The 57,671-nt window shown below is 63.7% G+C and carries 45 protein-coding genes, 2 pseudogenes and 1 riboswitch (1 of these 48 running past the window's edge); of the genes and pseudogenes, 30 read left to right on the top strand and 17 right to left on the bottom strand.

Going from position 1 to position 57,671, the window contains the following annotated elements; genetic code table 11:
- The 3 genes and pseudogenes from DGA31_RS27115 to DGA31_RS30420 form a co-directional block, all read left to right on the top strand.
- Positions 1–1,476, top strand: partial view of a trimethylamine N-oxide demethylase gene (locus tag DGA31_RS27115; protein WP_109514608.1) — the 3' portion only. It extends 870 nt beyond the left edge of the window; the window shows 1,476 of its 2,346 coding nt (coding positions 871–2,346); its start codon lies off the left edge, out of view; its stop codon occupies positions 1,474–1,476.
- A gap of 87 nt (positions 1,477–1,563) precedes the next feature.
- Positions 1,564–2,262, top strand: a pseudogene (locus tag DGA31_RS30585) (PAS domain-containing protein); the annotation flags it as partial.
- A gap of 66 nt (positions 2,263–2,328) precedes the next feature.
- Positions 2,329–2,538: pseudogene (locus DGA31_RS30420) on the top strand (methyl-accepting chemotaxis protein); the annotation flags it as partial.
- Between the two features lie 229 nt (positions 2,539–2,767).
- On the opposite strand, the gene DGA31_RS27105 reads toward DGA31_RS30420, so the two are convergent.
- Entirely contained in the window at positions 2,768–4,087 is a 1,320-nt protein-coding gene (locus DGA31_RS27105) for an ammonium transporter (RefSeq protein WP_056837748.1), read from the bottom strand.
- A 405-nt stretch (positions 4,088–4,492) separates the two neighbouring features.
- Positions 4,493–5,458 (bottom strand): transcriptional regulator FeaR, encoded by a 966-nt coding sequence (gene feaR, locus DGA31_RS27100; protein WP_109514606.1) that lies wholly within the window; start codon positions 5,456–5,458, stop codon positions 4,493–4,495.
- Positions 5,459–5,690: 232 nt separating this feature from the next.
- On the opposite strand from feaR, the gene DGA31_RS27095 reads away from it, so the two are divergent.
- From DGA31_RS27095 to DGA31_RS27075, 5 genes are all read left to right on the top strand, one after another.
- A complete protein-coding gene (locus DGA31_RS27095; RefSeq protein ID WP_109514605.1) occupies positions 5,691–7,112 on the top strand; it encodes an APC family permease in 1,422 nt (473 codons plus the stop codon).
- 33 nt (positions 7,113–7,145) lie between these two features.
- Entirely contained in the window at positions 7,146–8,447 is a 1,302-nt protein-coding gene (locus tag DGA31_RS27090) for an NAD(P)/FAD-dependent oxidoreductase (protein ID WP_056837755.1), read from the top strand.
- Between the two features lie 68 nt (positions 8,448–8,515).
- Positions 8,516–8,905, top strand: a complete 390-nt coding sequence (locus tag DGA31_RS27085) for a DUF4440 domain-containing protein (RefSeq protein WP_109514604.1) — start codon at positions 8,516–8,518, stop codon at positions 8,903–8,905.
- A gap of 64 nt (positions 8,906–8,969) precedes the next feature.
- On the top strand, positions 8,970–10,286 hold the full coding sequence (locus DGA31_RS27080; RefSeq protein ID WP_109514603.1) for an alginate export family protein: 1,317 nt from the start codon (positions 8,970–8,972) through the stop codon (positions 10,284–10,286).
- Positions 10,287–10,632: 346 nt separating this feature from the next.
- Positions 10,633–11,013: a RidA family protein gene (locus DGA31_RS27075; protein ID WP_109514602.1), complete on the top strand. Its 381-nt coding sequence runs from the start codon at positions 10,633–10,635 to the stop codon at positions 11,011–11,013.
- Between the two features lie 215 nt (positions 11,014–11,228).
- Here the strand turns inward: DGA31_RS27075 and DGA31_RS27070 are convergent, their stop codons facing one another.
- From DGA31_RS27070 to DGA31_RS27050, 5 genes are all read right to left on the bottom strand, one after another.
- On the bottom strand, positions 11,229–13,586 hold the full coding sequence (locus DGA31_RS27070) for a response regulator (protein ID WP_109514601.1): 2,358 nt from the start codon (positions 13,584–13,586) through the stop codon (positions 11,229–11,231).
- Between the two features lie 55 nt (positions 13,587–13,641).
- The gene (locus tag DGA31_RS27065) at positions 13,642–14,103 is read right to left on the bottom strand and encodes a response regulator (RefSeq protein WP_056837765.1); all 462 of its coding nucleotides are present in this window, start codon (positions 14,101–14,103) and stop codon (positions 13,642–13,644) included.
- A gap of 15 nt (positions 14,104–14,118) precedes the next feature.
- A complete protein-coding gene (locus DGA31_RS27060) occupies positions 14,119–16,368 on the bottom strand; it encodes an ATP-binding protein (protein ID WP_109514600.1) in 2,250 nt (749 codons plus the stop codon).
- A gap of 249 nt (positions 16,369–16,617) precedes the next feature.
- Complete coding sequence (locus tag DGA31_RS27055) at positions 16,618–17,715, bottom strand: aromatic ring-hydroxylating oxygenase subunit alpha (RefSeq protein ID WP_056837768.1); 1,098 nt, start codon at positions 17,713–17,715, stop codon at positions 16,618–16,620.
- Between the two features lie 30 nt (positions 17,716–17,745).
- Positions 17,746–18,711 carry a PDR/VanB family oxidoreductase gene (locus DGA31_RS27050; protein ID WP_109514599.1) on the bottom strand — a complete coding sequence of 322 codons (966 nt, stop codon included), beginning with the start codon at positions 18,709–18,711 and terminating at the stop codon, positions 17,746–17,748.
- Between the two features lie 164 nt (positions 18,712–18,875).
- Between DGA31_RS27050 and DGA31_RS27045 the strand changes: the two genes are divergently transcribed.
- Positions 18,876–19,640, top strand: a complete 765-nt coding sequence (locus DGA31_RS27045) for a helix-turn-helix transcriptional regulator (protein ID WP_109514598.1) — start codon at positions 18,876–18,878, stop codon at positions 19,638–19,640.
- Here the strand turns inward: DGA31_RS27045 and DGA31_RS27040 are convergent.
- Positions 19,637–20,188 (bottom strand): ATP-dependent Clp protease proteolytic subunit, encoded by a 552-nt coding sequence (locus DGA31_RS27040; RefSeq protein ID WP_109514615.1) that lies wholly within the window; start codon positions 20,186–20,188, stop codon positions 19,637–19,639. The two genes, DGA31_RS27045 and DGA31_RS27040, sit on opposite strands and share 4 nt — an antisense overlap.
- A 173-nt stretch (positions 20,189–20,361) precedes the next feature.
- Positions 20,362–21,201, bottom strand: coding sequence for a glutathione-dependent disulfide-bond oxidoreductase (gene yghU, locus DGA31_RS27035; protein WP_109514597.1), 840 nt, complete (start codon positions 21,199–21,201; stop codon positions 20,362–20,364).
- A gap of 349 nt (positions 21,202–21,550) precedes the next feature.
- Here yghU and DGA31_RS27030 point away from each other — a divergent pair, with 349 nt between their 5' ends.
- From DGA31_RS27030 to DGA31_RS27015, 4 genes are read left to right on the top strand one after another with little or no spacing between them, the layout of a single operon-like run.
- Positions 21,551–22,477, top strand: a complete 927-nt coding sequence (locus DGA31_RS27030) for a metal ABC transporter substrate-binding protein (RefSeq protein ID WP_109514596.1) — start codon at positions 21,551–21,553, stop codon at positions 22,475–22,477.
- Entirely contained in the window at positions 22,470–23,354 is an 885-nt protein-coding gene (locus DGA31_RS27025; protein WP_109514595.1) for a manganese/iron ABC transporter ATP-binding protein, read from the top strand. The genes DGA31_RS27030 and DGA31_RS27025 overlap by 8 nt, the downstream gene beginning before the upstream one ends.
- A complete protein-coding gene (locus DGA31_RS27020) occupies positions 23,351–24,211 on the top strand; it encodes a metal ABC transporter permease (RefSeq protein WP_109514594.1) in 861 nt (286 codons plus the stop codon). The genes DGA31_RS27025 and DGA31_RS27020 overlap by 4 nt, the downstream gene beginning before the upstream one ends.
- Positions 24,208–25,047, top strand: coding sequence for a metal ABC transporter permease (locus DGA31_RS27015; RefSeq protein ID WP_056837784.1), 840 nt, complete (start codon positions 24,208–24,210; stop codon positions 25,045–25,047). Before DGA31_RS27020 ends, DGA31_RS27015 begins: the two co-directional genes overlap by 4 nt.
- A gap of 10 nt (positions 25,048–25,057) precedes the next feature.
- Here DGA31_RS27015 and DGA31_RS27010 read toward each other — a convergent pair whose 3' ends face one another.
- The 8 genes from DGA31_RS27010 to DGA31_RS26975 all read right to left on the bottom strand — a co-directional run bounded on the left by DGA31_RS27010 (position 25,058) and on the right by DGA31_RS26975 (position 35,017).
- Complete coding sequence (locus tag DGA31_RS27010; RefSeq protein ID WP_109514593.1) at positions 25,058–25,957, bottom strand: AEC family transporter; 900 nt, start codon at positions 25,955–25,957, stop codon at positions 25,058–25,060.
- A 97-nt stretch (positions 25,958–26,054) separates the two neighbouring features.
- The gene (locus tag DGA31_RS27005) at positions 26,055–27,077 is read right to left on the bottom strand and encodes a FecCD family ABC transporter permease (RefSeq protein ID WP_421958013.1); all 1,023 of its coding nucleotides are present in this window, start codon (positions 27,075–27,077) and stop codon (positions 26,055–26,057) included.
- Positions 27,074–28,039 carry an ABC transporter substrate-binding protein gene (locus DGA31_RS27000; RefSeq protein WP_109514592.1) on the bottom strand — a complete coding sequence of 322 codons (966 nt, stop codon included), beginning with the start codon at positions 28,037–28,039 and terminating at the stop codon, positions 27,074–27,076. Before DGA31_RS27000 ends, DGA31_RS27005 begins: the two co-directional genes overlap by 4 nt.
- Positions 28,036–28,806 carry an ABC transporter ATP-binding protein gene (locus tag DGA31_RS26995; RefSeq protein WP_109514591.1) on the bottom strand — a complete coding sequence of 257 codons (771 nt, stop codon included), beginning with the start codon at positions 28,804–28,806 and terminating at the stop codon, positions 28,036–28,038. Before DGA31_RS26995 ends, DGA31_RS27000 begins: the two co-directional genes overlap by 4 nt.
- Before the next feature lie 47 nt (positions 28,807–28,853).
- Positions 28,854–30,977, bottom strand: a complete 2,124-nt coding sequence (locus DGA31_RS26990) for a TonB-dependent receptor (RefSeq protein ID WP_109514590.1) — start codon at positions 30,975–30,977, stop codon at positions 28,854–28,856.
- A 126-nt stretch (positions 30,978–31,103) separates the two neighbouring features.
- Positions 31,104–31,308: riboswitch (cobalamin riboswitch) on the bottom strand.
- Positions 31,309–31,385: 77 nt separating this feature from the next.
- On the bottom strand, positions 31,386–32,063 hold the full coding sequence (locus DGA31_RS26985) for an OmpA/MotB family protein (protein ID WP_109514589.1): 678 nt from the start codon (positions 32,061–32,063) through the stop codon (positions 31,386–31,388).
- Positions 32,064–32,069: 6 nt separating this feature from the next.
- The gene (locus DGA31_RS26980; RefSeq protein WP_109514588.1) at positions 32,070–33,380 is read right to left on the bottom strand and encodes a hypothetical protein; all 1,311 of its coding nucleotides are present in this window, start codon (positions 33,378–33,380) and stop codon (positions 32,070–32,072) included.
- 335 nt (positions 33,381–33,715) lie between these two features.
- Entirely contained in the window at positions 33,716–35,017 is a 1,302-nt protein-coding gene (locus DGA31_RS26975) for an Nramp family divalent metal transporter (RefSeq protein WP_109514587.1), read from the bottom strand.
- 608 nt (positions 35,018–35,625) lie between these two features.
- Between DGA31_RS26975 and tssA the strand changes: the two genes are divergently transcribed.
- The 17 genes from tssA to DGA31_RS26890 all read left to right on the top strand — a co-directional run bounded on the left by tssA (position 35,626) and on the right by DGA31_RS26890 (position 57,231).
- Positions 35,626–37,191, top strand: coding sequence for a type VI secretion system protein TssA (gene tssA / locus DGA31_RS26970; protein ID WP_109514586.1), 1,566 nt, complete (start codon positions 35,626–35,628; stop codon positions 37,189–37,191).
- Positions 37,192–37,222: 31 nt separating this feature from the next.
- Positions 37,223–37,729 (top strand): type VI secretion system contractile sheath small subunit, encoded by a 507-nt coding sequence (gene tssB, locus DGA31_RS26965; RefSeq protein WP_109514585.1) that lies wholly within the window; start codon positions 37,223–37,225, stop codon positions 37,727–37,729.
- A gap of 24 nt (positions 37,730–37,753) precedes the next feature.
- Positions 37,754–39,229, top strand: coding sequence for a type VI secretion system contractile sheath large subunit (gene tssC, locus DGA31_RS26960; RefSeq protein WP_109514584.1), 1,476 nt, complete (start codon positions 37,754–37,756; stop codon positions 39,227–39,229).
- Between the two features lie 13 nt (positions 39,230–39,242).
- Positions 39,243–39,653, top strand: a complete 411-nt coding sequence (tssE, locus tag DGA31_RS26955) for a type VI secretion system baseplate subunit TssE (RefSeq protein ID WP_109514583.1) — start codon at positions 39,243–39,245, stop codon at positions 39,651–39,653.
- 31 nt (positions 39,654–39,684) lie between these two features.
- A complete protein-coding gene (gene tssF / locus DGA31_RS26950) occupies positions 39,685–41,496 on the top strand; it encodes a type VI secretion system baseplate subunit TssF (protein ID WP_109514614.1) in 1,812 nt (603 codons plus the stop codon).
- Positions 41,460–42,476, top strand: a complete 1,017-nt coding sequence (gene tssG, locus DGA31_RS26945) for a type VI secretion system baseplate subunit TssG (protein WP_109514582.1) — start codon at positions 41,460–41,462, stop codon at positions 42,474–42,476. The genes tssF and tssG overlap by 37 nt, the downstream gene beginning before the upstream one ends.
- 4 nt (positions 42,477–42,480) lie before the next feature.
- Complete coding sequence (tssH, locus tag DGA31_RS26940; protein ID WP_109514581.1) at positions 42,481–45,084, top strand: type VI secretion system ATPase TssH; 2,604 nt, start codon at positions 42,481–42,483, stop codon at positions 45,082–45,084.
- Position 45,085: 1 nt separating this feature from the next.
- Positions 45,086–46,585 carry a sigma-54 interaction domain-containing protein gene (locus DGA31_RS26935; RefSeq protein ID WP_109514580.1) on the top strand — a complete coding sequence of 500 codons (1,500 nt, stop codon included), beginning with the start codon at positions 45,086–45,088 and terminating at the stop codon, positions 46,583–46,585.
- Between the two features lie 69 nt (positions 46,586–46,654).
- A complete protein-coding gene (locus tag DGA31_RS26930; protein WP_109514579.1) occupies positions 46,655–46,795 on the top strand; it encodes a type VI secretion protein in 141 nt (46 codons plus the stop codon).
- Positions 46,796–46,806: 11 nt separating this feature from the next.
- Positions 46,807–48,012: a type VI secretion system-associated FHA domain protein TagH gene (gene tagH / locus DGA31_RS26925; protein WP_109514578.1), complete on the top strand. Its 1,206-nt coding sequence runs from the start codon at positions 46,807–46,809 to the stop codon at positions 48,010–48,012.
- Between the two features lie 5 nt (positions 48,013–48,017).
- Positions 48,018–48,527, top strand: a complete 510-nt coding sequence (gene tssJ, locus DGA31_RS26920) for a type VI secretion system lipoprotein TssJ (RefSeq protein ID WP_241509662.1) — start codon at positions 48,018–48,020, stop codon at positions 48,525–48,527.
- Positions 48,524–49,855: a type VI secretion system baseplate subunit TssK gene (tssK, locus tag DGA31_RS26915; protein ID WP_109514576.1), complete on the top strand. Its 1,332-nt coding sequence runs from the start codon at positions 48,524–48,526 to the stop codon at positions 49,853–49,855. Before tssJ ends, tssK begins: the two co-directional genes overlap by 4 nt.
- Before the next feature lie 5 nt (positions 49,856–49,860).
- Entirely contained in the window at positions 49,861–50,730 is an 870-nt protein-coding gene (gene icmH / locus DGA31_RS26910) for a type IVB secretion system protein IcmH/DotU (RefSeq protein WP_109514575.1), read from the top strand.
- Between the two features lie 10 nt (positions 50,731–50,740).
- On the top strand, positions 50,741–54,229 hold the full coding sequence (tssM, locus tag DGA31_RS26905) for a type VI secretion system membrane subunit TssM (RefSeq protein WP_109514574.1): 3,489 nt from the start codon (positions 50,741–50,743) through the stop codon (positions 54,227–54,229).
- Positions 54,226–54,897 (top strand): PP2C family protein-serine/threonine phosphatase, encoded by a 672-nt coding sequence (locus DGA31_RS26900; RefSeq protein ID WP_056837830.1) that lies wholly within the window; start codon positions 54,226–54,228, stop codon positions 54,895–54,897. The genes tssM and DGA31_RS26900 overlap by 4 nt, the downstream gene beginning before the upstream one ends.
- Positions 54,828–55,769 (top strand): serine/threonine-protein kinase, encoded by a 942-nt coding sequence (locus DGA31_RS26895; protein ID WP_421958014.1) that lies wholly within the window; start codon positions 54,828–54,830, stop codon positions 55,767–55,769. Before DGA31_RS26900 ends, DGA31_RS26895 begins: the two co-directional genes overlap by 70 nt.
- Positions 55,770–55,887: 118 nt before the next feature.
- Positions 55,888–57,231, top strand: a complete 1,344-nt coding sequence (locus DGA31_RS26890) for a DUF7256 domain-containing protein (RefSeq protein WP_109514572.1) — start codon at positions 55,888–55,890, stop codon at positions 57,229–57,231.
- The last annotated feature ends 440 nt before the right edge of the window (positions 57,232–57,671 follow it).

Here is a 57,671-nt window from a genome sequence, read left to right as displayed (position 1 = left end):
CATGCCAACTGCAGCGACAACCTCAGCCGCGCCATGGCCGCCCATGGTGTGCAGGGGCGGCCGGGGTGGCCGGCGATCAACTTTTTCTACAACACAGGCATCGATGCCCACCAGCACCTGACCCTCGACGAGCCCTGGTCACGCCCCGGCGACTATGTGCTGATGAAAGCGCTGACCGACCTGGTGTGCGCCAACAGCAGTTGCCCGGACGACATCGACCCGGCCAATGGCTGGCAGCCCACCGATATTCACATTCGCGTGTATTCAGAAAAGGAGCGCTTCAGTATCGCCATGAGCACACGACAGACCGCCGATGCCGACCCGGTGCTGACCCGCGAAAGCGGCTTTCATCCGGCCACCTCACGCCTGACCCGGCAGTTCGTCGATTACCGCGGGTTCTGGACCCCGACCCGCTTCGATGGCTACGGCACCCTGGAGGAGTACCATGGCTGCCGCGAGCGGGTGGCGGTCATGGACTTGTCGGCCCTGCGCAAGTTCGAGGTGCTGGGCCCCGACGCCGAAGCCTTGCTCGACCATTGCCTGACCCGCGACGTGCGCAAGCTCGCCATCGGCCAGGTGGTGTATTCGGCCATGTGCTATGAGCACGGCGGCATGCTCGACGACGGTACCTTGCTGCGCCTGGGCCAGGATGCCTTTCGCTGGATCGGCGGCGAAGACCATGCCGGCATCTGGCTGCGCGAGCAGGCCGAAAGGCTCGGCATGAAGGTGTGGATCAAGAGCGCCAGCGATCAGATCCACAACATCGCCGTGCAAGGCCCGTTGAGTCGCGAACTGCTCGGGCAGATGGTCTGGAGCCCCGGCACCCAGCCGGCCCTGGCCGATCTTGGCTGGTTCCGCTTTCTGACCGGGCGCCTGGACGATCACAACGGCCCGGCACTGATGGTCTCGCGCACCGGCTACACCGGTGAACTGGGCTTTGAGGTGTGGTGCCACCCCGATGACGCCGTGCAGGTCTGGGAGCGGCTCTGGCAGCTCGGCCAGCCGCTGGGGCTGGTGCCGCTGGGCCTTGAAGCCCTGGACATGCTGCGCATCGAGGCCGGGCTGGTGTTTGCCGGCTACGAGTTCGACGATCAGACCGACCCGTTCGAGGCCGGCATTGGCTTTTGCGTACCGCTCAAGAGCAAGGCGGCCGATTTCATCGGACGTGAGGCCTTGCTGCGCCGCAGTGCCCAGCCCCGCCAGCAACTGGTGGGGCTGGTGCTGGAAGGCAACGAAGTGGCGGCGCACGGCGACTGCGTACGCATGGGGCGGGCCCAGGTCGGGGTCATCACCAGTGCCACTCGCTCGGCGGTGCTGGGCCGCAACATCGCCCTGTGCCGGCTGGACATCGCGTATTGCGCACCGGGCACGGCGCTGGAAATCGGCAAGCTCGACGGCCAGCAAAAGCGTATTCGTGCGCATGTGGCCGCCAGCACCGTGGCTTATGACCCACAGAAGAGCCGGGTTCGCAGCTGACACCTCAGTGTCATCCACAGGCGCCTGTGCAGGACGGCATATGTCTTGCACGGCGCCTTTGTCGTTTCATGGATAGGAGATTGGCCGATGTGGTTTTCCAACGCTTCTCGTGGCCTGGCCAATGAACTTGGCCTGTGGCTGGATCGCCTGCTGGACGAGCAGGGCAACCCCGTACCGGCCACTGCGCCGCTGCGCGAGCACCCGCACTTGCAGGGCCGCCTGCAGCGCCTGCACCAGCGCTGGGCCGAACTGCAGCACATTCGCCAGGAGGCCCAGGCGCGCCCGGCACCGCCCTGCACCGAGGCCCAGTACGCTGAGCTGCAACGCCAGGTGGCGCAAGGCCTGGCTCACATTGCTGATCTTCAGGCCCGGCAGCACAGCGACGCCGCCCGGCTGGCGCAGTTGAGCGCCGAGCAGGCCGGCTGGGAGCAGGAGCGCCAGGTCTGGGAAGTCACCCGCAGCAGCCTCACCGAAGGCTGCTGGTCGATGAACGTAGTGGATGGCAACCTGGATCATCCGCACAACGTTATTCGCTGGTCAGAGCAGTTTCGCCAGTTGATCGGCCACGACGCCCGCTCGTTTCCTGATGGCTGGGACAGCTACTTTGCCGTGGTCAACAGCGACGACCTCAAGCAGGTCATGCACGCCTTCGACACCGCGATGAAGGCACCGGGCGGCGATGACGGTTATGTCGTCGAATACCGCATGCGCCACAAGACCCGGGGCGAGCTGTGGTTCCGCGAGCGTGGCCGCAGTCTGCGCGACAGCCAGGGCCGGCTGCTGCATGTGGCCGGCGCGGTGCGCGAAATCAGCGACGAAAAGACCGCCGCCAGCCTGCACGAGCGCGAGCAGGCCGGTATCCAGGCCACTTACGAAAACATTGCGCGCATTGCGGCGGTGATTCGCGGCATCGCCGAGCAGACCAACCTGCTGGCACTCAACGCCGCCATCGAAGCGGCCCGCGCCGGTGAACAAGGCAGGGGCTTTGCCGTGGTCGCCGATGAAGTGCGCAACCTGGCCCAGCGCACCCAGGAGTCGGTGCAGCAGATCCAGTCCATGCTGCAACAGCGCTAAGCGATACCTGCCGCCAAGGCGGCACGCTGTCACGCAACAAACAGGGGACCGGTGTGTAGGAGCGCGCTTGCCCGCGACCGAGTGCGTAGCGCTCGCAAAAATTGTGTAGACGCTGAAAATTTACGACTGCTAACGCAGCCGGTCGCGGGCAGAGCGCGCTCCTACAGTGGATGTTCATGCCCATCAGGTGTTGTGTCTGATGGGCATAGTGACCCCCTCAATTGGAATACTTGTAGCCCACCTCGCCATGCGCAGACAGGTCCAGCCCGTCGACCTCGGCGTCTTCATCGACGCGCAGTCCACCGCACAGCATCGCCGTGATCTTGAACGCCACCAGGCTGCTGAGCGCCGAGAACAGGATGCTGAACAATAGCGCCCCGCCATTGACCAGCAACTGGCTGACCAGGTCGCGGCCTTCGGCAAAGCCCTGGCCACCCAGGGCGGTCATTGCGAACACCGGGGTCAGCAGCCCGCCCAGGATACCAGCCACGCCATGCACGCCAAACACATCGAAGGCGTCGTCCAGGCCCAGCATCGGCTTGAGCTTTTCCACCGACCAGACGCACAACGGGCCTGCAATGAAGCCCAGCACGATGGCGCCCATGGGCCCGACAAAACCACACGCGGGGGTGATCGCCACCAGTCCGGCAATGGAGCCCGACACCGCCCCGAACAGACTCGGCCGGCCACGGTGTTTCCACTCCACCAGCATCCAGCCCAGCGCACCGGCGCAACTGGCCAGCATGGTGTTGACCATGACCAGCATGGCAAAGCCGTTGACCGCCAACACGCAGCCGCCGCAGAAACCCAGCCAGCCGACCCACAGCAGCGAGCCGCCGGTCATGGTCATGGTCATGTTGTGCGGCGCCAGCGCCGAGGTACCGAAGCCGCGACGCCGGCCGATCAGCCAGGCGCCGACCAGCGAAGCGATGCCGACGTTCAGGTGCACCACGTTGCCCCCGGCAAAGTCCTGCACGCCCAGGTTGAACACCCAGCCGCCACCCCAGGCCATGTGCGCCATCGGGATATAGTTAAGGGTGATCCACAGCGCCATGAACACCATCACCGCGGCAAACTTCATGCGCTCGGCAAACGCTCCGACAATGATGGCCGGGGTAATGGCGGCAAACAGCAGCATGAACAGAAAGTACAAATATTCAGGAATGGTTCCCACCACGGTATGAATGGTCACGCCTTGCAAGAACACTTTATCCAGGTTGCCGATCACGGCATTCATCGAGCCGCCATCGCCAAACACCAGGCTGTAGCCGTACACGGCAAAGATGATCGACATCAAGGCGGCGGTGCAGAACACCTGCATCATGACCGAGAGCACATTCTTGGTCCTGGCCATGCCGCCATAGAACAGCGCAAGACCGGGCAAGGTCATCAACAACACAATCAGCGAACACAGCGCCACAAAGGCGGTGTCGCCGCTATTGATGACCGGTGCGACTTCATCGGCATACCCTGAAGAGCAAGCCATAACAAGGGGGAGGCCGCATAGGGTGCGGCCTGGGCGTGCGAGGCGGATCATGGCTGATAATCTCCAACGGTCTGAATAGGTGCCGGTATGCCCAGGCAGGCCAAGGCATGACGACGCGCTGAACTACGCCGGAAGGATGAAGATACTCATTCCTTTCGGGTAATTTATTTTCCTGTTGGGAATAGCAATTAGCTTGCCAGTGTCTCTGCATACCAGGCTTGGGCCGCATGTTGTCGACGCCGGTACGCCCTGAAGCGGCGGGCAACCGATTATGTGATCAGTGCAGAAAGGCGATAGGAAGCCGCGCACTTTCAACGGCAGAAAAACATGCACTGTTAAGGCTCATTTTCCTGCCGGCAGCGCCGTTATGGTTATAGCCACTAAGGAGTATTGCCGGTGAAGTCTGACTACGCCGTGGTTGAATAAACACATATTAAAAGGCCGGTAGCAACGGGGTCATACCGCCGCCATGGCGGTTTGCAATACGCTGTGTCGATAGTCACTGGGTGACATGCCATAGGCATTTCTGAAGGCCCGGGAAAAGTGCCCCAGGTCCTTGAAGCCCCAGCGTATGGCGATATGGCTGATTTTCAGATCGCTGTGGGCGATGGCCTGGGCGCAGCGCTGCAGGCGACGTTCAAGAATGTAGCGGCCCACGCTCATGCCGGACCGGGTAAACAGGCGATGCAGGCTGCGCACCGACGTGCCGATGGCCGAGGCGATCTGCTCCGGGCACAGGCCCTCGTCGTCCAGATGGCGCTCGATCAGTGTTCGAGCCTTGACCAGCAGGGCAGGGCTGTCAGCCGGCTCACTGCTGTCATCCGTGGCCAGGGCCGGCCTGAGCAGCGCCAGAATCGCCTCCAGCACCGCCAGGGACTCTTGTCGGGCCAGCGTCGTGTTGTTCATCAACTGGTTGACCAGCATGGCGCTCATGGCGCCGATGGACGAGGTGGCCTCGATACGCTGGTTCAGCCGCACGTGCCGGGTCTTGAAGCGCTGCAGCAGCTCATCGCGCGGCAGGATGAACGACACCTGGTCGCTCAGGCCCTGAAAGTGAAAGTCGCTGGGCCGGGCCACGTCGAGCAGCACCAGGTCACCGCGTTGCAGGCGGGTCTGGGTCTCGGACTGGCAAATGACGGCCTCGCCACCGAGCTGCATCACCAGATAGAAAAAATCCTGGTCGTCGCGGCGGATGTCGCTGGCCCGGCGATACACCTGCGAGCAGTTGCTGGTAATGCGTGCGCCTTGCAGCGCGCACGATTCGCTGTCGACAGCGGTCACCGCGCCCTGAAAGGTGGTGATGTCCGAGTGGCAAGGCGGTTCGACATGAAAGATTCCGCAGCTTGAGGCCAGGCTGCCGTGCCAGACCTCGAACCCTTCGCGCCCCAGAAAGAGCTGCTCGTGCTGCAATGCGTGATTCATGATTCACCTCGGACCGGCAATAGGTCTGGTTTTTCTTATTAGAAGTAGCGAATGGTCGTATGAGCCGAGCGCAGGCGGTTAATTTACTAACATCTTAATGTTTCTATCAAGGTTATTCATCAGGGCCGCCCCATGGCACGTTGAGCCAAGCGGTTGGCGCGCTCAACAGTGGTCGGCCCGCCACACAAGGCATCTAATCGGGGCTCATATTCATTGATGTGCAGGTCCTTCCATGCAAAACAATCATTCCGATCCGCACCTGCAAAAAAACCTGCGCTGGACAGATGCCTTTGCTCTGTCGATGGCCGTGTCGGGGTCGATCTTCGCCTCGTTCGGCTTTGCCCTGGGCGTACTCGGCCCGGTGAGCGCGTTGTTGCTCTGGGTGGGGTCGGCCGCCATCGGTGCCTGCCAGAACTGGATCTTTCTCGAAGTGGCGGCCATGTTCCCCGACAAACCCGGCGGCATCGCCATGATCGCCACCCAAGGCTGGCGGCGACGCTGCACCCTGGTCGGCCCGCTGGCGTCCTTTGGCTACTGGCTGGGTTGGTCGGCGGTGCTGTCGATCGTCAGCGTCAGTGCCGGGGCGCTGATCCAGGCGCAATGGTTCGCCACCCAGACCTGGACCCTCACGCTGGGACCATTGACCGTGGGGCTGGCGCAATTGATCGGCGCTGGCCTGCTGGTGCTGTTCTGGCAATTCAACCGGCTGGGCGTGCACATGGCCGCCTCGGTGTCCCGCTACATGGGGGCGCTGTTGTTGGTGCCGATCCTGGTGCTGGCGGTTTCTCCATTGTTCGGCGACGGCTGGAGCCTGGCGCGCTTTCAGCACGCCTTGGTCGAGCAACCGTTGAGCCTGGACTGGAGCGCCCTGCGCACGGCGCTGGTGTGGCTGTTTCTGGTCAGTTGGAGCGCCTACGGCACTGAAATGTGTGCCGCCTTCGGCCCTGAATACCGCAGCCAGCGCGACATGCGCCTGGCGCTGCTGACCTCCGGCGGCTACACCGTGGCAGTGTTCGCGGCCGTGGCTTTCGGGTTGGGTGGCATGGTCGACCGTGAAACGGCGCTGGCCAACCCCGGTGGCTTCTACATCGACGCCTTCAACGCCGTGCTGGGCAGCGGCTTCAGCGATTTCTTCGTCGCGGCCTTGTTGGCCGGGCTGTTCATGGGCCTCAATGCCGCCTTGGCCGACGGTTCGCGAGCGCTGTATGGCATGGCCCTCGAAGGCCTGACCATCCGCCAGTTGGGCGTGCTCAACAAGCATCAGGTGCCGGGCCGCTGCATGACCGCAGCGGTGGTCCTGAACCTGGTGATGATCTTCGTCCTGTCGTCACCACTGGCCATGCTGGTCACGGCCAATATCGGCTATCTGGTGGCCATCTTCTTTGCCCTGTCGGGTTTCCTGTGGCTGCGCCACGATGCGCCGGATCACCCGCGCCCGGTGCGGCTGGGACGTGGCTGGGTGCCGGTGGCCTGGGTGCTGAGCCTGTTCACCGCGCTGGTGGTGATCGTTGGCACCCTCTCGGCCGAGCTCACCGGCTATGGCGGCTGGCGTGAAGTGGCCACCGGTATCAGCATCCTGTTGTTGTCGCTGGTGCTGTACGCCGTGCGGCACTTTCAGGACCGTGTGCCAGGCCGCAACGCCGTTTCCCGCTGATCGCGTACTGATAATCCGTGCAAGGTAAACCTTATGTTGTCTCTTGAAACGCCCACCACGTATTACACCGCCACCCGCAAATATGACCTCAGGTTCCCGGACCTGGAGCAGGACCTTGAAGCCGAGGTCGTGGTCATCGGCGGTGGTTTTTCAGGGATCAATACTGCCCTGGAGCTGGCCGAGCGCGGGGTGACCGACATTGTCCTGCTGGAAGCCCGCTACCTGGGCTTCGGCGGCTCCGGGCGCAATGGCGGACATGTGATGGCCGGTATTGGCCATGACCTGGAAAAGATTCGCAAGGATGTCGGCGATGCCGGCCTGCAGGCGATCTTCGAGATCAGTGACCTGGGGTCGTCGATCATCCAGTCGCGTATTGCCAGGTACGGTATCGATGCCGACTTTCGCCACGGCTATGGCTATCTGGGTTTCAACCCGCGCCAGGGCAAATTGCTGCAAGCCTGGGAAAAGGAGTTTCGGCAACTGAACCCCGAGCATGAAATCGCCTACCTCGAAGGCAGCGCAGTGCGCGATATCGTCGGCTCCGATCTCTACAGCTGTGCCTTGAAGCATATGGGTAACGGCCATCTGCACTCGCTGAACATGCTGCTGGGTTCGGCCGGGGCACTGGTCGGCCTGGGCGGGCGGATTTTTGAAGACACGCCGGTGCTGGAAGTGACTTATGGCGACACCATTCGCGTACGCACCGCCAAGGGCTCGGTGCGTGCCAAAAAGATTCTCTGGTCCTGCGGCGCCTTTCTGGATCGCCTGGAGCCTGAGCTGCACAAGAGCATGATCAACACCTATGCCTTCCAGCTGGTGACCGAGCCCTTGCCCGATTCACTGATCGAGCAGATCAGCCCGATCCGCGGTGCCTTCAGCGACATTCGTCCGGTCATCGAGTACTACCGGGTGACCAACGAGAACCGCCTGCTGTTCGGCTCGGCCACGCGCCTGCTGGAGTACATTCCGGCCGACCTCAAAGCCTGGAACCGGCAGTTGATGCTCAAGGTCTTTCCCTACTTGGCGCACGTCAAGGTCGACCTGGCCTGGGGCGGGCCGATGGAGTGCTCGGCCAACCTGTTTCCGCAGGTCGGCACCTTGCCAGGGCGGCCCAATGCCTGGTTCGTTCAGGGTTACTCCGGGTTTGGCGTCACGCCCAGCCATGTGGTCAGCCAGGTGGTGGCCGACGGCATGACCACCGGCTCCCGGCACTGGGACGTAATGAGCGCCATCCCGCGCACGCCGATCCCGGGCAAGGACCGCCTGCGCAACCTGATCTGCACCCTGGGCAAGGTGGCCCATCAACTGGCGGGCTATCGCAACGGTCGACGCTGAACCTTCCGGCTTTATTCTTTCGCCCCGCTGTGGGGCTGTGACAACCCATCGACCTCAAGGATTCGATCATGACCACTGCTGCCCTGAATCTGGCGCTGCAAGCGCGCCTGGACCTGTTGCAAACCTTGTGGGCCCTTGGTGATGCCGCCGGCATCGTGGCCGAGCTGTATACCGAGCGCACCGAAATCACCGGCGCGGGCAACGACGCATTGTTTCAGGGGCCTGCAGCCTTGCAGGCCCTGATGACTGAAATGGTCGAGGGCTCGCGTGGGGCTTCGATTCGCATCGACCGGCTGCGTACACTGGGTGAATGCGCGGCATACACCTGGGTGACCTGGCACGTCCTGCCGGTCCAGGGCGAGGCCTTTGCGATGAAAAGCCTGTTTGTCTGGCAGCTCACCGAGACGGGTTGGCGCATCGTGGCCGACATGTACGCCGAAGGGCAGATCAACCTCTGATTGACTCCGGGACCCCTCCGGGACCCCTCCGGGTCGTCGCTCCTTACCTGCAGAGATTCTCGCGATGCAAAAACACTACTTCAAGGCATCCTGTTCAGTGTTGCTGATCGCCTCGCCCTGGGCGGGCGCTGCCGCCTTGTACGAGGACGCTCATACGAGCATCAAGGCCCGGCTGCAAGGCGCAGCGGGTGTGTTTCACAGCGGGCAAAGCTACAACCAGGCGGGTGTGCGTGATCAGGGGCGTGTCGACTGGCAGGAGGCGACCTTGCAGTATGGCCTCGACCTCAAGCACCGCCTCCAGGGCGGGGGTGAGGCCTATGGCGCGCTGGACTGGGTCAGCAGTGCCAGCTTTGGCGAGGGTGATGCCGCGGGCTGGAGCCTGGGTAACGAGCGCACCACCAAGATCGAAAATGCCTATGTCGGCTGGCGCTCGGGCGAGTTGTTCAGCGCCTTGGGCGAGAACGGAGTCGACCTTTCCACCGGGCGGCAGACGGTGGTGGTGGGCGACGGCTTTCTGATTGCCGGCGATGCCTTGAACATCGGCAACGGCCTGCTCGATGGCGAAACCAATCGCGGCGGCGCTTATTACCTGACCGGTCGCCGGGCGTTTGATCGCACCGCCATTCTGCGCCTGGGCGGCACCCAGGGCTGGCGTGGCGACCTGATGTGGCTCAAATCTGACAACCCGGCGCAGGCCAGCCCCGAGCTGGCCGTGGCGACCCTTGAACAGGTTGCCGAACCTGGCACGCTGGGCCTGACTTACATCAAGGTCACCGACACCGACCGTGCCCTGGCCGAGCCACTGTTCCCCGAGCGCAAGGGCATGCAGCTGTACAGCCTGCGCGCCCAGGGCAGTGCCGGCGTGGCCAACCTGTTGCTGGCTGGCGAACACGCCTGGGAGCGCAAGGACTCAGGTGCCGAAAACGCCTGGTACCTGGAAGCGGGCTGGACCTTTGCGCAATGGCCGGGAAAACCCAGCATCAATTACCGCTACAGCCGCTTTTCAGAGGGCTACGACCCACTGTTCTATGGCAACGGCCGGGCACTGGGCACCTGGTTCCAGGGCGAGGTGGCCTCCAACTACGCCGGGCCCTTCAACAGCAACACGGCCGTCAATCACATAGGGCTGAAAGCGTCGGTGACCGAGCAGTTGAAGGTGGGGGCGCTGCTCTACCAGTTCGACACCCTCGAGACCCGCCTGGGCAACCGCGATGCCCGTGAGCTGGATATCTACGCTGAATGGGCGATCGATGAGCACTGGACCGTGTTGCCACTGGTGGGGTTCTACAAGCCGCAGCACAGCGTACAGGAAGGCGGCAGCCAGATAGGCAACACGCGCACCAATACCTACGCGCAACTGCTGCTGGCGTGGACATACTAGGGGCTGTTGCCGTTTCATCACGGCCGCGCCGGCGCCCGTTTTGCCGCGAGGCAAGGCAGGCGCCGCGAAGTCTGGTCATTCCAGATGAGTGGCGAGTAACGCCGTCTCGCGGCAAAACAGGCCCGGCCCTTCGGGTTGCGTGCCCAATCTCGCCATGCGGTGTTGGAGGACTTGAAAAGGGCGTTCCCCTTTTCTGCGTCCTCCGCCTGGCCTGGCGAGATTTGGCCCAGCAACGCGGCTCGTGCTGAAACGGCAACAGACCCTAGGTCTGGGGAATGCAGGTGAGGAGCGCTACACTGTCCGGCCCCAGGCCAGTGCCTGTTCATTCACCGGACACGAGATTTCCATGGCTAACCCAGACATCACCTTCATTCCCGATCCTGACGCCGATTCCATCTCTTCTGACGTTGCAGGCTTTGGCGGCCTGCTGGTGTCGACCCAGATCCCGACCCGTGCCGACGGCAGCCTGGAACTGGGCGGCATCGTCGAACAGAGCGAATGCACCTTGCAGGCGCTCAAAGTGGCGCTGGAAAAGGCCGGCAGCTCGATGGATCGGGTCCTGCACCTGACCATCTACCTCACCGACATGGCTGACCGCGCCGCCTTCAACGAGGTGTACCAGCGCTTCTTCCGCCAGCCGTGGCCGGTGCGTGCCGCCGTAGGCGTGGCATCGCTGGCCTTCGAAGGCATGCGCGTGGAAGTGACGGCCATGGCGGCCAAGGGCTGATCCTGCTTGACGCCAGGCACCGCCTTGGCGCCGCACCAGCCGTAGGAGCGCGCTCTGCCCGCGACCGAGTGCGTAGCGCTCGCAAAATTTGTGCAACGCCACAAATGCTGGACTGTGGACGCGTTCAAAATCTATGAAACGCCACAATTTTACGACTGCTAACGCAGCCGGTCGCGGGCAAGCGCGCTCCTACAAGGCGTGAATCAGATGTGCGCTTACGGCAATTCCAGTAACTGGCTCAGGGCCTGGAACAGGTCCTCGGCATTTACCGGTTTCTGCAGTACCAGACTGCCGGGCAGGTCCAGGCCCTGCAGCTCGGCGTAGCCGGTCAGGAACACCACGGGCAGGTGCGCAAAGCGTTCGCGCGCCGCATGGGCCATTTGTGCGCCGTTGAAGCCTGGCATGGCAAAGTCGGTGAGCAGCAGGTCGACGTTTTCGTCGAGCATCTCCAGCGCCTGCTCACCGCTGCTGGCCTCGCGCACCTTGAAACCTTGCATCCGCAGCATGTCACCGACCAGGTCGCGCACCGGATCATCGTCGTCCACCAGCAGAATGGCGTGGTCATGGCCATTGCCGGCCGGTGCCAGTGGGGCGCGGCCCGAGGCCTGTGGCTGGCACTGCTGCTGCACGAGGGTTGCAGGTGTGTGCTGCACCGCTGGCAGGTAGACGCTCACTTGTGTGCCGCGCCCCGGTGCGGTGTCGATGCTCACGCCGCCGCCCGACTGCTTGGCGAAGCCAAAGACCTGGGCCAGGCCCAGGCCTGAGCCCTTGCCGATGTCCTTGGTGGTGAAAAAGGGCTCGAACACCTTGGCCAGCACGTCCTGGCTCATGCCTGAGCCGGTGTCGCGAATCGACAGCTCCACGTAATCGCCGCAGTCGGGATCTTCCGGGCGTTGTGGTGGGGTGTCGACATGGGTGTTGCGCGTGCACAGGGTCAGTTGCCCGCCGTTGGGCATGGCATCGCGGGCGTTGATCGCCAGGTTGAGAATGATCATCTCGGTCTGGGTCGGGTCGGTCAGCGCCTGCCAGAGGTCCTCGGACAGGTCCAGACGCACCAGGATGTTGCCGCCCAAGGTGCGGCGCAGCAGCTCTTCCAGCCCGCGCAGGGTCTCATTGAGGTGCAATGCCACCGGTTCCAGGCGCTGGCGTCGCGAGAACGCCAGCAACTGCGAAGTGAGCTTGGCGCCACGCTCACCGGCTTCGCGAATGTGCTTGAGACGCCGGGTGGCTTTTTCCAGGTCCTGTTTGCTCAGGTCGCGCTCGAGAAAACTGGAGCCGGTGATGATCACGGTCAGCAGGTTGTTGAAGTCGTGGGCGACGCCGGCGGTCAACTGGCCGACCGCTTCCAGGCGTTGCATCTGTTGCAGCGCCGCCTCGATGCGCTCGCGCTCGGCAATCTGGTCGCGCAGGCGGGTGTTGGCTTCGGCCAGCCCCTGGGTGGCCTCGCGCTCACTGGTGATGTCGCGTGCCACCACATACAGCAGGGTGTCTTCAGGCACCACCACCCAGGACAGCCAGCGCTGGCTGCCACTGGCGTGACGAATGCGGCCGGTAAACCGCACGCTGTTGTGGTTCCGGGCCAGGATCGCCAGTTCAGCCAGGAAGGCGTCACGGTCCTCGTCGGGCAGCAGTTCCATCAACGAGGTCTGGGCCAGGGCCTGGCGGGTAAAGCCCAGGGCATTCTCCCAGGCCGGGTTGAGAGCCACCGGCGTCAGATCCTTGTTGAGCACGCCCAGCAGGTCCTGGGACAACTCCCAGGCGCGGTCGCGTTCGCGGGTGCGGCGCTCGACCCGCTCACCAAGCATTTCGTTGAGCTGCCTGAGCGCCTGGGTGGCCTGGCGTTGCTGATGGATGTCCTGCAACACCCCGGAAAAGCGCACGCACCGGCCATCGACCACCCGGGCCTGGCCGCTGCTGAGCAACCAGCGCGGTTCCTGGCCTGCGGTCACACAGCGAAACTCCATACGGTAGCGGCCATCGCTGTCGGGTGCCATGGCGCGCTCCACGGCCTGGCGCACGGTCGGCTCGTCATCGGCATGGATGCCGGCGTAGAACAGCTCGATGTGCATCTCGGTGTCTGACGGCAAACCGAACAGGGCCTTGCACCGGTCATCCCAGATCAGCAGGTCTTCTGTGGGCCGATAATCCCAGGTGCCCATGCCGGCGGCATCGATGGCGATGCGGGCGCGGGCCTCGACATCGGCCAGGGCTTCTTCGGCACGGCGCCGGCGCTGGCGTTCCTGGACCTCGGTCAGGGCACGCTTGACGGCCTTGGGCAGCAGCGACAGATTCTTTTTCAGAATGTAGTCGGTGGCGCCCAGGCGGATCATCTCAACGGCGTGCTCTTCGCCATACACGCCGGACAGGAAGATGAACGGCGTGTCGGGCGCCAAACACTGGGCAATGGCCAGCACATCGCTGCCCGACGAGCCGGGCAGCACGCAGTCGCACAGGATCAGGTCGAAACGGTGTTCTTGCAGGGCCTGTTGCGCGCCGACATGGTCGTAGACCTGTCGGGCCTGGATCAGCAGATCACTACGTTCCAGGCGCAACAGGGTCAGCTCGGCGTCCATCGAGCTGTCTTCGACTATCAAGAGTTTTATCGGCTTGGACAACTTCCAGGCTCCGTCAGTTATTGCGTCGACGATTCAGACGCAACGACCCCGGTGGAGGTTCATTAAGCACGGCCCAGAAAATGCCCAGGTCGGAAATCGCCGCGACGAATTCCTTGAATTCCACCGGCTTGACCACGTACGCATTGACGCCCAGCTCGTAGGCGCGCAACAGGTCGGGCTCCTCGCGCGAGGAGGTCAGCATCACCGTGGGGATACTGCGCAGCTCAGGGGTGTCGCGCACCACCTTGAGCACTTCCAGGCCATCGACCTTGGGCAGCTTGAGGTCCAGCAGCAGCACGGCCGGGTTACCGTCGTCGCGGGCGGCGAAGGCATTGCGGCGCAGCAGGTAGTCCAGGGCGTCGGCACCGTCACGCAGCACGATGACTTCGTTGGCCAACTGGCTGCGCTCCAGCGCGACAAGCGTCAACTCCAGGTCCCTGGGGTTGTCTTCGACCAACAGAATGGGTTTGAGCATCTTCAACGGTTTCCATCAATCATGTGAAATGTGGCGGGGCAGGGCAAAGTAGAACGTCGCGCCCTGATCGATCTGGCCTTCGGCCCAGACCCTGCCGTCGTGCCGCTCAATGATACGCCGGACACTGGCAAGGCCAATACCGGTGCCTTCGAAATCTTCCATCCGGTGCAGGCGCTGGAACACCCCGAACAGCTTGTTGGCATAGGCCATGTCGAACCCGACACCGTTGTCGCGAATGTACACCACGGTTTCATCGCGGGTCTTGTCGGCACCGATCTCGATGCGCGCCGGGGTGCGGTCACGGGTGTACTTGATGGCATTGGCAATCAGATTCTGCAGGGCCAGGTTGATAAAGGCCGGGTCGGCGATCACTTTGGGCAGGGCGGCCACTTCCCAGACAATGTCCCGACCCTCGTAGTCGGGCTTCAGATCGAGTCGTATGGATTCGACCAGCGCATTGAGGTCGACATCGGACATGTGCAGCGCCGAACGACCCATCTGCGAAAAATTGAGCAGGTTGTCGACCAGCGTGCCGGCAAAACGTGCCGCATCTTCTATATGTTTCAAAAAGCGCAGCCCACGCTCGGACAGCGCCGAGCCTTCGATTTCGCTCAGCAGCTCGGTGTAACCGGCAATATGCCGCAGCGGTGCGCGCAGGTCGTGGGAGACGCTGTAGGAGAACGCCTCAAGCTCCTTGTTCGAACGCAACAGCTCGCCGGTCAGTTGCGCCAGCTCTTCGGCCTTGCGCAGCACGATGCCCAGCACCGCGCCGCGCAATTCGATCGCGCCTTCGATGATCCAGGGGTGCCAGGGCGCCGAGTAGCCGCGCACTTCCTGTTGCCAGGTGTCGAAGCTGTGCCGCGGATTGAGGCTGCCCTGGGCGTTGATGTCTTTCTCGGGGCGGCCGGCCCAGTTCACCGTACGCGCCTGCTCAGGGCGGAACCACACCAGGTAGTGCGAGTGGATCTGGGAAATGGCCACCGCCAGCACACCGGCGGCGTGGCGCGCCAGCTCCGGCAGTTCTTCGATGTCGCGCTGCACATTGTCGGTGTGGAAGATCGTCTCGTCGCTGCGATGTGCCAGCCAGTGCACCAGCGCATTGACCAGAGAGGCAGGCGGGGTGCTGCCGATCAGGTCGCAGCGGTCGGCGGAAATGATCGCGGCCCCCTGGGCGTCGGCAAACGCCAGCAGCACCTGCGGCAATTGCAGCAAGCCTTCGCTGACACTGTCGTGGTCGGCCATCGAGGACAACATCTGCACGATGCGCTGACGCTGGTCGAGCAACTGCCGGGTGCTGGCATGCGATTCGTACGATTCGATCTGCAGCGACAGCACGCTGCCGAGCAATTCACACGCGGTACGGGTCTGGAAGTCGACCGGGCGTGGCTGCTCATGGTGGCAGGAAATCAGCCCCCAGAGCTTGCCGCCGACCACGATCGACAGCGACATCGACGCCATCGTGCCCATGTTGCGCATGTATTGCAGGTGCACCGGCGAGACGCTGCGCAGCGACGTGAAGGTCATGTCCAGCGGTTTGCCGGTGTGCGGGTTGAGTGTCGGCACCAGCGGCGAGGGCTGGTAGTTGGCATCCTGGATCAAGCGAATCCGGTTGATGCGGTACAGTTCGCGCGCCTGCGCGGGGATGTCGGACGCCGGAAAGCTCAGGCCCAGGTAGTTGGGATAACCGGGATCGGCTTGCTCGGCCAGCACCAGGCCGTTGCCGTCGGCGTCGAAACGGTAGGCCTTGACCCGGCCGAAACCGGTGATGCGCTTGATCTGTTGCACCGAGCTTTGCAGCAGGGCTTCAAGACTCGAAAGCTGCTGCAGGCCGCTAACGAAAGCACGTACCAAGGGGTAGAAATCGCCACGGACAGGCCCGTGATCAGCGCGGACCGGCTCAAGCTCGACGATCAGCACCTGATCGTGGCGATGCACCAGTACGGTCAGGCGCGGCGCATCTGGCGATTCATGGCGCAGACGCACGTCACCAATATGAAAGGGATATATTTCCTGGTCGGGCAGGCGGTCCAGGTGCTGGCTCAGGTCGAAGTCTTCGCTCACCAGTTCGGCGAAATGACGCCCTGGCAGCTGGATAGCAGGCATCCCCAGCCAGTGTTCGGCATTTTCGCTGGCCTGCAGGATCTGCAGGCTGGCTTCATCGACCACCAGCACAAAGCCATGCGGCTGGATGCTGCCGGGAATCTGGATCGGTTCCTGGCTGCAACGCTCAATGGCTTGATTCAATGCGGTGTCGGCAGTAGACAAGAGAGATTCTCCTGGAGTGTCCGTTCTATCGAGGCCGGAGGCTCTGGCGCAGGATCTGTCTTGTGCACGGTATCAGAAAGTGGCCAAAAACGCTGTGTTGCGCATGCAAAAGCATTCAATCGAACGCAGAAATACTGCCTTGGCCTGCGCAGTACGGCCTGGTCGTGCGGTCACTCATGAACAGCGTGAAAAGCATGCTTCACAGGCGACAGATGAGTGTCTATTCACGACCCGGAACGGCAGACAGTTTCAGTGGCCGTGCTGACGTTCGGCATCGGCCCGTTTTTTCAGGTAGATACGCGTGGCAACGGCGGGCGCGTCACTGGCCACGGAAATTTCGTAATGGTGCTCGTCACGCTCGCCGAGCACCGCTTCCAGGGCGCCGAGTCCCTCGACATCTTCATTGAAGGCCGCGAATAGTTGCTCGTGCATGTACTCGCCCAGGGCCTCGTCGTGCCGGGCAAAGTCGCGACCGTGGACAATGAAGTAATGCAGGCTGTTGGCGGTTTCCGGGGTCAGGATGTGTGCGGTACGGATGCGGTATTCCTGGCGCTGCCCGACGGGTTGGGCGCTGTCGTAGAAGGTCACGCTGACCCGGTGCAGGGCCGGCGATAAAAATTCCGAGGTGGCAATGCGCGCAGCACTGGCACAGCCTTCCAGACCTGTCGTCTTGCCCCATACCGGCGACAGGGTCGTGGGCACCACTTCGCGGATCAGGGTGTAGTGGCCTTCCTTGAGATCGAGTTTGTACGGTGCGCTGGCATAGTCCGGCGTGCCGATGGTGTTGGCATGCAGAAAGCTCAGGTGCGTCAGGTCCATGAGGTTTTCGTGCAAGCTGACGTAGTTGCCCGGGTGATGAAAATAACCTGAGGAACAGGCCCAGTCCGGGTCCTCGATCCATGCCTGCTGCGGAATCTGCGTGGCATCGGCCAGGGCCTGCTCGCCCAGCCAGATCCAGAGTAACGGTCCCTGGCGCACCAAGGGATAGCGACGTACGCCAATGCCGCGCGGGCAGTTCTTCTGCGAGGGCACCTGGGCCAGGTCACCCGAGGCGTCATAGCGAAAGCCGTGGTAGCCACACACAATGGTGTCGCCCTCCAGGTGGCTGCGCGAGAGCGGGAACGAGCGATGGGCGCAGCGATCCTCCAGGGCAATCGGTTCGCCCGCCTCGGTGCGGTACATGACCACCCGGCGGTCGAGCAGGCGGCGGGCCAGCAAGTGACGGCCTACCTCGTTGTCAAAGGCGGCGACATACCATTCGTTATAGATGAACGGCGTATCGCGGTTGGCCATGGACTCGCTGGCCTTGCGGGCATGCGCAATAAGGGTAGGGGTGGGTAATGACATGAGCGGGTTCCTTCAGGGAATTGAAACGGTTCAGAGATCCAGCACCAGGCGTTCGCTCAGGGCCCTGGAAACACAGATCATCAGGCTGCGGCCTTCGGCCTTGTCGGTTTCCGAGAGGATCAGGTCACGGTGGTCCGGCACTCCTGCGCACACAGGCGTCTCGCAACTGCCGCAGAGGCCTGCCCGGCACGAGAACGGCAGATTGATGCCATCGGCCTCAAGGGCCTCGAGAATGCTTTGGCCGGGGGCGACCCAAAGGCTGCGGTCACTGCGCTGCAAATGCAGGGTAAAACCGCTGTCGGCTTCAGGGCTGCCCGGCTCTGTGCCCGGTGGTGCTGCGTTGAACCGTTCGACGTGCACGCGCTCGCGGCGAGGCCCGGCCGCAGCATTCAGGGCGTCGAGCATGGGGGCCGGGCCGCAGGCGTACAGGTGCTCATCGCCGTGCAGCGAATCAAGCAGACCCGCGACGTCGAGATGACATCCCGCCTCGTCGGTGAGGTGCAGGTGCACCCGGCCAGGGGCCAGGTCGCGCAGGACTTCGTAGAACGCGGCGCGCTGCCGGTTGCGCACGCAGTACACCAGCCGCCAGTCCTTGTCGTTGGCCTGGCACCAGCGCAGCATCGCCAGGATGGGGGTAATGCCGATGCCGCCGGCCACCAGGCAGTAGCGCTGCAAGCGTTCGTCCAGCGCAAAATGGTTGCGTGGAAGGCTGCTGGCCAGCGTGTCGCCCAGGCGCAATTGCTGATGCACAAAGCGTGATCCGCCGCGGCTTTCAGGGGGCAGGCCCACGGCGATGACATAACGATCCCGTTCCCGAGGGTCGTTGAGCAGCGAATAGTGCCGAGGCAAGTGGCCGGCGATGAGCAGTTCCAGGTGCGCGCCTGCAGTGAAGGGCGCAAGAGGCTGGTCATCGGCTGCACGCAGTTCGATCAGCACCACGTCCTTGGCTTCAGCCGCGTAGTGGGTGACGCGCAGGTTCAAGGGATGAAGGTTCATCAGCTGTTCCGGTCATTGTTGTTGTCGGCGCCAGCTTACGGGTGAGGGCGGGGCAGGGCTGTCATCCCTGAAGTGGACAAGGCCGGGGATTGCCAGCAGACTGATGATTAACAGGTTAACTATCTGTTGATCCGACCCCATAACAATAATTGTCCGAGGGCGGCATGATCCGGCTCAGCACCCCCCAGGCATCGACCCTGCCTGCAGACGTCCGTGTTTTCAGCGCCCTGGCGTGCGCTCTGGGCACCGCAAACTTTCCGGTCGCACTGCTGGAGTACCTGGGGCAATGGGCGGCCTGTCAGCATTTTTCCGTGCTGCGCATGGACGGTGCCCGGCCACAGCTTTTGGCTGCCGGCACCCGTCATCACGACCCGGGCCTGGTGCTGCGCTGCGGTCAGGCCTATATCGAGCACTATCACCGCCATGATCCCTTGTTCGAGCCCATGAAGGCCACGCCGGGTCTGGTAGGTCATCTGCTGGCCGAGGACATCCGCCATCTGCCTTATCGCGAAGCGATCTATGTGCGCCATGACATGATTGAGCGCGTGTCGAGCGTCTATCTGGATGAACAGGCCCGTCCCGTGCAGTTCAACCTCTACAGGCATCAGGATCAAGGGTTCTTCAACGACCGTGAGTTGCAGATGTGCGAAGCGCTCAATCCGGCGCTGTTGCAGCTGGTGCGGGGGCACCTGGCCCTGACCGGTCTTCAGCCGGCCAATGATCACCGCCAGCCGTTGCTGCAGCGCTGTCCCGACCTTACCGTGCAAGAATTGAACATCTGCAGCCGTTTGCTGCAGGGCATGACCCACGCCGGGATCGCCGCCGACCTGGGCATCAAGGAAAGCACCGTGAAAACCTACCGCAACCGGGCATTCCAGCGGCTGGGGATAAACTTTCGCAGCCAGCTGTTCGCCTTGTTCGCGAGTTAGTTATGAACGCAATGACTCACATGCTCGTCGGTGAGCAGCGGCGCGTCGATGGCATGGATCACCCCGCACGCCAGAGCCTGTTGCGGGTCGAGGATGCGCGGGGCGGCCGTCAGGTACTTTTCGGTTTCAAGGGTTTCCTGCGCGCCCTGGGTGCGCTCGGCCAGGATGCGGCAGTACAGGTGCATGTCGTAGTCCAGGCTCATGGTGTACTCGGACATCCGTGAGTGATCCACCGCGCCGCTGAGGTGCCAGTGAAAGGGGTGGAACAGAAACTTGCTGTGCGGGCAGGCGGTGCGGTGCTCGCCGGCCATGAAGATGACATTGCCCATCGATTCGATCGTGCCCAGGTTATGGGTGTGCACCGGCATGGGCAGGGTCAGGAGAAAGTTGTACAGGCTGAAGCCATAACTGCATTCGCCGCCCATGGTTGCCAGGTTGATCACCAGGCGAGTGGCTTGCTGTTGTGCAGCCAACGAGGCTTTTTCAATCAGTTTGCCGCAGGTGGCCGAGTTGATCGGGGCCGTGAAATTGATGATATGAACCGCCATGTCCAGCACCTCATTGTCGATGAGCGCTGACAGCAGGGTTTCAGGGGCCTGATAGGAGCGCTCCACATCGAATGTCGATATTGCTTATCCAGAGAATAGCAACGCTTTCGATTGACCGTTGCACGGTGCGCCACACGGCGTGCCCAGGCTTGACGCCTGGGCACGCCTTAACCTCAGTCCAGGTCGGCTGCTTCGTGACGCTCGGCCACCTGGCTGGCTTCATCGCCCCAGGTGCGGTTGACCCGCTGACCGCGCTGCACGGCCGGGCGTTTGGCAATGTCCTCGGCCCAGCGCTGCACGTGGGTGTAGTCCTGCACTGACAGGAATTCGGCTGCCGAGTACAGGTGGCCACGCACCAGTTGGCCGTACCACGGCCAGACCGCAATGTCGGCAATGCTGTAGGTGTCGCCGCCCAGGTACGGGCTTTCGGCCAGGCGCCGATCAAGCACATCCAGCTGGCGCTTGGCTTCCATGGCGAAGCGATTGATCGGGTACTCCAGTTTTTCGGGTGCATAGGCATAGAAATGCCCGAAGCCGCCGCCCAGGTAGGGCGCCGCGCCCATTTGCCAGAACAGCCAGTTCAGGGTTTCGGCACGACCGGCCGGGTCCTTGGGCAGGAATTCGCCGAACTTCTCTGCCAGATACAGCAGAATCGAGCCCGACTCGAACAAGCGAATCGGTGGCTCGACGCTGCGGTCCAGCAGTGCCGGAATCTTCGAATTGGGGTTGATCTCGACAAAGCCACTGGAAAACTGCTCGCCTTCACCGATGCGGATCAGCCAGGCATCGTATTCCGCGCCGGTGTGTCCCAGGGCCAACAGCTCTTCAAGCAGGATGGTCACTTTCACGCCATTGGGCGTGGCCAGCGAGTGCAGTTGCAGCGGGTGCTGGCCGACCGGCAGGGCCTTGTCGTGAGTAGGACCGGCGACTGGCCGGTTGATGCTGGCAAAGTTGCCGCCGGAGGGGGCTTCGTGGGTCCATACCTTGGGCGGAACGTAAACGGGTTGGGTCATGCCGGAAAATCTCCTGGAGGTCGCCGCCGATGGCTGAGCAAGGCGCGACGGTATTCTAAGGGTCAGAATCAGGCCGTATATCGGTCTGGACAGACGCCATCATGGCGCAGGTTGTGCCGGATGGGCAGCCCCGATGCAGCGCCTGTCGATGCATGTACATCAAGGCTATAGGTAATCACCATCGGCCGTGATAGCAAAGCCGCCTTGCTGGATGCGGCATAAGAAATCATAATGAAAATCAATCCCATCCAGGTTGCCCGCTTTTGCAGGTCATTGATTTGTCTTGGCATCGCAGCGCTCGCGTGGTGATTCACCCTATCTGAGGTCTACCCGCCAAGAGGTGCTGCACATGCTCAATCGCGACAAGGGATGGACACGCCTGGCCGCCGGCGCCGTGCTCGCCGTACTGGCCCTGACCACGACGCTTGCGGCGCAGGCCCAGGACAAACTCAAGGTGGTCACCACCTTTACCGTCATTGCCGACATGGCGCGCAATGTCGCAGGCGAAGCCGCTACGGTGGAATCAATCACCAGGCCCGGCGCCGAAATCCACAACTACTCGCCCACACCGGGCGACCTGCGCCGTGCCCAGGGCGCACAACTGATCCTGTGGAACGGCCTGAACCTGGAACTGTGGTTCGAAAAATTCTTCCAGAATCTCAAGAATGTCCCCAGCGTGGTGGTGTCCCAAGGCATCGAGCCCATGAGCATCGGCGAGGGGCCGTACACCGGCAAGCCCAACCCGCATGCCTGGATGTCCTCGGCCAATGCGCTGATCTACGTCGATAACATCCGCGATGCCTTCATCCAGTACGACCCGGCCAATGCCGACACCTACCGCCGCAATGCCGAGGCCTACAAGGCCCGCATCCAGGCGGCGATCACACCGTTACGCGAGCAGGTGCAACAGATCGCCGCGGCCCAGAAATGGCTGGTCACCAGTGAGGGGGCGTTCTCTTACCTTGCCCGCGACCTGGCGCTCAAGGAACTGTACCTGTGGCCGATCAACGCCGACCAGCAAGGCACGCCGCAGCAGGTGCGCAAGGTCATTGATCAGGTCAGGGAGCAGCACATTGCCACGGTGTTCAGCGAAAGCACCGTGTCGGATAAACCGGCCCGCCAGGTTGCCCGCGAAACCGGCGCGCATTACGGTGGTGTCCTGTATGTCGACTCGCTCAGCGAGCCCGAAGGCCCGGTGCCGACCTACATCGACCTGCTGCGCGTAACCCTCGAAACCCTGGCCAAAGGCCTGCAGGCTGGACAGCCCCATGACTGATTCGACGATCGCAACCGGGCACCTGGGCGGACCCGGCATTGACGTGACCGATGTCACGGTGACCTACCGCAATGGCCACACCGCCCTGCGCGAGGCCAGCTTCAGCATCCCGGCCGGCACCATCACCGCCCTGGTGGGCGTCAATGGCGCCGGCAAATCGACCCTGTTCAAGGCCTTGATGGGTTTTGTCGGCCTGGCCCGGGGCGACATCCGCGTGCTGGGGTTGTCGGTGCGCGAGGTGCTCAAGCGCAACCTGGTGGCCTATGTGCCGCAGGCCGAGGAGGTTGACTGGAGCTTTCCGGTGCTGGTCGAAGACGTGGTGATGATGGGCCGTTATGGCCACATGGGCATGTTGCGCATCGCCCGCAAGCAGGACCGCGAGGCCGTGGCGGCCGCGCTGGCGCGGGTGGGCATGACCGAACTGGCCAGGCGCCAGATCGGCGAACTGTCCGGCGGGCAGAAAAAGCGCGTGTTCCTGGCCCGGGCGCTGGCCCAGGATGGTCGGGTCATTCTGCTCGACGAGCCGTTCACCGGGGTCGACGTCAATACCGAAGACCAGATCATCGCGCTGCTGCGTGAGTTGCGTGATGAGGGGCGGGTGATGCTGGTCTCGACCCACAACCTGGGCTCGGTGCCGGAGTTCTGCGACCGCACCGTGCTGGTGAAAAACACCGTGCTGGCCTACGGCCTGACCGAAGAGGTGTTCACCCAGGGCAACCTGGAACAGGCTTTCGGCGGCGTGCTGCGGCACTTCATGATCAACCATGCCTTGGGCGATGCCGGGCAGCGGGTCGGCATCTTTACCGACGATGAGCGGCCGCTGGTGATCCGCGACGGTGTGGCCAGCCGCCGGGGCGACGGAGCCTCGCCATCGTGATTGCCAGCCTGCTCGATCCGTTCGCTTACGAATACATGCGCAACGCCATGTGGGTCTCGGCCCTGGTCGGCGGGGTGTGCGCCTTTCTGTCGTGCTACCTGATGCTGCGCGGCTGGTCGCTGATCGGCGATGCACTGTCGCACTCGATCGTGCCCGGTGTGGCCGGTGCCTACATGCTCGGCCTGCCGTTCTCGGTCGGCGCCTTCTTTTCCGGCGGGCTGGCGGCGGCGTGCATGCTGTTTCTCAACCAGCGCAGCAAGCTCAAGGAGGATGTGATCATCGGCCTGATCTTCACCTCGTTCTTTGGCCTTGGGCTGTTCATGGTCTCGCTGTCGCCCACCTCGGTGAACATCCAGACCATTGTGCAAGGCAATATCCTCGCCATCAGCCCCACCGACACGCTGCAACTGGTGATCATCGGCGTGGTGTCACTGCTGATCCTGATCGCCAAATGGAAAGACCTGATGGTGACCTTCTTCGATGAAAGCCATGCGCGCTCCATCGGCCTGAACCCGACCCTGCTCAAGGGCGTTTTCTTTACCTTGCTGTCGGCCTGTACGGTCGCGGCCTTGCAGACCGTCGGGGCCTTTCTGGTGATCTGCATGGTCATCACGCCGGGGGCCACGGCCTACCTGCTCACCGACCGCTTCGAGCGGCTGCTGATCATTGCGGTGAGTATCGGCGCATTGACCAGTTTTTGCGGCGCCTACCTGAGCTACTTTCTCGACGGCGCCACCGGCGGCATCATTGTCGTGTTGCAGACGCTGATCTTCCTCGGCGCGTTCTTCCTGGCCCCCAAGCACGGCATGCTGGCGTCGCGCCGGCGGGGTCGCGTGGCCCTGGAGGTGACGCCATGAGCCTGCTGGAATGGCTGCTCAGTCCGTTGCAGTTCGACTTCATGGTCAATGCGCTGATCGTCGCGGTGCTGGTCTCGCTGCCGATGGCCTTGTTGTCGTGCTTTCTGGTGCTGCGCGGCTGGGCGCTGATGGGCGATGCAGTGTCCCACGCAGTGTTTCCAGGCGTGGTCATTGCCTACATCATCAACATTCCCTACGCCATCGGTGCCTTTGTCGCTGGCATGGGCTGCGCCATCGCCTCGGGTTTTCTCAAGGACAACAGCCGTATCAAACAGGACACGGTGATGGGCGTGGTGTACTCGGGCATGTTCGGCCTGGGCCTGGTGCTGTACGTGAAGATCGAGTCCAGCGTGCACCTGGACCACATCCTGTTCGGTGACATTCTGGGCGTCGGCCGGCAAGACATCCTGGGCTCGGCCGCGATTGCGGCACTGACACTGTTAATCATTGGCCTGAAATGGAAGGACCTGCTGCTGCACGCCTTCGATCCGGCCCATGCCCGGGCGGTCGGGCTGCGCGTGCGGCTGTTGCACTACGGGCTGCTAAGCCTGATCTCGCTGACCATCGTCGGTGCGCTCAAGGCCGCCGGCATCATCCTGGCGATTTCCCTGTTGATCGCCCCGGGGGCCATTGCCCTGCTGCTGACCCGTACCTTCAAGGCCATGTTGCTGATGGCCATGGCGATTGCCGTCGCAGCGGCGTTTCTGGGGGTGTACCTGGCGTTTTTCATCGACAGCGCCCCGGCGCCGACCATCGTGCTGTTGTACACGATGCTGTTCATCGGCGCGTTCATCCGTACCACCGTGCAGCAGGCACGCAGCGCCAGGGCGACCTGAAAGGGCCCGATCAAGTGATCAGGGTCACCGCCAGCGGCACTGACACCAGCGCCATCAGGGTACTGGCCATCACCGCCATCGCGGCCTTTTCCGGGTGCACGCCCAGGTTATTGGCAATCAGTACGGTGTTGCTGGCCATGGGCGTGGACAGCATCAGCGCCACCACCGCCAGGGTGGTGGTCGGCAGGTCGAGCAACAGGTAGCACACCAGCCCGCCGAACAACGGATAGGCCAGGTGCTTCCAGCCCAAGGCAAAGGCCATGAATTTCCAGTCGATTTCCAGCTTGCGAAAGCTCGACAGCGTGATGCCGATGGCCATCATGCCCAGCACGCTGTAGGCGCCCTTGAAAGTGTCCAGGCCGCTGATCAGGATCGGGCTGATCGTGATCCCGAAGGTTTTCAGGCCCATGGCCAGTGCAGCGGCATACAGGATCGGCAGGCGGGCGATGCGCAGCAGGCATTGACGGGCGGTCATCACCCCGCGGGCGACGATGAAGTAGCCCACGGTGAATTCATACAGCGCGCAGCCAATGATGATGAAAATGCCGATGGCGATCTGCGGTGGGGCAAACAGCGCGAACAGAATCGGCAGGGCGAAATAGCCGGTGTTGCCGGTGCCGCCGGCAAAACCCAGCAGGTTGGCACGGGCGTCCTTCCAGAACAGCCGGGCACTGAACAGTGCCAGCACCCCGGCGCTGGAGGCCACCAGGTAGGTGCCCAGCGAATAGGTCAGGTACGACCAGTCGGCCGGCGACAGGTAGATGGCCTGGAAAATCGCCACCGGAGAAATGACATAGATCAGCAGCGTGGCCAGGTCCTGGGCCTTGATCTGCAACTGGCGACCGGCGACATAACCCAGGCCGGCAATGCCGATCTGAAACAGGACGCGGGTGAGAATCTCGAACTCCATGGGGGCTTCCATTCGGGTCATCGGGGGCAGTCTGGGGGCTGTGTGCACAGCGCCGCACACTGTGCCGCCTTGATCCAGAGCTGTCCACCGCCCGGATTCAGCGCCTGCGCAACAGCAGCACGAAAAACACCCCGCCCAATGCGGCTGTGGCAATACCGATCGGCAGGTCCTGCGGCGCGATCAGGGTACGTGCCGCCACATCGACCCAGACCAGAAACAGCGCGCCGAGCAGGGCGCTGACCGGGATCAGCCGTCGGTGCTCGGCTCCGACCAGATAGCGCGCCATGTGCGGCAGCATCAGCCCGACAAAACCAATGGCCCCGGACAACGACACCAGCACCCCGGTCAGCAGCGAGGTGCTGATAAACACCTGCCAGCGCACCCGACGCGTGTCAAAGCCCAGGCTGACGGCAGTGTGTTCGCCGCTCATCAGGGCATTGAGCGGGCGGGCCAGGGCGAGCAGGGCGATCAGGCCCGCCAGTACACACAGCGCCGGCAGGCCAAGCATGTCCCAGCGCGCCAGGCCCAGGCCGCCGAGCATCCAGAACATCACCGAGCCGGCCGCATGCGGATCGCCGATATACAGCAGCAGGTTGACCACGGCCATCAGCACAAACGACACCGCCACGCCGGCCAGCAGCAGCCGGTCGCTTTCCAGCCGCCCCTGCCGGCTGGCCAGGCTGAGCACCAGCAACATGCTGCCCAGCGCTCCGACGAACGCCGCCAGTGGCAGGCTCAAGGCGCCGGCGAACGCGCCCAGGTGCATCACCACCAGCACCGCACCCAGCGCCGCCCCGGCACTGACCCCCAATAAATGCGGGTCGGCCAGCGGGTTGCGGGTCACCGCCTGCAAGGCCGTGCCGACCATCGCCAGTCCGGCCCCCACCAGCGCGCCCAGCAGCACCCGGGGTGCGCGGATCAGCCAGACGATCTGCTCCTGACCCCGGCTCCAGGGACCGTCGATGGCAAAACCCAGCTGTTGCAGCACGATGCCGCCCACCTGCATCGGCGACAGGTGCGCCGGCCCAAAGCCCAGCGCCAGCAGGCATGAGAGCACCAGCAACACCAGCAGCAATAAGACCAAGGCGCCGTAGCCGCGACGACTCACCGGGCCTTTCACCGCGCGGCCTCGGCAAACCGTTCCGGATGCAGCGCCTGGGCGAGGATTTCCAGGGCCTGCGCGTTGTGCAGCGACGGCGTGGCCTGGATATAGCTCAGCACCACAAAGCGCTGATGGCGGATGGCATCGACGCTTTGCAGGGCCGGGTGCTGCAGCAGAAAGTCACGCTTGGCCTGCCAGGACGTCGGGCCGTAATCGACGATCACCATGACCTCGGGGTTACGCTCCACCACGCTTTCCCAGTTGACCGAGACCCAGCTGCCGCTGACATCGTCCATCACGTTATGCCCGCCGGCGCCCTGGATCAGCGCCTGGGGCATGCCCAGCCGGCCCGAGGTCAGTGGTCGATCCTCGCCACTGTCATACAGAAACACCCGGGGACGCACCGGGTTGTCGCCCAAGGCTGCCTGCACGCGCTGCACCCGCTGCCGGGTCTGATCGATCAGCACCTGGGCGCGGGCCTCGACGGAAAAGATCCGGCCCAGGTTGCGCAGGTCGTTGTACAGGTCGGCAAAGCGTGCCTCATGCTGTCCCATGACGAACGAACACGATTCGCTCAATTCGTACACGGCAATGCCCAACGGCGCCAGGGTCTGTGGGGTCACCGGGCCGCCGACGCGCATGCCGTAGTTCCAGCCGGCCACGTACAGGTCGGCGCCGGCTGCCAGCAGGTTCTCCACCGACGGGTGGCGGGGGGCGATTTCCGGCAGGCCGGCCAGTTGGGCCCGCAGCGCGGGGTCGAGGGTTTTCCAGCCGCTGATGCCGGTAAAGCCGACCATGCGTTCGCGCAAGCCCAGCGCCAGCAGCATGTCGGTCATGTTCAGGTCATGGCTGACAGCACGTTGCGGCGCCTGGGTGAAGGTCACGTCGCGCTCGCAACTGCGCACGGTCAGCGGGTAGTCGCTGGCCTCGGCGACAGCCGCACAGGCCAGCGCCAGGTACAGGAAAAGGGTGCGGATCATGCGTGGGTTATCCAGGTAATGCGTGGATGAGGGGCCAGCGGGTGGGTGTCGACCAGGGCCTGTACGCCGAATACATCAAGCAACAGTTCGGCGGTCAGCACCTCGGTGGGCGTGCCGCTGGCGATCAAGCGACCGTCACGCAGCACATACAAGCGGTCGCAGAACGCCGCAGCCAGGTTCAGGTCATGAAAGCTGGCCAGGGTGGCGAGCTTCAGGCGCCGCAACAGTTGCAGCAATTGCAGTTGATAGCGCGGGTCCAGATGATTGGTCGGCTCGTCGAGAATCAACAGCTCGGGTTGCTGCACCAGGGCGCGGGCCAGCAGCACGCGCTGCTTCTCACCGCCCGACAGGCTGGCGAACAGGCGCTCGCCATACTCATGCAGGCCGGTGCGTTGCAGGGCCTGCTCGACCAGCGCCAGGTCCGCCGCGCTGTGCCCTTCGAACAGGCCCTTGTGCGGCGCCCGGCCCAGGTGCACGACATCCAGCACCCGCAGGCCGAAGTCCTGGGGGAACTCCTGCTGCACCACGGCCATGCGCCGCGCGCTCCAGCGGGCTGACTGCTGCCACAGGTCCTGGCCATCGAGCCGCACCTGGCCGGCGGTGGGTTGATGCAAGCGCCAGGCACAGTGCAGCAGGCTGCTCTTGCCGCTGCCATTGGGACCGATCAGGCCGACGAATTCCTGCGCACCGACCTGCAGGTCGATGTCGGCCAGCCGGAACGCCCGCCCGGCCTCCCATGCCAGCCCTTCAAGGCTCAGACGGGGCATAAACACTCCTTGTCGAGGGCGCAGGCTCAGTGTCTGCGCCATGTGCATCAGAAACGGTAGTCAGCGGTGACGAACAGCGAGCGCGGCTGGCCCATCAGCCATTGCCGGGCGCTGTTCTGCGCCGTCACCGCATAGCGCCGGTCCAGCAGGTTATACAGTTGCAGCCCCAGACTCACCTCGGGCAGCACCTGCCAGTCAAGGTTGGCGTCCACCACGGTGTAGCCCGGCACTTGGGCGGTGTTGGCGGTATTGGCATAACGCGCATCGACATAACGCAGGCCCACGCCGGTGTCCAGTTGCTCGGTCAGGGCCTTGTTCAGCCACAGGTTGGCCGTGCGCCGGGGCACGTCAGTCGGCCGATTGCCGGCGCGTGACACGCTGATGCCATCGACGTTTTCGTCGAAATCATCGTATTTGGCGCGCACCACCGAGGCGTTGGCCGCCACCTGCCAGCCGTACCCCAGTTGCAGGTCGAGGCTGGCTTCCAGGCCATCGGACGACTGCTGGCCGGCCTGCTGGCTGAGGCGGCTGACCGGGTCGAAGGTCAGCACCTTGTTCTTGACGATGTGGTACGCCGCCAGGGTCCACTCACCACGGCCGTCCCGGAACGCCTGCTTCAAGCCCAGCTCGGTCTGCCTGGCCTCGGTCAGGTCCATCTGTTGCTGGCTGGGGTTGAGAGTGATCAGGTTGCTGACCCCGTCTTCGCTGGTCGAGTACTGACCATACAACGACAGTTGATCGGTGACCGCGAACACCAGCCCGGCACGCCAGTTGCCGCCGGTCAGGCGGCGGTCGCTACGGATGTCGGTGCGCTTGTCGTTGCGCTCAAGCTGGTTCTGGTCGCGGCGCACGCCGGTCACCAGCGACCAGCGCTCGGACAGTTGCAGGCGGTTTTCGGCAAACAGGGCCAAGGTGCGGGTCTGCGTATCGGCCAGCGGCCGGTACGGCGACTGGCTCTGGAAGTCGCCGGCGGCCGGTTGCCACGGGTCGATGTAGTCGCCGCCGACATCCGTGTACGGCGAATTGTTACCGACCGCGAAGCGGATCTTGTTGTACTCGGCGCCGACCACCGTGCGGCTGTCCAGCCCTAGCAATGAATGCTGCAACGTAAAGGTCTGGCGGTCGCCGATCTGCTCCTGGTCGTGCTTGATCTCCAGGTACTCGCCACGCAGCAACCGGCCCTGGCTGGCGCGCCAGTCATAGACCTCGGCATTGCGCCAGTGGCGGCGGCTCTTGATCCAGTACACCTGGTTGCTGGCGCTGAGCGTATCGCTGATCTGCCAGTCGGCGTTGAGACGGGTCCATTCGTCGCTGTAGCGCTGCACGGCATTGCGGATGTTGTGGTTCTTGTCACGCAGGCTGTCACGGTAATGGCCGTCGATCAGCGGCGTGCCGAACCAGGTTGCCGGCTCGCTGTCGCCGCGCTCATGGGCGAGGGTGACACTCAGGTCATCGCTGGCCTGCCAGCGCAGGGCAGCGCTCAAGGCCTCGCTGCGCGAATCACCGTGAGCGACCCAGCCGTTGCTTTGCTGCTGGTTGAGGGTCAGGCGGTAGCTCAGGCGCTCGCTCAGCGAGCCGCCGCTGTCCAGGGCGGTCTGCTGGCGATCATAAGAGCCATAGCCGACGCGCAGGCGATTGCGGATCGGCCCGTCGAACGGTTTTTTCGACACCACATTGATCGTTGCACCGGTGGCGCCTTCGCCATACAGCACCGAGGCCGGGCCGTTGAGCACATCGATGTGCTCGACCATCCAGGGGTCGACCGGAAAGGTCTGGGTGCCGAACCCGGTGTAAAACCGTACGCCGTCGAACAGCGTCATCACCGACGTGTGTCCGGTAAACCCCCGCGCCGACAGCGCGGTATTGCCGTTGCCGGGCGCGACGATGCTGGAAATACCCGGCGCGCGGCTGACCGCTTCCTGCACGCTCTGGTTGTTGCGCTGCTCGATCGTCTTGCTGTCGAGACGGCTGAGACTGGCCGGGGTCTGCAAGGGCGTCAGTTCAAGCCGTGAACCGGTGGCCATGGGCGTGTTCAGGTCTGGCGGGACGTGTGCGGCGACGTCGCTGATTGAGGTGGCCGGCAGGTTCAGGGGGCCAGGGTCGGCCAGGGCTGTGCCGGAAAAGCCCAGCAAGGGCAACAGGCTCAGGTGCAAAGGGTAGAAACGGGACATGCTATTCCAACTCGATCAGGAAAGAATGAACCCGGAGGGAATAACGCATAGGGGACCGCACGCGCAGGCGCACGGATACCGGCCTGCGCCCGCCCACCGCGGGATTGCCAACGCGTGTGGTGAGGCACCACACAGAGGTTTCAGGCCGGTCTCCGGGCTTGCGAGGATCACGATCCCTTCACCTTCCCATGCCAGGGCACAGTGGTGTGTCGAAGGGGTCGCTCGCTTACCGTTGCGGGGGCAGCGCCGGACTGATCACCAAGGTGACGCACCGGCTTCCCGTTTCACCTCATGCACGGCGGCATGAGACACCTGAAACTGGGGCGGGATAAGACCACCGATGAACGGCGGCGTCAAATGCAGATGTCACAGGCCATGCACGATCGCACGGCCCAGGCCCCGTCAGGGTTACAACTCGGCGGTCACCTGGCGGCCGACCACCAGTTGGATCTCCACCCGCCGGTTCAAGGCACTGGCCGGGTCGATCCCGGGTTTGGGGCGCGAGTCACCGTAGCCGGCCACCCCCACGCGCAAGGCCTGTTGCGCATCGAGTGCCTGAATCAGCAGCTTGCGCGCCTCGCGGGCACGGGCGGCCGACAGCGTGTAGTTGTCGTCGTACACCGTGCAGTAGCGGGCAAAGTCAGTCACCGGGCGGTTGACTGCCAGGTTGTCGGTGTGGCCTTCGACCAGCACCTGTGCCTGCGCCGACTCGGTCATGAAGGTCGCCACCCGCACACTCAACTTGCCCAGCACGGCGCGTGTGGCCGGGGTGATGCAGGCGCTGCCACGGGCGAAGGCATCATCGGGCAGGGTCAGGCGCCGGTTGGCGATGTCAATCTCGACCAGTTGCGCCTCACCGGTACGCTCCAGGTCCGCCTGCATCTCGGTCAGCAGACTCTGCAAGCGCGCCTGTTGTGCGGCATTGCCCTGGCTGCGCGCCAGGTCCTGCATCTGCTGCTCGGCCTTGGCCGCGGCTTCGCCGGCCTTGTTCTGCAACACCGACACCACCAGCATCAGCATGATCACCGCCATGACGCCGGCCATCAGGTCCGAGATGGACACCCATTCATTGGGCTTTTCTTTCATCGCCTGTTACACCGGCTCGGGAGCGTCAGCGGGCTCGCTGGCATCGCGGGCCTGGGCGGTCAGGCCCTCGACCTCGCTGGCCAGCCCGCCCACCGCGGTGGTGATCGTCCCGGTGGCTTGCTGCAGGTCACCGGCAATGCCGTCGACCGAGGCCTGTAACTGCGCCGCCGCCACGCTCCAGTGATGCACGCTCTGTTCGCTGCGCTCATCGAGGCTGGCCAGCAAGCGATTGCCATCGCCGGCCTGGGTGCTGAGGGTCATCAATTGCTTGATCAGAATCCCGTGATGCCCCTGGGCCTGTTGCGCCAGTTGCCGTTCCAGGTTCTGCAGCTCATCCAATTGCGCGGTGGCGCGCTCGGCGCGGTGATCAAGGCTGTCCAGCGACAGGTTGCTTTCTTCGGTGAGGGTGGCCAGCGTTGTCAGGTGATCGATCAGCAATTGATGCTGCTCCTGCGCCTGCGGGTTCTCTTGCCCGGCCAGGGTCTTGAGCTGCTCAAGGTGCTCGCCTGCGGTCGCGGCGTGGCGGTCCAGGCTGGCCAGGCAATGATTGCCTTCGCCGATCTGGTTGCTCAGGGCGGTGAACTGCTCGACCAGCGCTTCGTGCTGGCCCTGGGCCTGTTTGGCCATCTGCATGTTCAACAGCTTGAGCCCCTTGAATTCGGCGGCCAGCAGCTGCGATTGCGCGTTGATGGACTGCACCAGCCGCTCGCCCACCTGTTCCAGCGCTTCGCGGGCCTGACGGTCACGCACGTCGCTGTAGGCGCGCAGTTCCTTGCGGCCCTGGTCCATGGCCTGCTTCATCTGCCGCACGCACCAGTCGCTGCGCCGGCTTTCGGCTGACCAGCGCGAAGACTCCCAGAGCTTGAGTACGATGAAGGCGATGATGCCCCAGGTCGAGGTTTTGAACTTCGACCCCAGGTCTTTCATCATGCCGGTCAGTTGCGCCAGCGAATCGCTCATCGCATCCAGGGATTCAGCACTGCCTTGCAGCACGCCCGAGGCCTTGTCCAGCGCCATGCCCAGGCCCAGAAAGGTGCCCAGCAGGCCGAAAATCAGCAACAGCCCTGGCATATTGCTGACAATGCGCTCGGGCAGCGACGCCAGCGCATGGCTCAGTTCACTGATCGAGCCGTGCTCCAGATCCAGTGCGCCCTTGTGCGTACCGCCTTGCCAGTTGCGCTCCCAGGTGGCGGTACGGCCATAGCGTTCGGCGCAGATCAGCGAGGCCAGCATGCCGCCCACGATCAGGGTAAAAAATGTCAGTTCCAGCGCGCTGTCCAGCGACGGCACCAGAAAGTGGATGAACGACCCGCTCATGCGGCCACCTCAGGCGTGTTGTTGATAAGGGTGAATCGTCCCATGACCCGGCGCTCCTGTGCTCGATGGCGATTGTCTGCATGGCAGAGGATGGAGGAGGGAGGCCCCCTTGAAGGCGCAACCGGCCCAAGCGGCCAGCGCGAAATCCAGGGGCTAACCTGACGCTATCGGACGCAGGGGCAGGATCTTTAGGGTCTGTTGCCGTTTCAGCACGAGCCGCGTTGCTGGGCCCAATCTCGCCAGGCCAGGCGGAGGACGCTTGCCAGCCTTTCAAGCCGGCACGAGCCTTGTGTGTCGAGCAGGTGGCCCACTCATTCACCGGCTTTTGGCCTGCCTTAACCCAGCATTTCGATCCCCAACTGGAACGCGACCCAGATGGCCAGTCCAGTGGCGAAGGCCAGGGCGATGTTCTCGAACCCGTTGTTGCGGTACTCCTTGCTCAGCAGCGACTTCTGGTTGGACATGATCAGCAGGCCCAGCGAAATGATCGGCAGGCCGACGATGTTCAAGGCATTCACGCCCAGGGTCAGGGTCACGAAGTCCGGCATGCCCGGCAGCGACCAGACAATGGGCGTCACCAGGATGAACAGCATGAACCACTTGTGCATCGGGTCCTTGTGGAATTCCTTGCCGTACTTCTCGCGGCGCTCGGGCCGGATGTGCTGGAACGCATCGGTGATCAGCATCGGGAACGCCGTGGTCTTGCCGGCAATGCTGGCAAACAGGGTGGCGAACACGCCGACAAAGAAGATGTACCAGCCTGCCGCACCGAAAAACAGCTCCAGCGCCTGGCCCAGGTCGCCCAGGGTGCGTACCTGCAAGCCGTTGGGTCGCAGGATTTCCACGCCTACCACCCAGATGGCCAGGTTGATCACGATGCCGACGAACACCGCAAACAGCAGATCGTTACGCTGAATGCGCTTGTGCTCCGGCCCGGTCCAGCCCTTTTCGCGCATCACATAGGGGTGTACGAAGTTGGCCACGGACCCGGCCACCGCACCGATTACCGACACCGCCACCAGCAGCGCGCCATGCACGCCCTGGTCCGGCGGAATGCTGAAGCCGATGGTGCCCTTGACGATGCCCGCCAGGTCCGGCCCCGACATGATCGCCAGCGCCAGGAAGGCCAGGGTCATGATCGCCAGCAGAACCTTCATCACGCCTTCGATCATGCTGTAGATATTGCGTCCCACCAGCAGCCACACGGCGATTACTACCAGCAGTGAGCACAGCAGCGGCTGGTTGATATGCACGAGCATGGCCAGTGCCTCACCGGCGCCCTTGATCATGTAGGCGTTGATCAGGTGGCCCATCAGCAAGGCGTAGCCAAGCATGAACCAGGCAAAGAACGGGTGCAGCTGGGCGTAGCCCTGCAGGATGGTCATGCCCTGGTTATTGCACAGCTGGAAGCGGGCAATGATGTTGACGATCAGAAAGCGCAACAACAGCGAGACCGCCAGCACCCACATCATGGCGTAGCCATAGTTGGCACCGGCCACCGATGAGGTGATCAGGTCTCCGGCGCCCAGCCATGACAACACGGCAATAATGCCGGGGCCAAGCAGCCTGGTCAGGCGCCTGAAGCGGGGTTGTGCAGTGGCAGCGGGTTTATCGGCAACGGATCGGCTGTTCGCCATGGCGGGAGTCTCCGGTTTGTTTTTGTAATCGGACGTGAATAGCTAAGCACAACATAAGATGTCGTACGACTTGCGGGGTCCCATGATCGTGAGTCTCAGGCTGCAGCGTGCATGCCGGGCTGTTGCCAAGCCTTCTGTAATGCGGGTTGAAGAGGCACTGGAGGGGAAGGGGCCGTTTGTCAGGTTATACGGTCTTTGTAGACCTACGAACCATGTTCCGGGTGGGCAGGCACCAGCGCGTGAAGCATGGCGGTCGTTCCCGGTTACACCGGATTTGCAGGAAGGTGGTCTCATGATGGAGTAAGGAATTAAACAATAAGTGTATGAAAATATTTGATCGTCAGCGGCCATGTAGGCTTTTTGTTGAATATTCCTACATGGTTTGTTGGTTGTCAGTGATTGAATATTGAATGTGGGTATGTAGGTACCACTTTTTAAGCGGCTTGTCAGTGCGCTCTTGATGAGTCTGGTTTTGTTTAACTATTTGATTTTATTTGTTTTTTTACTATTGAAATAACGGGTTACGCATAATCTTTTTTGATTTTGGATCCTCGATATATCCTGCGCGCCGCTGCTCAAGTCCTTCGTTAGTTGCCGCCGGATCACCGATGCCCTATTTCAAGAAGTTGTCCGATCATTACCTTGAAGTTGCGCTGTGCGCCATTGGCGATCCGCACTTCACGGGTGTGGACGTACGCTTTTCCAGTGAGTACGAAGCGCTTGAACAGGAGTTGGCCAAAGGCCATTCCCTACACGTCAGTAGCACCGTTGACTGGCTGAAAGTGCTGCAAGCCAGCGAGGCCTTGTTACGCAATCAGTCCAAGGACCTGCGTGTGGCGGCCTGGATGACCTGGGCCTTGTACCAGCGCGAGTCCTTTGCCGGGCTGGTGGCCGGGCTGGGGGTCATCCTGCAATTGTGCAGCCATCATTGGGCCGGGCTGCATCCGCGCAAACTGCGCACGCGGATAGCCGCCATGGCCTGGTTGCTGGCGCGTATCGATCCATTGCTCAACGAAAACCTGGCCATCAAGGAGCAGCTCGCACTGTTTCGCCGCCTGCTGCAACAGCTTGAAGCGCTGGACACGCTTTTCAGCGCTCATCTGGGCGATGACGCACCCTTGCTGCTGCCGTTATGCCGGCGCCTGGCCAATATGATCCGGCGTGCCCATGACGATCAGCCGCCTCCGGGCAGGGTGGAGGCGGTGGCCGCGCAGGTGCGTCAGGTCGCCACTCAGTTGCTGGCCCCGGTCACGGTCATCGACAACGACAAGGAGGCCCGCAAAACCCAGCGCCTGCTGCAGGACAACGCCCGGCCGCTGTGCGCCTGGTGGCTTAAACGCCAGGCCACCGACCTGCGTGCGCTGCGCCTGAACCGCACGCTGCTGTGGCTGCCAGTCGAGGTGTTGCCCGAGCGCAATGCCGAACAGGTCACCGCCTTGCGGGCGCCGCCCGCCGACAAGCTCAAACAGTATCAGGCGCGCCTGGCCGCAGGTCATTACGCCGATTTGCTGGTCGAGCTCGAAGCCAGCCTGGCAAAGGCACCGTTCTGGTTCGACGGCCAGCGCCTGGTCTGGCACTGCCTGCAACACCTCGACGCCGAGCACGCCATGCGTGAGGTCGAATTGCACTTTGCCCTGTTATTGCAGCGTCTGCCTGGCCTGGCAGAACTGCGCTTTCACGACGGCACCCCGTTTGCCGATCCGGCCACCCGTGCCTGGATCGACGCGCATGTCCTGATCCATGTGCAAGCGCCGGCCGCCGCGCCTGTGCCGGCTGCTGAAGCACAAGACGAGGTGCTGCCGGCCTGGGACCGGGCTCTTGAGGCCGCCAGGCCGGTGCTGCTCAAGGACGGCCTGAAAGCGGCTGTGCAGCAGTTCAGGTCGGGCCTGGACAGTGCGCAGGGCGGGCGCAACCGGTTTTTCTGGCAGTTGAACCTGGCCCGGCTGTGCATCGCGGCCAAGCAGTACGAACTGGCCAGGATCCAGCTTGAAAACCTTGACCAGATGCTGCTGCAGGCCGGCCAGCAGGCCTGGGAGCCTGAGCTGCTCTTGCAGGTGCTGCGCCTGCTGCATGAGTGCTGCCAGCTGTTGCCGCAAAACCACGCCGTGCGCGAGCGCAAGGAAGAGATTTACCGCAGGTTGTGCCACCTCGATCTCGAGATGGTACTCGAATAGGCCCAAGGGCCGTCAGTACAGGAAAAACACCATGGCCAAAGAAGGCTCGGTAGCCCCCAAGGAACGCATCAATGTCACGTTCAAACCTGCCACCGGCGGGGCGCAGGAAGAAATCGAACTGCCGCTCAAACTGCTTGCCATCGGCGATTACACCCGTCGCCCCGATGAGCGCAAGGTCGAGGACCGCAAGCCGATCAACATCGACAAGCATGCTTTCGATGAGGTTCTGGCCAAGCAGGAACTGGCGCTGACCCTGAGCGTGCCGAACCGGCTGCAGGATGGCAATGAAAGCGAGGCGCTGGCCATCGGCCTGCGTTTCAACTCGATGAAGGACTTCAACCCGGCCAGCCTGGTCGAGCAAGTGCCTGAACTGAGAAAGCTGATGGAACTGCGTGACGCGCTGGTCGCGCTCAAGGGGCCGTTGGGCAATGCGCCGGCCTTTCGCAAGGCCATCGAAGGCGCGCTGGCCGACGAACAGTCCCGCGCCCAGGTCCTGAAGGAACTGGGACTGACTGCCGCTGTGTCCACCGACGTCTGAATCCTCTGCAAAGGAAAGCCATCAATGAATACCCAAGCCGCCAGCCAGAACCAGCCGGATCACCACCAGGGCAGCATTCTTGACAGCATCATTGCCCAGACCCGCCTGAACCCCGAAGACGAAGCCTACGGCATTGCCCGGCGCGGCATCTCGGCGTTCATCGAGGAACTGCTCAAGCCGCACAACAGCGCCGAGCCGGTCAAGAAGGCGCTGGTCGACCGCATGATCGCCGAGATCGACAGTCGCCTCAGCCAGCAGATGGATGAGGTGTTGCACCACCCGGATTTCCAGGCACTGGAATCGGCCTGGCGCGGCCTCAAGCTGCTGGTCGAGCGCACTGATTTTCGCGAGAACATCAAGATCGAGCTTCTCAATGTCTCGCGTGACGACCTGCTGGACGATTTCGAAGACTCGCCCGAAGTCATGCAGTCAGGCCTGTACAAACACATCTACACCGCCGAATACGGCCAGTTCGGCGGTCAGCCGGTCGCGGCGGTCATCGCCAATTACTACCTGTCGCCCAGCGCGCCGGACGTCAAGCTGATGCAGTACGTCGCCAGCGTATCGTGCATGGCCCACGCGCCATTCATCGCTGCAGCCGCCCCGGGTTTTTTCGGCCTGGAGAGCTTCACCGGGCTGCCGGATCTCAAGGACCTCAAGGATCACTTCGACGGTCCACAATTTGCCAAATGGCAAAGCCTGCGCCAATCCGAGGATGCGCGTTACCTGGGCCTGACCCTGCCACGCTTCTTGCTGCGCACCCCGTACGACCCTGAAGAAAACCCGGTCAAGTCCTTTGTCTATAAAGAGCACGTGGCGGGCAGCCATGAGCATTACCTCTGGGGCAACACGGCCTATGCCTTCGCCACGCGCCTGACCGAGAGCTTTGCCCGGTTCCGCTGGTGCCCGAACATCATCGGCCCGCAAAGCGGCGGCGCGCTGGAAGACCTGCCGTTGCACCACTTCCAGAGCATGGGCGAGATCGAGACCAAGATTCCCACTGAGGTGCTGGTCTCGGACCGGCGTGAATACGAGCTGGCCGAGGAGGGCTTCATTTCCCTGACCATGCGCAAGGGCAGTGACAACGCCGCCTTTTTCTCGGCCAGCTCCGTGCAAAAGCCCAGGTTCTTTGGCAACAGCGCCGAAGGCAAGACCGCCGAACTCAACTACAAGCTCGGCACCCAGTTGCCCTACATGATGATCGTCAACCGCCTGGCGCATTACCTCAAGGTCTTGCAGCGCGAGCAACTGGGCTCGTGGAAGGAACGCACCGACCTTGAGCTGGAACTGAACAAGTGGATCCGCCAGTACATCGCCGACCAGGAAAACCCCAGCGCCGAAGTGCGTGGCCGCCGTCCGCTGCGCGCGGCGCAGATCGTGGTCAGTGATGTCGATGGCGAGCCGGGCTGGTACCGGGTCAGCCTCAATGTACGCCCGCACTTCAAGTACATGGGCGCCGACTTCACGCTGTCGCTGGTCGGCAAGCTGGACAAAGAGTGAGGGCCTGCAGGTCATGACAGGCTACGGCAGTCTTTTCGAGCGCCTGGCCGGCGAGGCCGACCGGCGAACGGGGCTGGGCCCTGAGGCCAGCGCCACGCAGTCGGTGGCCAGGCATTTGTCGCGGATGCTCGGCACCCGCGCCGGCAGTGCACAGATCCAGGTCGACTACGGCCTGCCGGACCTCAATGACCTGCGCCTGAGCCTGCACGATGCCCTGAGCCAGACGCGCGAAGCCATCGAGCGCTTTATCACCGACTTCGAGCCGCGCCTGTCCGGGGTGCGGGTCGTGGCGCTGCCCCGCGATCACGACCCGCTGCGGCTGGCCTTCAGTATCGAAGGCCTGCTGCAGGTGCCGGGCGTGCGCTGCCAGGTGAGGTTGCATGCCAGCCTCGAGGGCGGTGGGCGCGTGCGGATCGAGTCATGAAGCCTTGCGCTTCAACCCACAGGTAAATGCCGTGTCCTTCAATCATTACTACCAAAGCGAGCTGAGTGCGCTGCGCCAGTTGGGGCAGCGCTTTGCCGAGCGCAATCCGGCCATGGCGCCTTACCTGGGCCAGACCGGGAGCGACCCGGATGTCGAGCGCCTGCTTGAGGGGTTCGCCTTCCTGACCGGTCGCTTGCGGCAGAAACTCGATGACGAGCTGCCCGAGCTGACCCACTCGCTCATGCACTTGCTGTGGCCCAACTACATGCGGCCACTGCCCTCGTTCAGCCTCGTGCAATTCGAGCCACTGCAGCAGGCCGGTCCGGCCCAGTGCGTGGCGCGCGATACGCCGATGGAAAGTCGGCCGCTGGAGGGGGTGCGCTGTCGTTTTCGCACCTGCTACGACACCGACCTGCTGGCACTGGAACTGCGCGCCCTGAATTTCTCGGTCAAAGGCGAGGGCGCCTTGCTCAGCCTGCACCTGCAGATGAACTGCAGCGGCCATATCGGTCAGTTGGCGCTGACGCGGCTGCGCCTGCACCTGGCCGGAGAACGCTATGTCAGCCAGATGCTGTACCTGAGCCTGTTGCGCCACCTGGTCGGTCTCGTGCTGGTACCGCTGGGCCATGACGGCGCGCCCCTGTGCGATGCCAGCGGGGCTGCCCTGGCGCTCAAGCTCGATGTGCAGCAGGTGCTGCCGGTCGGCTTTGCCGAAGAGCAGGCCCTGATTCCCTATCCGCTCAATACCTTTCGCGGCTACCGCTTCCTGCAGGAGTATTTCGCCTTTCAGGATAAATTCCTGTTCCTCGACATCGACGGCCTGCAAGCCGTCCACCAGTTGCCGGAAGCCGTGCTGGGCGCCATGCACGGGTTCGAATTACGGTTTGATATCCGCAGCCAGGCCATCCAGCGCCTGCGCCCGACACTGGACAACATCAAGCTGTACTGCACCCCCATCGTCAATCTGTTCAAGCAGGATGCCATCCCGATCCGCGTCGATGGCCGCCAGGATGAATACCTGTTGCTGCCCGGCAACCAGGGACCTGAACACTGCGCCGTATTCTCGGTGGATTCGGTGACCGGCTGGAACAGCGGGGGCATCGGGCACCGCCGCTATGTGCCGTTCGAATCCTTCGAACATGACCCCAGTTTCGATATCGCCCACAGCCAGCCGCATTACAGCCTGCGCCAGCGCCCGTCGCTGCTGCATGACGGGCTGGACAGCTGGATGAGCTTCGGCGGTGTCGACAGCCAGCCCTGCCGACAGACCGACGAACACAGCAGCGACACGCTGTCGCTGGAACTGACATGCACCAACCAGAACCTGCCGCGCCGCTTGCAGGTCGGCCATATCGACCAGTCCTGCGAAGGCACGCCCGAGTTTGCCCGCTTTCGCAATATCGTGCCGGCCACCGCCAGTCATGCGCCGCCGATCAATCGCGGCTTCCTGTGGAAGCTGATCAGCAACATGTCGCTCAACTACCTGTCGCTGGCCAATGTCGAGGCGCTCAAGGTCATCCTCGAAACCTATGACCTGCCGCGCTACCACGACCCACATGCCGAAAAAGTCAGCAAGCGTCTGCTCGGCGGGTTGCAGTCGGTGCGCCATGAACAGGTCGACCGCTTGCACCGCGGGTTGCCGCTGCGTGGCCTGTGCACAGTGCTGGGCATCGATTCACGCCACTTCACCGGGGACGGCGACCTGTTTGTGTTCGCCTCGGTCCTCAATGAGTTCTTCGCCCTCTACGCCAGCCTCAACTCCTACCACCAGTTGCGCGTCGAAACCACACAAGGAGACGTCTACCGATGGACGCCCCGCATGGGTCAGCAGCCCCTGCTTTGAGCCGGCTGGCCGGCACGATTCGCGAGTATTCGCTGTTCCAGGCGGTACGCCTGGTCATCGAGCGGCTGCGCGAGCACCACCCTGAGCTGGATGAAGAAACGCTCCATGACCAGCTGGAGTTCCAGGCCAATCCCGGCCTGGGCTTTCCGGGCAGCGATGTCGAGCGCGTGGAGTTCTTTGAAGAGCAGGGCCGGCTGCGAGCCCGCTTGCGCCTGAACCTGATCGGCCTGGCCGGTGCCAGTTCACCGTTGCCGGCCTTTTATGTCGAGCAGGCGCTGGGCGACAGCGAGGAAGGCAATCCGACACGGGTATTTCTCGACCTGTTCCACCACCGCCTGCAACGCCTGCTGCTGCCCATCTGGTCGCGTTACCGCTACCACGCCAGCTTCAGGAAGGGCGCGCTGGACAGCTTTTCCGAACAGCTGTTTGCCCTGATCGGCCTGCGTGGCGAAATCATTCGCCAGTCGCAGTCCCTGAACTGGAAACGCCTGCTGCCCTACCTGGGCCTGCTCAGCCTGCGTGCCCACTCGGCGGCGCTGATCGAAGCGGTGTTGCGTTATTACTTCAAACATCCAGGGCTGCATATCGAGCAATGCGTAAAACGGCGCGTGACCATCCTGGCGCAACAACGCAATCGTCTGGGGCTAGGCAACAGCCGGTTGGGCGAGGACCTGGTGCTGGGTGAACACGTGCCCGATTGCAGCGGCAAGTTCCGCATTCATGTCTGCCAGTTGAGCTGGCAGCGCTTTCACGAATTCTTGCCCATCGGGGCCGGTTACCGGCCGCTCTGTGCACTGGTGCGCTTCACCCTGCGCGACCCGCTGGACTACGACCTGCGTCTGCAACTGCGGCATGACGAACGACGCGCGTTGCGCCTGGGCGTGGCCAGCAAATGCCGTCTGGGCTGGACCAGCTGGCTGGGCCACGAACGTGCCGATGGCCTGGTCACGCTGGGCAGCACGCTTCATCAAGGGACTTAAAGACATGATCAATCTCGACCTGCAAAAACTCATCCAGGCGCTGGATGCCGAGACGCGCCGCGACCTGGAGTCGTGTGCCGAACGCTGTGTGATCCGCGGGGCCAGCGAGGTGCTGGTGGAGGACCTGCTGTTGTGCCTGCTGGAGCGTCCGGACGGCGTGCTCGAACGCGGTCTGCGCGATGCCGGAGTCGATCCGGTCCAGTTGCGCAGCGCCTTGCAACCGTTGAGCGGGCAGAGCACTTCGCGCCATCCGGTGTTCGCCCAGGCCCTGGTGCAATGGTTGCAGGAAGCCCTCCTGGCCGCCACGCTCGACCTGGGCCAGGCCCGGGTCGGCGATGCTGCGCTGTTGCTGGCCCTGCTGCGCAACCCCCTGGGGCATGCCGGCAGCCGCTACCAGCCCTTGCTGGCGACCTTGAACATCGAGTGGCTCAAGGACTTTGCCCTGTCGCGCCAGCACGGCCCCGCTGTGCCGCAATCCGTGTCGGGCGATGAGTCCATGCTGCAGCGCTTTACCCACGACCTGACCGCACAGGCGCGTGCAGGCCGGATTGATCCGGTCCTGTGCCGCGATGCCGAAATCGCCCAGATGATCGATATCCTGGCCCGGCGGCGCAAGAACAACCCCATCGTGGTGGGCGAGGCCGGGGTCGGCAAGACCGCGCTGGTCGAGGGGCTGGCCCTGCGCATTGCGGCCGGCGAGGTGCCGCCGGTATTGGGCGATGTACGGATCCTGAGCCTGGACCTTGGTCTGTTGCAGGCCGGTGCCAGCGTCAAGGGCGAATTCGAGCGACGCCTGACCGGGATCATCGACGAGGTCAAGGCCGCCCCTCAGCCGGTCATTCTGTTTATCGACGAAGCCCACACCCTGATCGGCGCCGGCGCCAATGCCGGTGGCTCGGACGCGGCCAACCTGCTCAAGCCGGCCCTGGCCCGTGGCGAGCTGCGCACCATTGCGGCCACGACCTGGGCCGAGTACAAGAAGTACTTCGAGAAAGATGCCGCCCTGGCGCGCCGCTTCCAGCCGGTGCAGGTGCATGAGCCCGGCCTGGCCCAGGCCGTGGCGATCCTGCGCGGGCTGGCGCCGGTCTATGAACAGAGTCATGGCATTTACGTGCGTGATGATGCACTGGTTGCCGCCGCCGGGCTGTCGGCCCGTTACCTGGCCGGTCGCCAGTTGCCGGACAAGGCCGTCGATGTGCTCGACACCGCCTGCGCCCGGGTGCGCATCAGCCTGGCCTGCGCGCCGCACAGCCTGGAGCAGCTGCGTGGCGAACGGGCCGAAGGGTATCGCCAGTTGCAGGCGCTGAGCCGCGACGAACAATCGGGCCTGAGCATCGACACCGCTGCCCTGGCCACACGGCAGGCACGCCTGATCGATGTCGAGCGTGAACTCGATACGCTGGACACCGAATGGCATCTCCAGCGGGGGCTGGCCGAGCGTCTGCTGGGCCTGCGCAGTCAGTTGGCCGCGGCGCGCCAGCAGAAGACCGCTGAAACCAGCGATGAGGCACCGGGCCCGGACCTTGCCAGCCTGGAAGCCGAGGCTGGTGAGCTCCGGCGCACCCTGGAACAGGCCCAGGCGGTCCATCGGCTGGTCAGCTTTGAAGTCTGCCCACGGCTGGTGGCCGAGGTGGTCGCCGCCTGGACCGGCATACCGCTGGCGCAGCTGGCCGGTGAGCACAATGCCCGCATCGTCCGCTTCGCCACCGACCTGCAAACGCGTATTCGCGGCCAGCAACAGGCCGTGCAGGCCCTGGACCGCGCCGTGCGCGCTGCGGCGGCCGGACTCAACCGGGCCGACGCGCCTGTCGGGGTGTTTCTGCTGGTCGGTCCCAGCGGTGTCGGCAAGACCGAAACCGCACGGGTGCTGGCTGACCTGCTGTACGGCGGCGAGCGGTTCCTGACCACCCTCAATATGTCGGAATTCCAGGAGAAACACAGCCTGTCACGACTGATCGGTTCGCCACCGGGCTACGTGGGCTATGGCGAAGGCGGCATGCTCACCGAGGCGGTCAGGCAAAAACCCTATTCGGTGGTGCTGCTCGACGAGGTCGAAAAGGCCGATCCGGATGTCCTGAACCTGTTCTATCAAGTGTTCGACAAGGGCATCGCCAATGATGGCGAGGGTCGCGAGATCGACTTTCGCAACACCCTGATCGTGTTGACCTCCAACCTGGCCAGCGCACAGATCGAGGCCCTGTGCGCCCAGGGTGAGCGACCCGCTGCGCCAGTGCTCGAAGCGCACATAAGGCCGCTGCTGAGCCGGCATTTCCGCCCGGCGCTGCTGGCGCGCATGCAGGTGGTGCCGTACTACCCCGTCAGCGGTGCGGTGCTGGCGGAACTGGTCGTGCTCCGGCTTGAACAGTTGGCCGAACGCCTGCGTCTGCGGCAACTGACGCTCAGCTATACGCCGGAACTGATCGAACACCTGGCTGACAGCTGCCAGCAAAGCCCCGGCGGGGCACGCTTCATCGATCACCTGCTCGACACCCGAGTGATGCCACCACTGGTCGATCGGTTGCTCGACGCCATGGCCGGGGGCGACGCTTTTGCGAACGTGCACGTCAGCCTCGACGACCAGTCCCGTATCGTCTGCGGGTTCGCCTGACATGGCCGTGCTTGCCCAACACACTGATGCCTTGTTGAGCCATTGCGTGCAACTGGCACGGGCCACGTGCGAACAGACGCTGTTCGAGCACCTGCTGCATGCCACGCAAGCGGTCAGTGGTTGCGAACTGGCCCAGGTCTACCGGCTCGACAGCGCCGGTCCCGGCCTGCGCCTGGCAGGGGAAAGCCTGGAGGGCGCACGTACGCCGCCTGAAAACAGCCCGCTGGCAGTGGACTATCAGGACCACCCCTTGCTGCAATTCATCCTGCGCCAGGGGCAGCCAATGGCCCTGTCCGGGCTGGATCCTGCCGTGCACGACACACGCTTTCTGCCCGAACCCTCACGGCCCTGGCACGCCTTGCTGTGCGTGCCGCTGCGCAATGTCGCGCAGCGTGTCATCGGCCTGCTGCTGTGCGCCACCGCTCAACGTCGCGATTTGCAACCTCTGGCCGGGCCATTGGAGCACCTGAGCGCATTGATGCAGGCGCGTCTCGAAACCCTGCACGCGCAGCCTGCCATTGCCGTATCGAGGGGGCCTGAGGCGCTGGCAACGGCCCAGGGCTATGGGCTGATCGGCAACAGTCCGGCCATCGAGCAGGTGCGCCACTTGATCGGCAAGGTGCTGCGCAGCCCTTGCACGGTGTTGCTCGAAGGTGAAACCGGCACCGGCAAGGAAGTGGTGGCGCGTGCCATTCATGACCATGGCGTCAGGCGAGGGCGACCGTTCGTGGTGCAAAACTGCGCCGCCTTTCCGGAAAGCCTGCTGGAGAGCGAGCTGTTTGGCTACCGCAAGGGGGCGTTTACCGGGGCGGCCAAAGACCGCGCCGGGCTGTTCGATGCGGCCAATGGCGGCACCTTGCTGCTTGATGAGATCGGTGACATGCCCCTGGCCTTGCAGGCCAAATTGCTGCGGGTCCTGCAAGAAGGCGAAATCCGGCCCTTGGGCGCCAACAGGACCCACAGGATCGATGTGCGCATCATTGCCGCCACCCACCACGACCTGCGCAAGCAGGTCAGCACCGGGCGCTTTCGCGAAGACCTGTATTACCGGCTGGCGCAGTTCCCCCTGCACTTGCCGGCCTTGCGCCATCGTGAAGGCGATATTGCGCGCCTGGCCCGCCATTTCGCCACGCAGGCCAGCACCGGCCTGCAACGTCCGCCGCCGCAGTGGTCGGCGGCGGCGCTGCACTACCTCAATGGCCTTGACCTGCCTGGCAATGTGCGTGAACTCAAGGCGCTGGTCGAGCGTGCGGTACTGCTGTGCGATGACACGCTGCTGCGGATCGAGCATTTCACCCGCCACGGCGGTGTACAGCCGGCGCCAGGCCCGACCGTACTGCGCGAGCGCATGGAGCAGGTCGAGCGTGCCCTGTTGATCGAGAGCCTCAACAACAATGGCGGCAACCGCACCCGGACCGCCCGCGAACTGGGGGTCGCCAGGCGCACGCTGCTGTATCGCCTGCAGCGCCTGAACATCCCGTCCGATCATGGCTACGGCTAGCGCCGCACGCCATCGATGCACCTACGCGCCACACCCGGCACCGTCAATTCCCTTTATGGAGACCTCTTCATGTCTGCACGCCATTGGTACGCAGCCGTGCTGGCCCTGGCCGTTTTCGGCGGCCTGGCCGGTTGCCGCGGCAATTACACCTTCGATGACCACGAGTACCGTCCGCTGGGCGACGCCAAGGCCCTCAAGCGCGGTCTGTAAGGAGCAACAGCATGCAATTGGTACTGGAAATTCGTGATCCCGGACAGCGTGGCTGGGCCGCCACCCCGACCAAGCGTTTCGTCGAGCGGGGCGGGGTGCTGGGGCGTCACCCGGCCTGCGACTGGATCCTGGCGGATCCGCAACGCCATGTGTCGAATCATCATGCGGTCATCGGCTATCAGGACGGCAGGTTCATATTGATCGACACCAGCCGCAACGGCACGCATGACGGCTTGACCGGTCAGCGCCTGCCCCTGGGCGTAGCGCAGGTCATCGAGCAGGGCAGCCATTTTTTATTGGGCCGCTTGCGCATTCATGCCCGCCTGGAAAACACCCGGCAAGGTATCGACACTGCCATGGGCCAGCCTGCCGCAGCGGGCCGTGTCATTCCTGACGACGCCTTTATCCAGCCTGATCCACTCAATGCGTTACAGGACAAAACCGAAGGCCTGCTGGAGCATCTGTTGAACGCCAGGCCGCCTGAGGTGCCTGTCTCGCCTGCGGCGCTGGAAAGCCCTGGCATCGATACGGAAAACCTGACCGTACCGCGCTTGATCGCGGCCACCGCGACTTCGCCTGAAGCGCCAGCGGTGCAGGTGACCGAGGCCGTCGTCGGTCCCGATGAAGCCTTCTGGCAGGGGTTTGCCGAGGCACTGGGTGTGTCGCTGGATGACCTGGCAGCCCCCGAGCGTGAGCAACTGGCGATGACCGTGGCCACGCTGTTGCGCCAGGGGCTGGAGGGCCTGCAACACAGCCTGCGTCTTCGCAGCGAATTGAAAAACGAGCTGCGCCTGGGGTTGAGCGATGCCTTTGGCACCGGCCAGAACCCGCTCAAGCGTGATCTGGACCGTGCCGGGTGGCTGGCCCTGCTGCGCCGTCCGGGCGCCTCGGGGCAGCCGGGCGCGGCGCAGGTGGCGCTCAGCCAGGCCGTGCAGACCCTGCAAGCGCATCAAGTGGCATTGCTCAATGCCAGCCGTGCGGTCTTGCGCAGTGCGCTGGAGCAGGTGGCGCCGCAGCGTCTGATCGCGCAGATGGAGCGTGACCACCGCACCTGGCTGACCTCCGACGGCCGGCGCTGGCGCGCCTATGTTCGTCACCATCAAGCACTCAGTGGTGATGACGACTGGACCGAGCGACTGCTGGCCCGGGATTTTGCCCGTGCCTACGCCGAACAGGTCCGTCTGATTGCCCCTCTCTACAGCCCGGTTCAGGGATGACCCTCATGCCCCGTTTCAAGCTTCGCCCCACCTGCCGGCCATTGTTGTGGCTGGCCTGTACCCCCTTGCTGTTGGCCGGTTGCTCAGCGCTGTCGCCCTATTCCAGTCTGACCAAGCTGGACCTGACCCTGGCCGCCAGTGACCGTCTCAATCCGGACCTGCACGGCCGCCCTTCACCGATCGTGGTGCGCTTGTTCGAGTTGCGCCATCCGGTGGCATTCGAAACGGCTGACTTCTTCAGCCTCTATGAACGTGCGCGCGACACCCTGGCCCCTGACCTGATTGTCAGCGAGGAGCTGGAACTGCGTCCCGGTGAAACCCGCCTGCTCAAGCTGCGCGTCGAACAAGGCCGTCATGTGGGGGTCCTGGCGGCCTACCGCGACCTCAACGAGACGCGCTGGCAGCATGTGCTGACGGTCAACCCCGGCCAGCGCACGCAGGCGGGCCTGATTCTGGATGAAGACGGTATCACCGCCGATCGTGCGTCCCTGGCTGACGAGGAGGGTGGACGATGAACACGCACAAGGTCATCTGGCAGGAAGGCATGCTGCTGCGCCCCCAGCACCTGCAGCACAACGACCGTTATTACGATCACCAGCTCAAGACCCGCACCCTGATGCTGGGCAGCCATCAATGGGGCTTTGTCAGCCTGGACATCGACGTGCAGTTTCTCTCCATGGGCAAGCTGGTGATCAGCCAGGCCCGTGGCATCCTGCCCGACGGCAGCCTGTTCGACCTGGCGGGTGCCCCGCACCCCCTGGCTCTGGACGTGCCGCCCAACACCACCCACACCGCCGTGTACCTGGCCTTGCCCCTGGTGACCGGCAACCATGTCGAAGCCCGGCGTGCCGAGCAGGCCGATGTCCTGGCGCGCTACACCGTCTACCAGGCCGACGTGGCCGACTCCAATGCCGGCGAGGACGCCAGCAGCCAGGTCAATTGCGGTCGTCCCGACCTGCGCCTGATGCTGGGCGAGGACTCCGGCGAACAGGCCTGGGTCAGGTTGAAGCTGTGCCAGATCCTTGAAGCCGGTGCCGGCGGGGCCATTACCCTGGCGCCGGACTTCGTGCCCAGCTTCCTGCACGTCAAGTCCTGTGCCTGGATGCTCTCGTGCCTCAAGGAAGTCATCAGCCTGCTGGCTCATCGTGGCGATACCATTGCCGGGCGTATTCGCTCCAGCGGCACCGTTGGCAGTGCGCAGATCGGCGATTTCATGATGCTGCAACTGATCAATCGCAACGAACTGCTGCTGCGCCATTGCCTGGATCAGGCGCACGTCCACCCCGAGGCCTTGTATTGCCTGTTGCTGGGCCTGCTGGGTGAGCTGGCCACCTTTGGCAGCGACAGCAAGCGGCCTGCTTTCAGCGGGGCCTATCAGCACAGCGATCAAGGCGCGAGCCTGCGGCCCTTGCTTGACGAACTGCGCCAGGTGCTGTCGATGGTGCTGGAGCAGCATGCCATCGAGCTGCCGCTGGAGCTGCGTCAGTACGGGGTGCGCGTTGCCACGCTGCATGACCACACGCTGCTGGTCTCGTGCAGTTTCGTACTGGCTGTCAGTGCCCAGTGTGACGCCGAAGAACTGCGCCAGCGCCTGCCCGCGCACTTGAAGGCCGGTGCCGTGGAGCACATCCGCGACCTGGTCAACCTGCACCTGCCGGGGATCCGCCTCAAGCCTCTGCCTGTAGCACCCCGGCAGATTCCGTTTCACGCCAACAAGACCTATTTCATTCTGGAGCCCGTCCCTGACGACCTGGCTGTGCTGGAACGCTCCGGCGGCTTTGCTTTCCACCTGTCCGGTGATTTCGCCGGGCTGGAACTGACTTTCTGGGCGATCAGGAATTGAACGACATGAACACGCAAGACTTTTCCGGGCAGGTCGACACAACCGTTCTGCTCGACCATGCCGGTCTGGGCCCCGAGCAGGCACCGGTGACCGATGCCCGCGATGCACCACGCTTCGGCCTGCTTGAAGAACGCATGGTCTATGCCGCGCACGTGCCGGCCACCCCACACTTCAGCCTGGGCCTGAATGTCCTGGTGGCGGCCGCATCGCCGTTGCTGTCGAGCATCCGGCAGATCAAGTACCACACGGACGCACCGGATATCGCGCGGCTCAACGACCAGTTGCGCGGCCAGGTCCAGCAGTTTGAACACCAGGCCTTGCGCGACGGCATCGACAGCGATCAGGTGGGCATCGCGCGTTATGTACTGTGCACGGTGCTCGATGAGGCGGTGGTGACCACCGCGTGGGGCGGGCAGAGCGACTGGGCGCAGAACAGCCTGCTCAGCCGCTTTCACAACGAAACCTTTGGCGGCGAAAAATTCTTCAGCCTGCTGGAGCAATTGTCCAGGAATCCGCTGCGGCACCTGCCCCTGCTGGAGCTGATGTACCTGTGCCTGGCACTGGGATTCGAAGGCAAGTATCGACGTGGCAATCGCGGCACCGTCGCGCTCGAAGAGGTCCGCGACGCACTGTACCGGCAGATCCGGCAACTGCGCGGTGAGGCCAGCAGTGAGCTGTCACCGCGTTGGCAGGGGCTGGATGATCCACGTTGCGACGTGCCGGGCATCGTGCCCTGGTGGCTGGTGGTGCTGTTTACCGCGGTCGGGCTGGCCATCCTGTATTCGGGCTTTGCCTGGGTGCTTGGCGAACAGCGCCAGACCGTTCTGCAACCCTGGCAACAGCTCGAAACGAGCCTGATCCCGACCCGCTCGTGAGACCCCCTCCATGAACATGACGATGAAAAAAAGCCTGTCGGTGCTGGGCCAGACCTGGGTCTGGAGCCTCGCGCTGGTGCTGGCCGGCGCGGCGCTGGTGTGGTGGATCGGGCCGATGCTGGCCATCCATGAATGGCGTCCCTGGGCGCCGGTAAATGCGCGGTTGGCAACTTTCTGTGTGCTGCTTCTGCTCTGGGGACTGGGCCTGGTGTTCGCCGGTTGGCGTGCCAGCCGTCGGCAACCGGGCGCTGAAGCACCTGAACAAGGCCAGGCCAAGGAGCACCACGACGCGCGCCTGGACACTGAGCGGCAAGGCTTGCACCAGCGTTTCAATGACGCCGTGCGCACGCTCGCCCAGTCCAGCCTGTACCGTAATCACCCCCAGCGGGTGCGTGACGAATTGCCCTGGTACCTGCTGATCGGCCCCCCGGGCAGTGGCAAGACCCGCCTGCTGGAAGGCTCAGGGCTGGAATTTCCGCTCAACCGTCCTGAATCCCTGCACACCGGGGCCGACAGCGCCACCGAGCACTGTGACTGGTATTTTGCCGAGCAGGCCGTCCTGCTCGACACGCCCGGACGCTACCTGACCCAGCCCCGGTCGACCCTCGACGGGCAAGCGTGGATGACCCTGCTGGGCCTGTTGCGCAAACGCCGCCGGGCCTTGCCGCTCAATGGCGTGCTGGTCACGATTCCCGTCCCCCTGCTGCTTGAAGGCCAGGACGCCGAGCGCCTGGCGCTGACCAGGCAGTTGCGCGCGCGTCTGCAGGAGCTGAGCCGGGTGCTGCATGTGCAGGTGCCGGTGTACCTCATCCTGAGCCAGGCCGATAAGGTGCCGGGCTTCGAGGCATTCTTCGATGCCTTGAGTCTTGAGCAGAACCGTCAGGTGCTTGGTGCCAGCTTCAGCCGGGACAAGGCGGCCCATGAGGCGGGCGTGGTGCGCCAGGAGGTCGAAGCGCTGTTGCGTCATCTCGACAGTCAGCTCATCGGCCGCCTGCACCAGGAGCGTGACACCGGCCGCCGCAGCCTGATGCTTGGTTTTCCGCACCGGTTGGGTGTGCTGGGTGGCCACCTGTGTCAGCTGATCGACAGCGTCTTCAATCATCACCGTTATCAGCGCAGCCATCGACTGCGCGGCTTTTACCTGACCTCGGCACCGCACCCTGAGCCGGTGTCGTCAGACGCGCAGGTGCAGACGCCAGGCCGAGCCCTGACAGTGACGGGTGCAAGTGGTCGTGCACGCTTTATTCATGATCTGTTCAGCCGGGTGATCTTTGCCGAAGCCGGGCTGGTCGGCCTCGATCCTCGCGAGCGCCGCCGCATTCACTGGGGCCAGCGCGCATGGCTGATCGGCGGCCTGGCCATGCTGGTGCTGGGCGGGGTGCTGTGGGCCCGTGGCTTTTCTACCAACCACGAGCGCCTGGAAACGTTACGGGTGCTGGCAGGCCAATGGCAGCAACAGCACCAGATGCTCAATCCCGACGACGATGCCATGGCCTTGCTCAAGGTGCTGCAGACCAGCGCGCAGGCCAGCCAGGTCTTCGCGCCGGCCGGCGACGTGGCCTGGCACGAGCGCAACGGGCTGTATCAGGGCCAGGCCAGCCAGCCGGTGCTGCGTGAGGCCTATGAGCGCGAACTGCTCAGCCACCTTTTGCCGCAAGTGACGCATTTGCTGGAGGCGCGAATCGCCGCCAGCCTGCATGACCGCGAAGCCTTGCTGGGCCACCTGCGCGCTTACCTGATGCTCAACCTGCCGGCCCGTCGCGATGCGTCGTGGCTCAAGGACTGGCTGGCGGCCGAGTGGTCGCGTCTGTACCAGGGTCACAACGACGTGCAGAACGACCTGAACCGGCATTTCGAGCAGTTGCTGGGCCTGACGTTCAGCCAGCCGCTCAACGACAGCCTGGTGCTGCAGGCGCGCCAGACCCTGCGCAGCGAATCGCTCGCCAGCGTGGTGTATCGCACCCTGCGCGAACAGGCCCGCAGCCTGCCCGATTACCGGCTCAGTCAGCACCTGGGGCCGCAGCGCGACCTGTTCGTCGGCGCTGACCGGCCGATTCCGGGGCTATACACCCGTCAGGGCTACCGCCAGTTCTTCTCGGTGCAAGGCACCGCCCGCGTCAGTGAACTGCTGCGTGACAACTGGGTGCTCGGCGAGGGCAGCGACATCAGCGGTCGGGACCTGCGCCAGTTGCTGGTAGAGCTGGAGCAGTTGTACTTTCGCGACTACGCCAGCCACTGGAGCGAAGCGGTGGCGCAGCTCGGGTTGCTGCCGTTCAGTGATGCCGGCGAGGGCGCTGACCTGGCCGCGGGGCTGCTGTCGTCGAGTTCGCCGGTGGTGCAATTGCTGTTGCAGATTCGCGACAACACCCGCTTTGCGCTGCCTTCCGAGGCGCTTGAGGCAGCGATCGAATCTGGCCCTGCCCCGGCCGCCGGGCTCGGCAAGGCGGCCACGGCCGTGGCGAGCCAGGCGATTGCCTTGCCGGATAATGCCCGCCGGGCCCTGCAGCAGCGTTTCGAGCCCTTGCACCGCTTGCTCGACGACCAGGACGCGCCGAGCGCCGACCTGGCCGTGGCCTTGCAAGGCCTGGATGCCGTGCAGCAGCAACTGGCCAGCCTGGCACGGGCCAGCCAGCCCGAACAGTTCGCCTTCGACATGGCCAGGGCGCGCATGGGCGGCCAGCGCGATGCCTTGAGCCAGTTACGCAACACCGCTGCACGCCTGCCGCGCCCGGTCAGCGGCTGGTTCAACCTGATGGCGGAAGACACCTGGCGGCTGGTGCTCGGCAATGCCTATCAGCACCTCAACCAGCGTTACCAGAGCGAGCTGTATGGCTTCTACACCAAGGCCATTGCGCAGCGCTATCCGTTCAGCGCCCACAGCACCAGCGATGTGGCGCTCAATGACTTTCGCGAGTTTTTCAAGGCCCAGGGGGTTCTCGAAAGCTTTTTCGAGCAACACCTCAAGGCGTTCGTCAGCGGTCATCCGGGCAGCTACCGTCTGCGCAGCATCGACGGCCACAGCCTGCCCATGTCCCGTGCGCTGCTGGAGCAAATGAGCGCCGCCCAGCGCATCCGCCAGGGCTTTTTCGCCGAGGATCCCAACCTGCCGCAAGTGCGCTTCACGCTGGAGCCCTACAGCCTGGACAGTGCCGTCAACCGCGCCGAATTCCGCCTGGGCGAGCGCCTGCTGGAATACCGTCACGGCCCTATTGTGCCGATGGCCTTCACCTGGCCCGACGACACCGGGCAGGGTGGTGCCAGCCTGGTGGCCGAGCGCCGGGACGGACGACCCGTGGGCATCGAGAAAAACCTCGGGTCCTGGTCGTTGTTCCGCCTGCTCGACCTGATGCAGGTCGAACCATTGAGCGGCCGCGATGTGCTGGTGCTCAAGGCCGACCTGGGCGGCCTGCGCGCCAACTACTTGCTGACCAGCCAGCGCATGCCCAATCCGTTCGACGTCAGTGCACTGCGCAGCTTTCGTCTGCCGGCACAGCTATGAACAAGCCTGATCCGGTACTGGACAGCGCCGCCCGCAGCGAGTGTGGCAAGGTGCGGGCGCGCAACGAGGACGCGTTTCTCGAAGCCACCGGGCAAAGGGTGTGGGCGGTGGCCGATGGCATGGGTGGGCATCATGGCGGGCATATCGCCAGCCGCCTGATCGTCGATACCCTGGCGCAACTGCCTGCCGAGCTGCCGCTGGAGGCCCGGCTCGTGCAACTGCGCCAACGCCTGCAGGGGTTGAATCGCCAGCTTTGCCTGACCTTGACGCAAAGCCAGGGACAGCCGCCGCGCATCATCGGCAGCACCCTGGTGGCGCTCTTGCTGCAGGGCGAGCAGGGCGCCTGCTGCTGGGCAGGCGACAGCCGTTGCTACCTGTGGCGCGGCCAGCGCTTGTACCAGTTGACCCACGACCACGCGCACGCCCATGGCCTGACCCGGGCGATCGGCGCCTGCCACCCCTTGCGCCTGGAGCTGCTGCAATGGCGTGTGCAGCCGGGCGACACCTACCTGCTGTGCAGTGATGGTCTGTATCAGGCGCTGGACAGCGAGACACTGGGCCAGGGCTTGAGCCAGCCCACGGCGGCCACGGCCCTGGCCTGCGTGTTCGGCCACGCCATGCAAGGCCCGGCGACGGACAACCTGACCGGTGTGGTGGTGCGCACATGAGTGATTTGCCATCGCCGCCGCAGGTGCTGTGCGGACGCTATCGGCTTGACCGCCTGCTCGGTGTCGGCGGCATGGGTCTGGTATGGCGCGCCCGTGACCTGCTGCATGAGCAGTACGGCGACCCTCAACCAGACATTGCCCTCAAGATGCTGGGCGAAGCCTTCGACCAGGTGCCGGATGCGGCGTCGCTGCTGTACGGTGAATTTGCCCTGACCCGTCATTTGCACCATCCCGGCGTGGTGCGCTGCTACAGCTTCGAGGTCGACACCCGGCGACCCTGTGCCTTCATGACCCTGGAGCTGCTGCAGGGGCTGACCCTGGACCATGTGCTGTGCGAATGCCCCACCGGCATGCCGGTGAATGAGTTGTTCGACGTGGTACTGCCCTTGCTGCAGGCCCTGGCCCACAGCCATGCCCGGGGCGTGCTGCATGGCGACCTGAAACCGGGCAATGTCATGCTCGGCGAGTGGGGGGTGCGGTTGTTCGATTTCGGTCTGGGACAGGCACAGCCCGGGATTCTGCCCGGGCTGCCGCAATTGCGGCGTGACACCTTCAAGGCCTGGACGCCGGCGTATGCTGCCCCGGAGCTGCACGAGGGCGGGGCGTTATCCGAAGCGTCGGACCTCTATGCAGTGGCGTGCCTGATCTACGAGCTGGCGTGCGGTCGACACCCGTTTCGTCGCCTGCCCGGCGACCAGGCTTGCGCAGCCCGGCTTGACCGTACACTGCAGAGGCCGGCCCGGTTGCCGCGACACGGCTGGCCGGCGTTGCGCCGGGCCTTGTCCTTCGATCCCGCCTGCCGGCCGAGTGCGGCGCAGTTGCATGAGGCCTTGCAAGCGCAAGCGGGCGGGTGGCGCCGTGTCTTCAGATAATCGGTCTTGAGCGGGCGCCGGCACCCGCGTCGGAGCAGGCAAACCATGCTGGCGGGAATTTGCCCGGGATAATCGGGTCTTATTGCCACATGCATTCGATTACCAAGGAGGTCCACCGATGAACAGTGCCCGAATTGCTGCGTTGCGTCCGCTGATGCCCGTCGATGTGCTGGCCAGTATCATGGGCAAGCATTGGTCGCCGCCTGATGCGCACGGTTATGTGCCTGACACGCATAACCATGGTTTCGGAGCGCAGGTGGAAGTGGGTGGCAAACTGGGTAAGGTGGGCTTCTACAAGTCCTTTTCCGATACGCAACTGATCGAAGGCCTGCACATTGGCATGCCGCTGGAAGCCGCGCTGCACGCCCGGCCGAACTTGCAGATGTTCGAAAACGGTCCAAAGGACCCGCTGGAATGGACCCAATACCGGGACCGCACCGACGATGGCCATGACCTGATCGTGCGTTTTCGTGGCGATGCGATCCTGGCCCTGGAAATCAGCCAGCCAGATGCGGTCTACCCCGAGCCCGACAAACTGCTGGCCGACACCCGTCTGAACACGGTCTATGACCTGCTGCGTGATCCGCAGCGCCCGCTGCCGGCAACGGGCCGCGGCGAAGAATGGGCCGGCGGCTGGAACCTTGGCCTGCCACCTGGCATTACTCCCGTACAGTGGCCCCTGAGTCCGTCGAGCGGTCATCCGCTGCGCCATGCCTTTACCCTGCATGTGCCCAGCCAGTACCGCGCGCAGGGTGCGCAATTCGTGGCGTTCAGCCTGTTTGTCGATGACCAGTTCGAAGAGCTTCCTTCGAGCAGTGTCGTGGAGGCGTTCTTTGCCGCACCTTTGTCCAGCGAGCCGCCGGCCGATGTGCATCTGCTGCCGTTCTGGCAACATCGCCAGGCGCGCCACCCCAGGCAGTTCGACATGGAGGACATTCTTGGCACCCGCTACGCGGCCATCTGGCTGACCCAGGCCGAGTTCGATGCGGCACTGTGCCCGTCCCCCGACCTGCGTGGCAATCCGTTGCTGGGCCAGGCACCCGGCTGGCTGGACAAGAGCTACCGTGAATATTACGGCTACGAGCAAGTGCGCAACCCGGGCGAGCCGGCCTATGAGTGGCTGCAAGGCGAGGGCCGCGCCGCCGGGCTCGACACGGCGTTCCCCGTGCGTGCGCAGGAACGTGAAGGTGATCCGAACGTCGGCAAGCCACCCCGTGAGTGGGAAGATGAATGCCAGGACAGCGGTTATGTCCCGGGCTTCAGTGATGAGGGCGTTGCCCTTGAGCTGGAGCGTTTCCACGGCCGCAACCACTTCGGTGGCACGATGTTCCCGGTGCAGGGTTATCCCGAGTTCGGGCCGCGCTACCTGGAATTCGAAGAAGACTTCGGCGGCTTCAATTTTGGCAGCGGCAACGGGCAGATCGACCTGGAAAAAATGGAGATGGACTGGGCATGCGGCTGATTGCGCCCAACCCACGCACTGAAAAACCCCGGTAGGAGCGCGCTTGCCGGAATGCCGGACCACCGCGACCGAGTGCGTAGCGCTCGCAAAATCTGCGAAACGCCACAGATTTACGATTGCTAACCCGTCAGGGATCTATGAAACGCCACAATTTTACGACTGCTAACGCAGCCGGTCGCGGGCAAGCGCGCTCCTACAAGGGGTCAATGTAATATCCAATGCATCAACAAGTTATTTTGTGTTTGATGAGAACCTACCCTGTTTCACTGACAACGCGCCAAAGCGGCACGCTGAAGAACCCCGGTAGGAGCCCGCTTGCCGGCGACCGAGTGCGTAGCGCTCGCAAAATCTGCGAAACGCCACAGATTTACGATTGCTAACCCGTCAGGGATCTATGAAACGCCACAATTTTACGACTGCTAACGCAGCCGGTCGCGGGC

Origin of the sequence: Pseudomonas ovata, from assembly GCF_003131185.1 — a bacterium.
Lineage (GTDB): Bacteria > Pseudomonadota > Gammaproteobacteria > Pseudomonadales > Pseudomonadaceae > Aquipseudomonas > Aquipseudomonas ovata.
Note: the sequence above shows the minus strand (reverse complement) of the source record. Positions and strands in the feature narration are given on the sequence as shown.

Bases quoted from the DNA above. Each gene is read 5' to 3' on its own strand.
- tssH (WP_109514581.1), top strand. From the start codon at position 42,481: ATGATCAATCTCGACCTGCAAAAACTCATCCAGGCGCTGGATGCCGAG.
- tagH (WP_109514578.1), top strand. From the start codon at position 46,807: ATGCAATTGGTACTGGAAATTCGTGATCCCGGACAGCGTGGCTGGGCC.
- DGA31_RS26980 (WP_109514588.1), bottom strand. From the start codon at position 33,380: ATGAGCGGGTCGTTCATCCACTTTCTGGTGCCGTCGCTGGACAGCGCG.
- DGA31_RS27025 (WP_109514595.1), top strand. From the start codon at position 22,470: ATGACTGATTCGACGATCGCAACCGGGCACCTGGGCGGACCCGGCATT.
- DGA31_RS26995 (WP_109514591.1), bottom strand. From the start codon at position 28,806: ATGCCCCGTCTGAGCCTTGAAGGGCTGGCATGGGAGGCCGGGCGGGCG.
- tssM (WP_109514574.1), top strand. From the start codon at position 50,741: ATGAACATGACGATGAAAAAAAGCCTGTCGGTGCTGGGCCAGACCTGG.
- icmH (WP_109514575.1), top strand. From the start codon at position 49,861: ATGAACACGCAAGACTTTTCCGGGCAGGTCGACACAACCGTTCTGCTC.
- DGA31_RS27080 (WP_109514603.1), top strand. From the start codon at position 8,970: ATGCAAAAACACTACTTCAAGGCATCCTGTTCAGTGTTGCTGATCGCC.
- feaR (WP_109514606.1), bottom strand. From the start codon at position 5,458: ATGAATCACGCATTGCAGCACGAGCAGCTCTTTCTGGGGCGCGAAGGG.
- tssG (WP_109514582.1), top strand. From the start codon at position 41,460: ATGGACGCCCCGCATGGGTCAGCAGCCCCTGCTTTGAGCCGGCTGGCC.
- DGA31_RS26990 (WP_109514590.1), bottom strand. From the start codon at position 30,977: ATGTCCCGTTTCTACCCTTTGCACCTGAGCCTGTTGCCCTTGCTGGGC.
- DGA31_RS27105 (WP_056837748.1), bottom strand. From the start codon at position 4,087: ATGATCCGCCTCGCACGCCCAGGCCGCACCCTATGCGGCCTCCCCCTT.
- DGA31_RS27000 (WP_109514592.1), bottom strand. From the start codon at position 28,039: ATGATCCGCACCCTTTTCCTGTACCTGGCGCTGGCCTGTGCGGCTGTC.
- DGA31_RS27045 (WP_109514598.1), top strand. From the start codon at position 18,876: ATGATCCGGCTCAGCACCCCCCAGGCATCGACCCTGCCTGCAGACGTC.
- DGA31_RS26975 (WP_109514587.1), bottom strand. From the start codon at position 35,017: ATGGCGAACAGCCGATCCGTTGCCGATAAACCCGCTGCCACTGCACAA.
- tssA (WP_109514586.1), top strand. From the start codon at position 35,626: ATGCCCTATTTCAAGAAGTTGTCCGATCATTACCTTGAAGTTGCGCTG.
- tssC (WP_109514584.1), top strand. From the start codon at position 37,754: ATGAATACCCAAGCCGCCAGCCAGAACCAGCCGGATCACCACCAGGGC.
- tssB (WP_109514585.1), top strand. From the start codon at position 37,223: ATGGCCAAAGAAGGCTCGGTAGCCCCCAAGGAACGCATCAATGTCACG.
- DGA31_RS27085 (WP_109514604.1), top strand. From the start codon at position 8,516: ATGACCACTGCTGCCCTGAATCTGGCGCTGCAAGCGCGCCTGGACCTG.
- DGA31_RS27040 (WP_109514615.1), bottom strand. From the start codon at position 20,188: ATGGCGGTTCATATCATCAATTTCACGGCCCCGATCAACTCGGCCACC.
- DGA31_RS26900 (WP_056837830.1), top strand. From the start codon at position 54,226: ATGAACAAGCCTGATCCGGTACTGGACAGCGCCGCCCGCAGCGAGTGT.
- DGA31_RS27065 (WP_056837765.1), bottom strand. From the start codon at position 14,103: ATGCTCAAACCCATTCTGTTGGTCGAAGACAACCCCAGGGACCTGGAG.
- DGA31_RS27015 (WP_056837784.1), top strand. From the start codon at position 24,208: ATGAGCCTGCTGGAATGGCTGCTCAGTCCGTTGCAGTTCGACTTCATG.
- DGA31_RS27055 (WP_056837768.1), bottom strand. From the start codon at position 17,715: ATGTCATTACCCACCCCTACCCTTATTGCGCATGCCCGCAAGGCCAGC.
- DGA31_RS27090 (WP_056837755.1), top strand. From the start codon at position 7,146: ATGTTGTCTCTTGAAACGCCCACCACGTATTACACCGCCACCCGCAAA.
- DGA31_RS26985 (WP_109514589.1), bottom strand. From the start codon at position 32,063: ATGAAAGAAAAGCCCAATGAATGGGTGTCCATCTCGGACCTGATGGCC.
- DGA31_RS27075 (WP_109514602.1), top strand. From the start codon at position 10,633: ATGGCTAACCCAGACATCACCTTCATTCCCGATCCTGACGCCGATTCC.
- yghU (WP_109514597.1), bottom strand. From the start codon at position 21,201: ATGACCCAACCCGTTTACGTTCCGCCCAAGGTATGGACCCACGAAGCC.
- tssE (WP_109514583.1), top strand. From the start codon at position 39,243: ATGACAGGCTACGGCAGTCTTTTCGAGCGCCTGGCCGGCGAGGCCGAC.
- DGA31_RS26890 (WP_109514572.1), top strand. From the start codon at position 55,888: ATGAACAGTGCCCGAATTGCTGCGTTGCGTCCGCTGATGCCCGTCGAT.
- DGA31_RS27010 (WP_109514593.1), bottom strand. From the start codon at position 25,957: ATGGAGTTCGAGATTCTCACCCGCGTCCTGTTTCAGATCGGCATTGCC.
- DGA31_RS27030 (WP_109514596.1), top strand. From the start codon at position 21,551: ATGCTCAATCGCGACAAGGGATGGACACGCCTGGCCGCCGGCGCCGTG.
- DGA31_RS26930 (WP_109514579.1), top strand. From the start codon at position 46,655: ATGTCTGCACGCCATTGGTACGCAGCCGTGCTGGCCCTGGCCGTTTTC.
- DGA31_RS27095 (WP_109514605.1), top strand. From the start codon at position 5,691: ATGCAAAACAATCATTCCGATCCGCACCTGCAAAAAAACCTGCGCTGG.
- DGA31_RS26935 (WP_109514580.1), top strand. From the start codon at position 45,086: ATGGCCGTGCTTGCCCAACACACTGATGCCTTGTTGAGCCATTGCGTG.
- DGA31_RS27050 (WP_109514599.1), bottom strand. From the start codon at position 18,711: ATGAACCTTCATCCCTTGAACCTGCGCGTCACCCACTACGCGGCTGAA.
- tssJ (WP_241509662.1), top strand. From the start codon at position 48,018: ATGCCCCGTTTCAAGCTTCGCCCCACCTGCCGGCCATTGTTGTGGCTG.
- DGA31_RS27070 (WP_109514601.1), bottom strand. From the start codon at position 13,586: ATGGACGCCGAGCTGACCCTGTTGCGCCTGGAACGTAGTGATCTGCTG.
- tssK (WP_109514576.1), top strand. From the start codon at position 48,524: ATGAACACGCACAAGGTCATCTGGCAGGAAGGCATGCTGCTGCGCCCC.